Source organism: Enterococcus sp. LJL51 (genome assembly GCF_054871795.1).
Genome location: NZ_JBTXLW010000023.1, coordinates 1 through 49,092 on the forward strand (window position 1 = coordinate 1; position 49,092 = coordinate 49,092).

General features: G+C 40.0%; 38 protein-coding genes. 32 read left to right on the forward strand and 6 right to left on the reverse strand.

Annotation, left to right across the window (positions count from 1 at the left end):
- On the forward strand, positions 1 to 7,118 hold a 7,118-nt coding region (locus tag ACYSNQ_RS16235; RefSeq protein ID WP_426084635.1), incomplete at its 5' end, for an isopeptide-forming domain-containing fimbrial protein.
- Between the two features lie 71 nt (positions 7,119 to 7,189).
- Here ACYSNQ_RS16235 and ACYSNQ_RS16240 read toward each other — a convergent pair.
- The gene (locus ACYSNQ_RS16240; protein WP_426084636.1) at positions 7,190 to 7,771 is read right to left on the reverse strand and encodes a YdcF family protein; all 582 of its coding nucleotides are present in this window, start codon (positions 7,769 to 7,771) and stop codon (positions 7,190 to 7,192) included.
- Positions 7,772 to 8,181: 410 nt separating this feature from the next.
- Between ACYSNQ_RS16240 and ACYSNQ_RS16245 the strand changes: the two genes are divergently transcribed.
- From ACYSNQ_RS16245 to rpmG, 5 genes are all read left to right on the forward strand, one after another.
- Complete coding sequence (locus ACYSNQ_RS16245) at positions 8,182 to 9,678, forward strand: L,D-transpeptidase family protein (RefSeq protein WP_426084637.1); 1,497 nt, start codon at positions 8,182 to 8,184, stop codon at positions 9,676 to 9,678.
- A 262-nt stretch (positions 9,679 to 9,940) separates the two neighbouring features.
- Positions 9,941 to 10,120: a 2-hydroxymuconate tautomerase gene (locus tag ACYSNQ_RS16250; RefSeq protein ID WP_426084638.1), complete on the forward strand. Its 180-nt coding sequence runs from the start codon at positions 9,941 to 9,943 to the stop codon at positions 10,118 to 10,120.
- A 573-nt stretch (positions 10,121 to 10,693) separates the two neighbouring features.
- Entirely contained in the window at positions 10,694 to 12,631 is a 1,938-nt protein-coding gene (gene thrS / locus ACYSNQ_RS16255; protein WP_426084639.1) for a threonine--tRNA ligase, read from the forward strand.
- A gap of 407 nt (positions 12,632 to 13,038) precedes the next feature.
- Positions 13,039 to 15,177, forward strand: coding sequence for a peptidoglycan D,D-transpeptidase FtsI family protein (locus ACYSNQ_RS16260; RefSeq protein WP_426084640.1), 2,139 nt, complete (start codon positions 13,039 to 13,041; stop codon positions 15,175 to 15,177).
- Positions 15,178 to 15,304: 127 nt separating this feature from the next.
- Positions 15,305 to 15,454, forward strand: a complete 150-nt coding sequence (gene rpmG, locus ACYSNQ_RS16265; protein ID WP_426084641.1) for a 50S ribosomal protein L33 — start codon at positions 15,305 to 15,307, stop codon at positions 15,452 to 15,454.
- Between the two features lie 111 nt (positions 15,455 to 15,565).
- On the opposite strand, the gene ACYSNQ_RS16270 is transcribed toward rpmG, so the two are convergent.
- The 3 genes from ACYSNQ_RS16270 to ACYSNQ_RS16280 all read right to left on the reverse strand — a co-directional run bounded on the left by ACYSNQ_RS16270 (position 15,566) and on the right by ACYSNQ_RS16280 (position 19,004).
- Positions 15,566 to 16,204: a VanZ family protein gene (locus ACYSNQ_RS16270; protein ID WP_426084642.1), complete on the reverse strand. Its 639-nt coding sequence runs from the start codon at positions 16,202 to 16,204 to the stop codon at positions 15,566 to 15,568.
- 486 nt (positions 16,205 to 16,690) lie between these two features.
- Positions 16,691 to 18,166 (reverse strand): SdrD B-like domain-containing protein, encoded by a 1,476-nt coding sequence (locus ACYSNQ_RS16275; protein WP_426084643.1) that lies wholly within the window; start codon positions 18,164 to 18,166, stop codon positions 16,691 to 16,693.
- A 439-nt stretch (positions 18,167 to 18,605) separates the two neighbouring features.
- Positions 18,606 to 19,004, reverse strand: a complete 399-nt coding sequence (locus ACYSNQ_RS16280) for a VOC family protein (RefSeq protein ID WP_426084644.1) — start codon at positions 19,002 to 19,004, stop codon at positions 18,606 to 18,608.
- Positions 19,005 to 19,417: 413 nt separating this feature from the next.
- On the opposite strand from ACYSNQ_RS16280, the gene ACYSNQ_RS16285 reads away from it, so the two are divergent.
- From ACYSNQ_RS16285 to ACYSNQ_RS16335, 11 genes are all read left to right on the forward strand, one after another.
- Positions 19,418 to 21,097, forward strand: a complete 1,680-nt coding sequence (locus ACYSNQ_RS16285; protein ID WP_426084672.1) for a MutS-related protein — start codon at positions 19,418 to 19,420, stop codon at positions 21,095 to 21,097.
- A gap of 86 nt (positions 21,098 to 21,183) precedes the next feature.
- A complete protein-coding gene (locus ACYSNQ_RS16290) occupies positions 21,184 to 22,002 on the forward strand; it encodes a TraX family protein (protein ID WP_426084645.1) in 819 nt (272 codons plus the stop codon).
- Between the two features lie 273 nt (positions 22,003 to 22,275).
- Complete coding sequence (locus tag ACYSNQ_RS16295; RefSeq protein ID WP_426084646.1) at positions 22,276 to 23,034, forward strand: alpha/beta fold hydrolase; 759 nt, start codon at positions 22,276 to 22,278, stop codon at positions 23,032 to 23,034.
- A gap of 991 nt (positions 23,035 to 24,025) precedes the next feature.
- Entirely contained in the window at positions 24,026 to 25,354 is a 1,329-nt protein-coding gene (locus ACYSNQ_RS16300; RefSeq protein WP_426084647.1) for an FAD-dependent oxidoreductase, read from the forward strand.
- The gene (locus tag ACYSNQ_RS16305) at positions 25,344 to 26,831 is read left to right on the forward strand and encodes a helix-turn-helix domain-containing protein (RefSeq protein ID WP_426084648.1); all 1,488 of its coding nucleotides are present in this window, start codon (positions 25,344 to 25,346) and stop codon (positions 26,829 to 26,831) included. The genes ACYSNQ_RS16300 and ACYSNQ_RS16305 overlap by 11 nt, the downstream gene beginning before the upstream one ends.
- A 256-nt stretch (positions 26,832 to 27,087) precedes the next feature.
- The gene (glpK, locus tag ACYSNQ_RS16310) at positions 27,088 to 28,608 is read left to right on the forward strand and encodes a glycerol kinase GlpK (protein WP_426084649.1); all 1,521 of its coding nucleotides are present in this window, start codon (positions 27,088 to 27,090) and stop codon (positions 28,606 to 28,608) included.
- A gap of 6 nt (positions 28,609 to 28,614) precedes the next feature.
- Entirely contained in the window at positions 28,615 to 30,450 is a 1,836-nt protein-coding gene (gene glpO, locus ACYSNQ_RS16315) for a type 1 glycerol-3-phosphate oxidase (RefSeq protein ID WP_426084650.1), read from the forward strand.
- 2 nt (positions 30,451 to 30,452) lie between these two features.
- A complete protein-coding gene (locus tag ACYSNQ_RS16320; protein WP_426084651.1) occupies positions 30,453 to 31,169 on the forward strand; it encodes an MIP/aquaporin family protein in 717 nt (238 codons plus the stop codon).
- 577 nt (positions 31,170 to 31,746) lie between these two features.
- Complete coding sequence (locus tag ACYSNQ_RS16325; RefSeq protein WP_426084652.1) at positions 31,747 to 33,477, forward strand: Na/Pi cotransporter family protein; 1,731 nt, start codon at positions 31,747 to 31,749, stop codon at positions 33,475 to 33,477.
- A gap of 238 nt (positions 33,478 to 33,715) precedes the next feature.
- Positions 33,716 to 34,585, forward strand: coding sequence for an AraC family transcriptional regulator (locus ACYSNQ_RS16330; RefSeq protein WP_426084653.1), 870 nt, complete (start codon positions 33,716 to 33,718; stop codon positions 34,583 to 34,585).
- Between the two features lie 35 nt (positions 34,586 to 34,620).
- The gene (locus tag ACYSNQ_RS16335; protein ID WP_426084654.1) at positions 34,621 to 35,088 is read left to right on the forward strand and encodes a VOC family protein; all 468 of its coding nucleotides are present in this window, start codon (positions 34,621 to 34,623) and stop codon (positions 35,086 to 35,088) included.
- A 246-nt stretch (positions 35,089 to 35,334) separates the two neighbouring features.
- Here the strand turns inward: ACYSNQ_RS16335 and ACYSNQ_RS16340 are convergent, their stop codons facing one another.
- On the reverse strand, positions 35,335 to 36,192 hold the full coding sequence (locus tag ACYSNQ_RS16340) for a DUF4304 domain-containing protein (RefSeq protein ID WP_426084655.1): 858 nt from the start codon (positions 36,190 to 36,192) through the stop codon (positions 35,335 to 35,337).
- A 252-nt stretch (positions 36,193 to 36,444) separates the two neighbouring features.
- Here ACYSNQ_RS16340 and ACYSNQ_RS16345 point away from each other — a divergent pair, with 252 nt between their 5' ends.
- From ACYSNQ_RS16345 to ACYSNQ_RS16380, 8 genes are all read left to right on the forward strand, one after another.
- Positions 36,445 to 37,371 (forward strand): alpha/beta fold hydrolase, encoded by a 927-nt coding sequence (locus tag ACYSNQ_RS16345; RefSeq protein WP_426084656.1) that lies wholly within the window; start codon positions 36,445 to 36,447, stop codon positions 37,369 to 37,371.
- Between the two features lie 163 nt (positions 37,372 to 37,534).
- A complete protein-coding gene (locus tag ACYSNQ_RS16350; RefSeq protein WP_426084657.1) occupies positions 37,535 to 38,071 on the forward strand; it encodes a 5-formyltetrahydrofolate cyclo-ligase in 537 nt (178 codons plus the stop codon).
- Positions 38,072 to 38,081: 10 nt separating this feature from the next.
- Positions 38,082 to 38,780, forward strand: a complete 699-nt coding sequence (locus ACYSNQ_RS16355; RefSeq protein ID WP_426084658.1) for a rhomboid family intramembrane serine protease — start codon at positions 38,082 to 38,084, stop codon at positions 38,778 to 38,780.
- A 29-nt stretch (positions 38,781 to 38,809) separates the two neighbouring features.
- On the forward strand, positions 38,810 to 39,028 hold the full coding sequence (locus ACYSNQ_RS16360) for a YqgQ family protein (protein ID WP_426084659.1): 219 nt from the start codon (positions 38,810 to 38,812) through the stop codon (positions 39,026 to 39,028).
- Position 39,029: 1 nt separating this feature from the next.
- The gene (locus tag ACYSNQ_RS16365; RefSeq protein WP_426084660.1) at positions 39,030 to 39,998 is read left to right on the forward strand and encodes an ROK family glucokinase; all 969 of its coding nucleotides are present in this window, start codon (positions 39,030 to 39,032) and stop codon (positions 39,996 to 39,998) included.
- 14 nt (positions 39,999 to 40,012) lie between these two features.
- Positions 40,013 to 40,414 (forward strand): rhodanese-like domain-containing protein, encoded by a 402-nt coding sequence (locus ACYSNQ_RS16370; RefSeq protein ID WP_426084661.1) that lies wholly within the window; start codon positions 40,013 to 40,015, stop codon positions 40,412 to 40,414.
- A 527-nt stretch (positions 40,415 to 40,941) separates the two neighbouring features.
- Positions 40,942 to 41,292 (forward strand): DUF488 domain-containing protein, encoded by a 351-nt coding sequence (locus ACYSNQ_RS16375; protein ID WP_426084662.1) that lies wholly within the window; start codon positions 40,942 to 40,944, stop codon positions 41,290 to 41,292.
- A gap of 155 nt (positions 41,293 to 41,447) precedes the next feature.
- Positions 41,448 to 43,286, forward strand: a complete 1,839-nt coding sequence (locus ACYSNQ_RS16380; RefSeq protein WP_426084663.1) for an FAD/NAD(P)-binding protein — start codon at positions 41,448 to 41,450, stop codon at positions 43,284 to 43,286.
- Positions 43,287 to 43,486: 200 nt separating this feature from the next.
- Here ACYSNQ_RS16380 and ACYSNQ_RS16385 read toward each other — a convergent pair whose 3' ends face one another.
- Positions 43,487 to 43,654, reverse strand: coding sequence for a DUF3042 family protein (locus tag ACYSNQ_RS16385; RefSeq protein WP_426084664.1), 168 nt, complete (start codon positions 43,652 to 43,654; stop codon positions 43,487 to 43,489).
- A 283-nt stretch (positions 43,655 to 43,937) separates the two neighbouring features.
- Between ACYSNQ_RS16385 and ACYSNQ_RS16390 the strand changes: the two genes are divergently transcribed.
- From ACYSNQ_RS16390 to ACYSNQ_RS16420, 7 genes are all read left to right on the forward strand, one after another.
- Positions 43,938 to 45,182 (forward strand): hypothetical protein, encoded by a 1,245-nt coding sequence (locus ACYSNQ_RS16390; RefSeq protein ID WP_426084665.1) that lies wholly within the window; start codon positions 43,938 to 43,940, stop codon positions 45,180 to 45,182.
- 20 nt (positions 45,183 to 45,202) lie between these two features.
- A complete protein-coding gene (locus ACYSNQ_RS16395) occupies positions 45,203 to 46,294 on the forward strand; it encodes a YncE family protein (RefSeq protein ID WP_426084666.1) in 1,092 nt (363 codons plus the stop codon).
- A 62-nt stretch (positions 46,295 to 46,356) separates the two neighbouring features.
- Positions 46,357 to 46,629 carry a YiaA/YiaB family inner membrane protein gene (locus ACYSNQ_RS16400; RefSeq protein ID WP_426084667.1) on the forward strand — a complete coding sequence of 91 codons (273 nt, stop codon included), beginning with the start codon at positions 46,357 to 46,359 and terminating at the stop codon, positions 46,627 to 46,629.
- Between the two features lie 486 nt (positions 46,630 to 47,115).
- Entirely contained in the window at positions 47,116 to 47,562 is a 447-nt protein-coding gene (locus tag ACYSNQ_RS16405) for a hypothetical protein (RefSeq protein WP_426084668.1), read from the forward strand.
- A gap of 19 nt (positions 47,563 to 47,581) precedes the next feature.
- A complete protein-coding gene (locus ACYSNQ_RS16410; RefSeq protein ID WP_426084669.1) occupies positions 47,582 to 47,872 on the forward strand; it encodes a hypothetical protein in 291 nt (96 codons plus the stop codon).
- A 12-nt stretch (positions 47,873 to 47,884) separates the two neighbouring features.
- Positions 47,885 to 48,553 (forward strand): DUF5081 family protein, encoded by a 669-nt coding sequence (locus ACYSNQ_RS16415; RefSeq protein WP_426084670.1) that lies wholly within the window; start codon positions 47,885 to 47,887, stop codon positions 48,551 to 48,553.
- Entirely contained in the window at positions 48,547 to 48,966 is a 420-nt protein-coding gene (locus tag ACYSNQ_RS16420) for a hypothetical protein (protein WP_426084671.1), read from the forward strand. Before ACYSNQ_RS16415 ends, ACYSNQ_RS16420 begins: the two co-directional genes overlap by 7 nt.
- Positions 48,967 to 49,092: the final 126 nt, after the last annotated feature.

Genomic DNA, 49,092 nt, shown 5'->3' on the forward strand with positions numbered 1-49,092 from the left:
TTGCATCGGGAGAAATAACACCAGATCCACGAGAACCAAATCAGCCGATTGAAGAAACATCAAATGAAGTGGTTACGCATAAAGCACCAGCACCAACGATTGAAAAATCAGTGGTTAGTCCTGCCAGCGGTGAAGTGAGAAAAGGCGATAAGGTAACGTATCGCTTAGTAGTCACCAATGGTGACGCCAAAACAGGGACACTGACAGTTGGAACAGTAACGGATAGCTTACCATCAGGTCTTGTTCATGTGGCAAATACAACCACGATAGATGGCAAGGTAGTAGCAGAAAGCAGCTGGAATGGGGAAAATCTAACTGTGACTCTGCCAGATCCAATGCTAGGTGGTGCAACAGCGACGATAGAGTTCCAAGTAACAGTGGAAACAGATTTCATTGGTGTGATTCCAAATACAGCAGTCGTTGCCGGAAAAGACATCAACGGCAACGGAAATCCGACAACTGGAAAAGATTATACAGACAATGACACTGCCGATATTACAACGGTAAGAAAACCAGGAGCATTGTCACTGGAGAAATCCGTAGATGTAGGCAATCAGTCAGTGGTCGGTGTAGATGAAGTTATCGAATACACACTGATTGTGAAAAATACAGTAGCAGATCCATCCGAAGTGCGTGAAGTAACAATCACAGATGCAATCCCAGAGGGATTGATTTATCAACCAGGCAGCTTAGCTGTAGATGGTACAGCGTATCCGGACAGCCATATTCAAGGACAAAATTTGAGTATCAATGTTGGTACACTGCTGGAAAATGAAACGAAGACAATTACATTTAAGGTTAAGGTGACAGCAACAGCGAAAGGTGAAATTACCAATATAGCCGATGTAACTGGTAAGGTCACTTACCCAGATGGTACAGAAGGCGATAGTACCGATGATGATGAGGTGCTGAACTATAAGCAGCCGGAACCAAAAATTGAAAAAGACGTGTTAACAAAAGATGGCCAAGTTGCCGGAGCTACAGAACAGGTGACGAATGGCAACCGTTTCAAGTATCAACTAGTTATTACTAATGGCCAAGCTGATACAACAGGTAGCCTGTACAACGGAACAGTAACAGATAAACTGCCAGCTGGAATTAAATATGTACAAAATTCGACTGTTGTAGATGGGCTTCCTGTTTCAGATTCAGTAGCAGGATGGAGCGGGAATGAACTGACTTATGCTTTACCATCAGAATTCAAGGGTGGTGAAACGATTACGCTAGTCTTTGAAGTCGAAGTAGAGGCTAGTGCAGCGTTAGGGCTTATCCCGAATACAGCGAAGGTTTCAGGAGAAGATAAATCGGGGACACCTGATTATAAAGATGAAGACACAGTAGAGGTTGAAATCGTTCATGGGCCAGGTACACTAGCTGTTGAGAAAAAAGTACTGGATCAAGCAGGCTCCACAGATTTACATGATACGGTAATACAGGTAGGCGAAACGATTCGCTACTCGATTATTGTCAAGAATACAGAAACAGCACCTTCAGAAGTGAAGAATGTTGTTGTGACTGACCAATTACCGGAAGGACTCGATTTTGTTTCTGGTTCTGTAACAGTAGATGGACAGCTAGCTACAGGAAATGTAGATGGAACCAATAAATTAATTGTTAATACTGGAAAAACGCTTCAGGAAAACGAAAGTTTAACTGTTAGCTTCCTCGTAACAGTGACCGATGTATCCGCTGTTCGTAGTGTGAACAAAGGGATTGCATCGGGAGAAATAACACCAGATCCACGAGAACCAAATCAGCCGATTGAAGAAACATCAAATGAAGTGGTTACGCATAAAGCACCAGCACCAACGATTGAAAAATCAGTGGTTAGTCCTGCCAGCGGTGAAGTGAGAAAAGGCGATAAGGTAACGTATCGCTTAGTAGTCACCAATGGTGACGCCAAAACAGGGACACTGACAGTTGGAACAGTAACGGATAGCTTACCATCAGGTCTTGTTCATGTGGCAAATACAACCACGATAGATGGCAAGGTAGTAGCAGAAAGCAGCTGGAATGGGGAAAATCTAACTGTGACTCTGCCAGATCCAATGCTAGGTGGTGCAACAGCGACGATAGAGTTCCAAGTAACAGTGGAAACAGATTTCATTGGTGTGATTCCAAATACAGCAGTCGTTGCCGGAAAAGACATCAACGGCAACGGAAATCCGACAACTGGAAAAGATTATACAGACAATGACACTGCCGATATTACAACGGTAAGAAAACCAGGAGCATTGTCACTGGAGAAATCCGTAGATGTAGGCAATCAGTCAGTGGTCGGTGTAGATGAAGTTATCGAATACACACTGATTGTGAAAAATACAGTAGCAGATCCATCCGAAGTGCGTGAAGTAACAATCACAGATGCAATCCCAGAGGGATTGATTTATCAAGCAGGCAGCTTAGCTGTAGATGGTACAGCGTATCCGGACAGTCATATTCAAGGACAAAATTTGAGTATCAATGTTGGTACACTGTTGGAAAATGAAACGAAGACAATTACATTTAAGGTTAAGGTGACAGCAACAGCAAAAGGTGAAATTACCAATATCGCCGATGTAACTGGTAAGGTCACTTACCCAGATGGTACAGAAGGCGATAGTACCGATGATGATGAGGTGCTGAACTACCGAGCACCGAATCCGACAATTGAAAAAACAGTTGTTACGCCTGCAAATGGCATTGTTATGAATGGTGATGAAGTAACTTATCGTTTGGTTGTAACAAACGGTGATGCAAATACGGGTACGATGACAAACGGCGTAGTTACTGACAGTTTACCAGCAGGGTTAAAGCATGTTGCTAACACAACAACATTAAATGGAAGTCCTGTTGCTGAAAGCAGCTGGTCGGGTGAAGCATTAACTGCTGTTTTACCGACACCAATGGCTGGCGGAGCAACTGCAACCATTGAATTTAAAGTAAAAGTAGATACAACAACTATTGGAGTGATTCCAAACACAGCAGAGGTTTCTGGTCAGGATATGAACGGTCAGGGAAATTACACTGATGATGATACCGTTGACATTACTACAATGAAAAAACCAGGATCATTAGCTTTAACCAAAGCTGTCAGCAAGGGTACTGTAGATATTGATAATAAAGTAGTGGCCGTTGGCGATATTATTACGTATACAATTGTTGTAAAAAATATCGTAGCTGAGCCATCAGAAGTGAAGGCTATCACGGTTAAAGATGTGATTCCGTCAGGTTTAATTTATCAGGCAGGTACACTGAAGGTTGATGGTGTGTCTACACCGGATAGTTCAGTCACTGGACAAGATCTGAGTGTGGAAATTGGTTCTCTACAGGAAAACGAGACGCGTGAAATCACTTTTGATGTTCAAGTAACTGCTGATGCGAAGGGGTCTGTTGTCAATGTTGCCTCTGCAGTCGGAAAAGTGACAGACGTCAATGGAAATGAAACGCCATCCAATGAAGTGACAGATGATGTAGAAAACCATAAACAGCCGGAACCCAAGATTGAAAAAGATGTATTAACAAAGAATGGTCAAGTAGCTACAGCGACTGAACAGCTTGCGAAAGGAAATACTTTTACGTACCAGCTGGTTGTGACTAATGGAACGGCAAGTACAACAGGTACGTTATACAATGGAACAGTAACAGATAGCTTGCCAGCAGGTCTAAGCTATGTTCCGAATACAACAAAAGTTGATCAAGTGCCAGTTTCTGATGCAGCAGCGGTTTGGAACGGAAATAGCTTTACGTATACTTTACCGGCAGAATTCGCTGGTGGAGCTGCCAAAGTGATTACCTTTGAGGTAGAAGTATTGTATGCAGCTACTGTCAGTGAGCTAGGCATTATTAAGAACAATGCAGAGGTAACTGGTGAAGACCGTGATGGAACGACTGATTATACAGATACAGATGATGCCGATATAGATGTTGTTCGCGGGGCAGGTGCATTGAACATTCAGAAAGCTGTTTTGGATGAAGCAGGTGCAATTGATTTGAATGACAAGATTGTTCAGGTGGATGATGTTATTCGCTACACATTAGTTGTAACGAATACAGCGACAGAACCTTCTACAGTAAGCAATATTCTTGTTAAGGATACTATTCCAGCAGGACTGCTTTATCAAACAGGTTCTTTGGAAATCGATGGGCAGGCTGTTTTAAATCCAAACATTTCCGGACAAAATCTGGAAGTAGCCCTGAACAAAGAGTTAACAGAAGGGCAGAGTGCGACAATTAGTTTCTTGGTAAAAGTCACGAATGCCTCTGAAGTATCAAGTATTAATCAAGCAGTAGTAACGGGAGCAGTTACACCAGATCCAAGAGAACCAGTTGAAACCTTGCCGGAAAAACCATCAAACGAGGTGGTTGTTCACAGAGCACCAGAACCGATGATTGAGAAAACAATTGTTTCGCCGACAAATGGTACGACAATCAAAGGCGGGGAAGTAACCTACCGCTTAGTTGTAACAAATGGCGGCACAAACACTGGCGATTTGATTGATGGAGTGGTAACAGATGCTCTGCCTGTCGGATTAAGTCATGTGCCGAATACAACTATGGTAAATAACCAAGTAATCGCAGAAAGCAGCTGGACAGGTGAAACCTTGAGCGTGGCCTTGCCGACACCTATGAAGGGCGGTGCAGCTGTAACCATTGAATTTAAAGTTAGAGTTGAGACTGATACGCTGGGAGCTATTATCAACATAGCAGATGTATCTGGAGAAGATGCAGATGGTCAAACGTATACAGACGATGACTCAGCAGATATTACGACTGTTCGGACAGCGGGGGAACTTGCCCTAGAAAAAACAGTAAGTAAGAACGGTGCAAATATTGACAATAAAATAGTATCTGTAGGCGATATTATTACGTATACAGTTGTAGTTAAAAATACAATAACAGATCCATCCGAAGTCAGAGATGTCATTGTTAAGGATGACATTCCAGTAGGATTGATTTATCAAAAAGGCTCATTAAAAGTAGACAATCAGACGAGACCAGACAACCTGGTTAGTGGTCAGGTTTTAAAAGTTAATGTAGGAAACCTTTTGGAAAGTCAAACAAGTACAATTACTTTTGATGTTGAAGTGACAGCAGCTGCCAAGGGGGCTTTAGAGAATATTGCTACAGCCATAGGTAGTGTTGCTGACTTGGCGGGAAATTGGAATCCACTTGATGAAATCCAAGATGATGTGGTAAATCATAAAAAACCAGCTCCTACTATTGAGAAAACAGTCCTTGATACAGCTGGAAATAGCCGTGATGATCTTCCACAAGTAATTAATGGGGAAGAATTCGAGTATCAGTTGATTGTTCGAAATGGACTTGATGATGCAACGGGTTCTCTACACGCGGGGACAGTAACGGATACTTTGCCTACGGGATTAGAATACGTGCAAAAATCAACAAAAGTAGACGGAGTAAATGTGACTGACAGTAAAGCCGGCTGGTCTGGCAACACGTTGAATTATGCCCTTCCGGCAGAATTCAAAGGGGGAGAAACAATTACCATTACCTTTAAGGTACGAGTTATTTCTGATCAGTTAGGAACTATTCGTAATACCGCTAAGGTATCTGGAACTGACAGTGACGCTGTAACGACATATCAAGATTCAGATAATGCAGAGGTGGCAGTGATTCGCGGTCCGGGAGAACTGCAGATTACTAAAGAAGTTAAGTCAGCGGATAATACGCTGGATCTGCATACTCAGGTTGTTGCTGTTGGGACAGTAATTAAGTACAACCTAATTGTTGAAAATATTACCCAAGAGCTTTCTGAAGTGAAGAATGTAACAGTTACAGATGCAATCCCTGAAGGGTTGATATTTGTTCCGGGTACCTTAACAATTGATGGAAATCTTGCTTCAAACAGCAATATCTCTGGTCAACAGCTGACTTTGGATATTGGCACGCTGCAGGAAAACAGCAGTAAGATAATTAGCTTTGATGTAACAGTAACAGCAGCTTCTCAAGGAATTAGTACAAACATTGGGCATGTGGAAGGGAAGGTGCCATCGTATGGTGAGACAGAAACTTCTACGCCTAAGATTCCTTCAAATGAAGTGACTATCTATAAACCAGCAGATCCGCAGATTACCAAATCAGTTGTTGGAAATACTAAAGTTAAGCAGGGGAACGATGTAACGTATCGCCTGGTTGTAACTAACGGTGAGGCTGGTACTGGCAATGTATACAACGGAATTGTAATGGACACATTGATGGAGGGTCTGACTTATAAAGCCGGAACTACTAAGGTGAATGGAGAGCTAATCAGTGACGAGGTTTGGAGTAATAATGAACTAACTTATCCGTTACCATCGCCATTTGCCGGAGGTACAAAGCTGACGATTGAGTTTACTGTAACTGTAAACAAGGTAGGCGATATACCAAACCTTGCTTCTGTTTCTGGAAGTGATGTAAACGGTACGCAGCATACAGATGAAGATGATGTCGTAATCACTGCTGTAACCACACCTGATTTAAGTTTGGAAAAGAGTGTGAAGACAGCAAATGACACAGACTTTGGAAAAGAAGCAGATAAAACAATTGGCTTGAATGAAGAATTTGAGTACCGTCTAGTTGTGCGCAACAATACAATCCCAGGTGGAAAAGTCATCAATCCGCGAGTGGTGGATCAGCTGCCGGCAGGACTTGTCTATGTTAGTGGTTCAACAAAAGTAGATGGAAAAGAAGTTACTGATGAGCTTCACTGGTCTGATAATACCTTTACCTACAGCAGGGCAGAAATGTTAGCAGGTGAGGTTTGGGATATTCGCTTTAAAGTGAAGGCTACAGGTATACAGCATCAACAGCAAATTGTAAATATTGCCAATGTGACTGGTCAGGATGAACTGGGCAATCCTGTAGGAAGTCAAGATAGTGTGACTGTGACAGGAAAAGAAATCAATACACCAGTAATACCAAATCCAAATCCTAGTAACCCTGGCATCACGTTGCCTAATACAGGCAGTACAACTTTATTGCCAAGCACGAATACTACAGGAAGCGCAAGCCCTACCCGCAGACTTCCGAACACAGGAGAGCAGGAGACAACAGTTTCTATGCTGGGCTATCTACTTCTGGTAAGTGCAGTTGGGATGTATCTTCAAGGGAAGAATAAAAAAGCTGTGAAAAAATAATGGTAAAAAGAGCTGTAAGAAATGAACTCATTTCTTACAGCTCTTTGTTTATACTAATAAAGCACCTAACATTACCAATCAAAAATGACCGCATATCCCAAAGCAATAATTTCCCTTAAATACATATTGGGTGTAACTGAAGAATGTGAAACGGCAGGTAAACCGCTAATCTCTTTAATTCCTAATCGACGAGCCAACAGCTTTGAACGGTAGATATGAAAATCACTTGTAACAATAACTGTTTTTCCCAGCTCTCTTTTTTTCTGGGCGTTCACTATATTTTCTTTTGTTCGGGTAGAACTATCTTCTCTGATGAGTCGGTCAGCATCAATTCCTTTGTCAATCAAATAATCAGCCATAACATTTGCTTCAGAATCGGGTTCATCTGCTCCTTGTCCGCCACATACGATAATGATTGAGTTAGGATTTTTATTTATGAAAGGTAAAGCTGTGTCCAGACGCTCTGTCAGAACCGTACTGGGATAAGCGGTCTCTTTACTGGAGCCTCTGACCTGTGCGCCTAAAATCAGTATGGTGTCTGGCTGATTAGCCGGCTGTTCTTTTGTACCTTTTAAAATCATAAAAAATAGTGAACCAGTATATAAAATGCCAACAATGATCATAAATAACAAAAAGAACCTAATTTTTTTCATGTTATCTCCTTCTTTCTCCAATTTTTAGTTTAGAGTATTTTAGTTTAAAATAGTGGGATTTTTAAAGGGTTTAAGTAAATTTTTAACAATTTTAGAATCTCTTAGTTTTCAATATTAAAAAACAAGAAGATTGTGAAAAGGGTTAAGAAGATTCAAGCATATAAGTAGCAATTGTCTATAGATTCTTATATGCTTGAGTAACAGGTAGTTAAGAATTAAGCGATACGTGATAATAATTAATAATATTTTCCTAATAAATTAAAAAAATGCACAAAGAAATACTACGATAGTTCATCTATTTATGGTAGAATAGAAAAATGTGTAGGTCATAGGAAAATGAACGGATAAGTTTAAAATAGCTGATGTTTATGTTCTCTGTTATAGATAATTAAAAAAGGAAGATAGATAAAATGGATGAAAATAATTTAACTACTCGTTCTGCTAGGAATCAGCAGACTCAAACAAAAAATACTCAAAAACCGAAAGTTCCTAAAAGTGGAAAGCCTAAAAGAAAGTCAATAGCGGTACCTTTGATAGCTGCTATTACTGTTTTTACAGGTATTTTACTAGTTGGTTTTATCTTTTTTCAGTCGCATTTTTTACCTACGGCAAATGCAAACGGCGTAGATATTGGTTGGTTAAATGTTGAAGCTGCTCAAAAGAAACTAGAAGAGCTTAATGGTTCGGAAGAAATCACGATAGAATTGGCTGATGGACAAAAACATACCATCCAGCTTCCGGAAAAATACAGTGTCACAGAAGAATTTTTGAATAAAAATATTAGTAAACAAGCAATCAATCTTCCAGTGAATGACTCCTTTAAAAGTGAACTTAGCACAAAACTGGACGAGTTGACATTTGCAGAAGGAACACCAAGTCAGGATGCTCATATTCAACGTTTGGATACAGGCTTTCAAATTGTTCCAGAACAGTATGGTACAATCGTTGACAAAGAAGCTCTTAAAAATAAGATTCTTACAGATGTAGAAAAAAATTCTGGGAATTATAGTTATAGTGTAAAAGATTTTTATCAAAAACCAGCTGTGCTTCAGAGTAGTGAAGAGTTAAAAAATCAGTTGACTACGCTGTCACAAAAAGAAAATAAAAAAGTTACGCTGACTATTAATGATAAGTCACTGGAAATCCCTAAAGAAGCACAACAGGGATTTATCAATGATGAAGGGAATGTCGATCCAGCAGCAGTTGAAGCTTGGGTTACTGCGATTAGTCCGGAATACTCTTCCAGCTCATTGCCAATTACTTTTACAAATGTCCATGGAGAAACTAGACAGTTCAAAAATAATGGCAGTTATGGCTGGTCGATAAATATCGCTGAAACAGCTAACTTAATTGTTCAAGCGTTAGAAAGTGCTAATGCAGAAGAGGCAGTTGCTGCAGTTATTGATGGGGATGTGAACCAATCCACAGTGGTGAATAAAACCTATGTAGAGATTGATTTAAACAATCAAATGATGTACTTCTTTCAAGATGGTGTGAAAACAGTTGAAACATCTGTAATCACTGGACGTTATAATAAAGGAACGGCAACTGTGCCAGGATTCCATACTATTCTTTACAAAGATACAGATACAAATCTGGAAGGCTCAATGTTGGATGGTTCAGAATACAGTGTACCTGTTAATTACTGGATGCCGCTGTTGAGTTATGGCGGAGTAGTTACACAAATTGGTATTCATGATGCGGACTACAAGGCAGAATACTTTGGAAATAAGGAAGCTTACAAAACAAACTTTGGCAGCAACGGCTGTATCAATACTCCCGGAGAAGCAATGGCACAGATATTTGCGGCTTCTTATCCAGGAATGCCGGTTATCATTTACGGACACATATATGATGATGCACCTGGTGAGTTTGATAAGCCTGTGGATTACGGCACACCAGTATAGATAAAAGGATAATAGCTTAAAAGAACCTGAGTAGCGTGTTGTAGTGACCCTAAAAAGTTAGACCTGAAAATCTAACTTTTAGAGGTCGGTACAGAGGACTTGGGTTCTTTTTTTGATGACCTCATACTAAAAAGCTGTTCTCTCAACTAATCTGGAAATCCTGTTGCTACAGTAGTATCAAACTACAATACTAAAATTAAGTTTTAGAGTATAATATTTGAAATGAAAGAAATAGTTGAATAAATCTATGGGAGGAAATGATATGCCGTTTATCCACGTTGAATTAGTCGAAGGACGTAGTGAAGAGCAGCTGACCAATATGGTTAAGGAAATTACAGAAGTGGTTTCCAAAAATACTGGAGCACCAGAGCAGAATATTCATGTAATTGTGAATGAGATGAAGAAAGGGCGCTATGCACAAGGAGGAGCTTGGAAAAAGTAATACGCTGAAATCAATTGAATAGGACGAGCCAACAGGTTATTTTGCGGGAACCAATCATTTTTAATCATTGAAAAAGAAATTGCCAAAGTAAAGGCTTGCTTTTTACTTAGAGAAGTGATTAAATTAAAACATAATTGATTGAAGAAAAAGACAACTGAACTTGAGAACAGTCTTAACAGAGAGGAAAATCATGCTGAAATTTTTCCAGACTAGTGCAGGGGATGACCACTTTTGAAACCTTTGTTGAAACAAAGGCGGTTGAACCGTTAATACTTTTTGAGGAATAGAGCTTATTTGCTTTATTTAAAATTAGGTGGAACCACGAACTTTTCGTCCTAGTATCTGTTTGCAGATACTAGGATTTTTTGCTGTGAATCACTACGACTGGCAAAGCCAGAGTAGATGATGAACAGTACTTGGCGAGCGAAGAGCTCTTGAACTTGAAGTTCTAAAGCTAATTTAAACGGAGATTCAGTAATCTGAGTCCTCGTTTCATCTAATCAAAAAGTGAATAGAGATATCTTAAGTGAAACGATTCTTTTCAATCATGAATAGTTTAAGGAGGAAGAAAAAATGACAATTAAAATTACTTTTCCAGATGGAGCAGTTAAAGAGTTTGAGGCTGGCATTTCTACACTGGAAATCGCTAAAAGCATTAGTAATAGTTTAGGTAAAAAGGCTTTGGCAGGAAAGTTTAATGGGGAGCTTATCGACTTGGACCGGCCAATCGAAGAGGATGGAACGATTGAAATTGTTACGCCAGATCATGAAGATGCGCTAGGTATTCTGCGCCATTCAACTGCACATTTGATGGCGAATGCTTTACGCCGCCTGTTTCCTAATATCAAGTTTGGTGTTGGACCAGCGATTGATAGCGGTTTTTATTATGATACAGATAATGGTGAATCGCCGGTAACTGTAGAAGATTTGCCAGCGATTGAAGCTGAAATGATGAAGATTGTTAAGGAAAACAATCCAATCGTACGCAAGGTCGTAACGAAGGAAGAAGCCTTGTCATTGTTCGCTGATGATCCTTACAAGGTTGAACTGATTAGCGAACTGCCGGATGATGAAGTGATAACGGTCTATGATCAGGGAGATTTTGTTGATTTATGCCGAGGTGTACATGTTCCTTCAACTGGCAGAATACAAGTGTTCAAGCTGTTGTCAGTAGCAGGTGCTTACTGGCGTGGAAGCTCTGATAACCATATGATGCAGCGGATCTATGGAACAGCATTCTTTGATAAGAAAGACTTGAAAGAGTTTATTAAGCTGCGGGAAGAGGCGAAAGAAAGAGACCATCGTAAATTAGGAAAAGAATTAGATTTATTTATGATTTCTCAAGAGGTTGGTTCCGGCTTACCGTTTTGGCTGCCTAAAGGAGCAACTATCCGTCGCACAATTGAACGTTATATCACAGATAAAGAGATTAGTCTGGGGTATCAGCATGTGTACACACCAATTATGGCTGACGTGAATTTGTATAAGACATCTGGACACTGGGACCACTATCATGAAGATATGTTCCCGCCAATGGACATGGGAGACGGTGAAATGCTTGTATTACGCCCGATGAACTGTCCTCACCATATGATGGTTTATAAAAATGATATCCACAGCTATCGTGAACTGCCAATTCGGATTGCGGAGTTGGGTATGATGCACCGCTATGAAAAATCCGGCGCTTTATCAGGTCTACAGCGTGTGCGTGAAATGACTTTGAATGACGGACATACCTTTGTTCGTCCAGACCAAATTAAAGAAGAATTCAAGCGGACATTGGAGTTGATGGTAGCAGTATATGCAGATTTTAATATTACTGATTACCGGTTCCGTTTAAGCTATCGTGATCCTAATAATACAGATAAATATTTTGATGATGATGCAATGTGGGAAAAGGCTCAGACAATGCTGAAGGCGGCTATGGATGAAATGGAGCTTGACTACTTTGAAGCTGACGGCGAAGCAGCCTTTTATGGTCCAAAACTGGATGTACAGGTTAAAACAGCACTTGGAATGGAAGAAACATTATCAACAATCCAGCTTGATTTCTTACTGCCTGAGCGTTTTGATTTGACTTATGTAGGTGAAGATGGCGAAAATACGCATCGTCCGGTTGTTATCCATCGGGGAATTGTTTCAACAATGGAGCGTTTTGTTGCTTATCTGACAGAGGTTTATAAAGGTGCCTTTCCAACTTGGCTGGCGCCAATCCAAGCAACGATTATTCCGGTTTCTGTTGATGCTCACTCAGACTATGCTTATGAAATTAAGGAACGGCTTCAAGCAGAAGGGTTGAGAGTAGAAGTGGATGACCGTAATGAGAAAATGGGATACAAAATCCGCGCTTCTCAAACACAAAAAGTTCCTTACCAGGTCGTTGTTGGCGATAAGGAGGTTGCTGAGGTAACAGTCAACATCCGCCGATACGGCAGCAAGGAAACAGCTATCGAAGATTTAAATATTTTTGTTGAAAGCATGGCAGCAGAAGTTAAAAACTTTAGCCGTTAGTGCTGAAGCTCTCTATTTAGCTACTACAACTAACTAAATAAAAAATCAAGACAAAGGTATTTAACTCTGAGAAATAAAAAGGAGTGAGATACTTTTGTCTTGTCGTTTATTTGAATTAAAAAACAAAACTAGATGAATAGTTGTTTCTATCTCATCTTGGTATAACTAAGATGAGGAAAATCTCGAAAAATGTAGGAGATGCAATCCGTTTTGCCTAAAAGGTCTAAAAATGTCCTGAGTAATGCTGATTGATACAGAGCAATAGACTATTCCTAAATTTCTGGATAAAAAATGTTTTAAGAAAAATAAATAATTTATTTAAGCTTGCTGATTTGACTATGATTTTCTCTAATTTTTCGTTAGAATAGAAGGCAGGACTTTTCTACTTGAAAGGATAACGATAAAAAATGAATTTTTTAGATAAATGGAAAAAGACACAGGAAGAACCTAGTACATATAAGGCCAGAAAATCTCATATCCCTTTTCGCTTAAACCTATTATTTTTTGTAATCTTCGGTTTATTTGTTTCTTTAATTGTACGGCTGGCTTATCTGCAAATTGCAGAAGGAACCAGTTTTTCAGAGAGAATTGCTCAGAGCTCTGATTTAGTTGTTCAAAGCGGTGCGCCCAGAGGAGAAATCTATGATGCTTCAGGAGCGGTTCTGGTCAGCAATAAATCTAATTTGGCAATTACCTATACTCGAGGGAAGAATGTTCAATCAGCGGATCTTCTAGAGATTGCGAATCGTGTGAACAGTTTAGTAGATGTTCCTGCTGATGAATTAACCGAACGTGATAAAAAAGATTTCTGGTTAGCGGATAAAGAGCATCTAAAAGCGGCACAGGAGCGCCTGACTGATGAAGATAAGAAAGACGAAAAAGGAAATGTGATTACTGATCAGGGAACGCTATACGCCTTAACTGTAGAAAAAGTGACGCCTGAAGAAATTAATTTCGACGAAAAAACTCTTAAAGCTGCGACTATCTTTAAACGGATGAGCGCTGTTTCAGAGCTGAATACAACCTTTATCAAGAGTGAAGGAGTAACAGATGAAGAAGTAGCGGTTATTGGTGAAAATATAGCGGATATTCCCGGGGTTTCTACGGGGACAGACTGGACGAGAGAATATCCTCAGGGAGAAGAGCTTAGAAGTATTCTTGGAACGATTTCAACAGAAAAAGCTGGTTTGCCGGCTGAAGAAGCGGATGAATATCTCGCTAAAGGTTATGCTAGAAATGATCGGGTGGGAACCAGCTACCTAGAAAAACAATATGAGTCTGTTTTACAAGGAATCAAATCAAAATCTGAGATTGTTCTTGGCAGTGATGGAAAAGTAGCCAGCCAGACGTTGGTATCTGAAGGTGAAAAAGGACAAAATATTAAACTGACAATAGATTTGGAGTTTCAAAAGAAGGCAGAAGAAGTTGTTAAGTCCCATTATGAACAGCTGGTAGCCAGCGGCAATGCACCTTATTCCGGCGGAGTATATGTAGCAATAACCAACCCTAAAACCGGAGCAATTCGCGCATTAGTTGGATTTAACCGCGATGTTGAAACAGGAGAGCTGACAGCTAATCCGTTAGGTGCGGTCAGTGATGCATTTGTACCTGGATCGGTCGTTAAGGGAGCAACACTTACTGCCGGCTATCAATCGGGTGTGATTCAAGGAAATGAAGTACTTATTGATGAGCCCATTCAAATTGGCGGGAGCGGCTTAAAATCTTCGAACTTCAACCAGTTACTGAATAATAAGATACCAATTTCTGCTGAACAAGCACTGGAATACTCTTCGAATGCGTATATGATGCAGCTGGTGTTCAAAATGCTGGGTACTGAATACAGTTATGGGATGAGTGTTCCTTACAATACTGGTGATTCAAGAGTGTTTGATATTTTGAGAAAAGCCTATGGCGAGTATGGCATGGGAGTCTCCACCGGGATTGACCTTCCGGGAGAATCAACTGGTATTGTCAATACGGATTTCAAAGGGGAGTATCAGGATCCGCCAAGTGCGGGTAGCCTGCTTGATTTGTCCTTTGGTCAGTATGATACTTATACAGCCTTGCAACTGGCACAATATGTAGGAACTGTAGCAAACGACGGCAAACGGATGGCTGCTTATCTGGTTCAGGGGATTTATGGTAATAATCCAGACGGTACATTAGGTGAACTGGTAAAAGAAACACAGCCAAAGCTTTTAAACGAAGTGGATATCAGTGCGGACCAAATGAAGCTGATTCAACAAGGATTTCATGATGTAGTCTATGGGAATCATAATTTTACAACTGGTAAATATATGAGTGATACGAACATGCCGATTGCTGCTAAAACAGGTACGGCTGAAACGTTCTACAAGGATGAAAAAACGGGCGAGCTGCATGAAACGATTAACAGTAATGTCATTGCTTATGGACCGTATGAGGATCCTGAGCTTGCGGTAAGTGTGATTTTGCCTAATATAAGCAATACAGCTGAAAACTATAAAATGAATCAGTACCTTGCTAAGGATATCATCAATGCTTATGTCGAAATGTATAAGCAATAATTTTGTAAAGTAGTTCTCCTTTACAAATTTGATAAAAGGACTGGAAATTAAGAATAAATCATGGTATGATATCTAAGGCTAAGAAACATCTTAGGATCAAATGAATACAGTATAGGAGGGAATAGAAATGCGCGTAAACATCACTTTAGAATGCACTTCTTGTAAAGAACGCAACTACCTTACAAGCAAAAATAAACGTAACCATCCAGATCGTTTGGAAAAGAATAAATATTGTCCACGTGAAAGAAAAGTTACTTTACACCGTGAAACTAAATAAGAATTTAGTAGAAAACAGGCAGCCTTTGCAGAAGGCTGCCTGTTTTTTTATGGGATAAGTATTTTTCAGCTAAAAATTGCTGTAAGGACATCATTTAGGGTGAAAAAAACTTTAAAAAAGTAAGAATATGGTTAGAAAACCAATCAGTAAAACAACTGGCGGTAAAAGCTGCAGGCGCTTATTTGTTGAGCTAAGGTCTTTTTTATTTTTTAGAAATAGCTTTGCAATCAAAAGATAACAGCAATAACCTAGTAAGACGCCTAAGGTATTGGTCAGTAAATCATTAATATCTGTTGCGCGATACAAGGTAAACAGCTGGCTAATTTCGATTGTGAGAGAAAGTAGTAGGCCTGATAAGATAACTTTTTTTATATTCTTAAAAGCGGGGCTAATAAACGGCAATAAAAAGCCAATCGGCATAAAAGCAACAATATTTAGAAGAAAGCTAAGACTAAAACCATCTGTAAAAGGGATTAGTTCAATGTTAGGATTAAAAACAGATTCACCTAAATCTCCAAGTCTTGAAAAATCCCTAAGCGTTGCGATACCAAAAACATTGACTAAGGAAATGAATAAATAATACAACAATAATAAAGAAGCTAAAGAAACGCTTATTTTGGTTGAAACTTGCTCCCCTTTTAAGCTCCAAATTAGTAATCCTGCTAGAATAATGACTCCGATAAGACATATGGGGTTCACGATAAATAAGTCCATTAATGCATCAAAAAATGTAAGCTGTTGTGCTTCCATAAGTATCCTCCTTTCTATTTACATATATAAGGATAACAAAATTTTTCTCGTTAAAAATCCGCCTCTAGTAGGAGTTCTCCTATAATGAATAACAACAGGTACGCTGAAAAAGTAAGTAAAGCTAGAGGAAGACAAAAAAAGATCTGAGACATATCATTGTCTCAGATCCCAAAAATCAAATAAACAGTGTGTTAAATGCCGCCATTCTTTGAGGATTGAAGCGAAGTGAGAACTGTAAGCAAGCTTGTAAGAACTTAACCCTTTTCTCGGGAATCGTTAGACTCGTAGAGAAAAAGCTCTCTGTGCTCTGATTCCCCCGCAGTGTCGCTTGAAAATTTTCGGATGATTCGGCTTATTACTGAAAAACACAGCGAAGTACGAGCTAGTGGTGAACAATACCTACTGGTCTCTCAGAGCTGGACACTCTGCCACAATCTCTTGAAACTAGCAAAATCATTTCGTGTGTCACTATCTTTTGAAGCGTATTTAGTTTGGTCTTAAAGCAATATTCTGAGAAATTGTTGATTCTGCTTCAAGAGAAGACAAGTGATAAACAGCGATAATCTGTTTACCGGACAAAGCAGCTGGAATATTTGTTTGAATAGTAGTTGTTGGAATATCTGTTTCAGCTACCAGATAAATATCCTGATCGTAAGGCAATTCTTTCAGTGTATATGTTCCTAAACGTTCAGGAGATATAACAGTAGAAAGCTTTCTACCATTTTTGTCATAAGCTGTTACAGGAATCGCATGTAAGGGTTCGGTCAATCCATTCCGAACACCATCTCCGTTCAAATCGTCAAAGACGGTTCCTTTAATGGTCACGTATGGACGAATACCGTAGAAGAAATCAGCCGTTTTTTGAACTTGGAAATTCGTTAAATCGTAAGAATTTCCCCAGACATCTACTGAGATAAAGCGCATTGCTGGAAAATTTCTAATAAGTTTGCTAATATTTTGACCTTTAGCAATCAAAGTAGAAATATCTGAACCAAGATATTGATCAAGATTTAACTGATCGACTTCATGTAATGCTGTTGAGAAGAAATCAGATAAATCTTTTAAATAATCATAATCAGGCGTTGTTGTAATATCTCCAGTTGAGATTAAGTCAGGATTATCGATTAGCTGAGCAAAATCATTGGACGAAAGAATGATATCCAATAATGCGTTAATCTTAGGAAGGTTAACAATGAGCTCGCTTAGCTTCAGGTTGAAAGGAGAACGGAAGGCGACATAGATACCGCTTTCTGAATCAGGAAGCTGAATAGGCTGGTTATTTTTGGTTGTCAGCAATTGAATCGCGCCGTCGCCAATAGTAATGGAGCCTTTCATCGCTTGGCCGATCAACTCTGCTTGATTGATATCGCCAAGTCCGCCATTATTAAGAGCTTCACTGGTTTTGGTAAGATTCACGATAACCATTGTTTTATTATTTTCCCTTTTTTCTGTTGAATCCATCATGCCGTTGCTGTTCAAATCGCTAAAAACATGAAAATTCAAATTAGCGGATTTTGTCACTGCTAGGTTGGCACTTACTAATAATGAATTAACCTTTATTTCCAGAATACCAGAAAAAGGTTTGCCGAGCGCATCATAGTAAGTCTGTGATTGAATTAGCGGAGCATAACCGTTATTTTCGTCATAACGGATATAGTAGGTTCCTTTCTGCAAGCCGCTGAAGCTATACGTTCCTACCGCACTTGTTGTTGCAGCTTTGAATAAGTTAGTCTGATTTTGAGCATCCAAAGCAGTTTTATAAAGTTCAATCCGCTGATTTTTAACAGGTAAATCTCCCTCTGAAAGAGTGAAAATACCATCTCTTTTGACATCAATAAACTTATTTCCAGTAATTGTATAAATCGAAGGACTCCAAGCAGCTTTAGCAGGTGCAGGTTGCCCAGCCAAGAAAGAAAATAGTGTTGCTGAAAGAAAAAGCAGTAAATAAACATATTTTTTCACATTAACTCCCCCTAAATAATGATTTATGAAAAAGAGTGACACTTTCAATCATAGCAAGGTTCGTAAACGAATACAATAACAATTGTTATTGTACAATTATTATTTTCTTAATATGAAAAACAAAAGTCTTGAAAAGTTATTTTTACTTTTCAAGACTTTTGCTACATTTAAGGACTTATAAATTTTCTGTGTAAAATCAGTAATGGTGACGAAAAACGAGGGGAGCATTTGGAAAATATCTAGGCTCGTGAATAAGATATCTTTGACAATATACAGAAGCCGGTCTCATACTGAAGAAAAACGCATCTGAAAGTTTCAGGGCGGATTTTTTAATGATTAAGAAAAGAGCACCGCTTATGCGGCGTATCAGCGAGTGTTTCTGCCGATGTTTCCTAACACGTTTCAAATATTCGTCGCTAGCGTTTTAGACACGCTTTATTTAAATCGCCATCCAATTAGGTTCAAGGGTGTTTCCATCAGGATCGAGAACTTCCAGACCATACATCTGACTTTCAGGAATACCCATGTCTACATGGAAGAAATCCCCGCCGTTCTTTTTGGCAGTTTCACCAAATTTTTTCACTGCTTCAGCGCTTTCCATGCTAAAAGCAATTAGAGCACCGCTTGTGGTGCGGGTATCCGCTATTGTTTTATCCTTAATAAATTTTTGATAGAAGTCATGAGTGAGCAGCATAATCCAGAAATTGTCATCCCATACCATGGAACTTGTTTCCTCAGTTGAGAATTCTTTGTTTTGAGTAAAGCCCAGCTGTTGATAAAATTCTACAGAACGAGATAAATCAGACACAGGGAAGTTCACAAAAACCATTGTTGACATAAAAATCCTCCTCTTTTCTTTCTTTAATTACATGCAGAGAATCTCATGCAGCGGACTATTTGTCAAAGGTCATGCTCAGTAAGGTGATAGTCATCTTGATGTTTATTTATCCGCCAGAGGCATTTACTTTGATTTTGGTAGTGGTACACTTATAGATAACTCTTATTTAATAAGTATTGTGTCAGTTCTACTTGATGCTGTATGTATAGTTCTGTGAATCTTGGCTGCTGATTTTAAAGCTGTAATAAATAATTGTGGTGCTGAAGGATTGCGCTGCTTCGTTTAGTAAAGTCAGAGCGGATACGCTATATTTTTAAGTGGGCTGAGGGGAAGGCTATATTAGCTTTCGTGGTAAAAATAGCCGGCTGCTTACACAGCATCAGTGATAAGATTAATAATAAAAAATGAAAAGGATGAAAAATGTGGATCAACGGGTATGGTATGTTATAGGTTTGAGCGTTGCAGTAGTAATAATCATCTTGTTTCTTGAATGGCGTACAAATTATAAGCTTCGTGAAAAGATTAAACAGCAATGGGGAAAAGCACCTGTATGGAGTAGATTCGATCACGAAGACAGCTTAAAGGATGCATGGAAAATTGCGCAGACCTATCAGAAATTTGAAAGTGAAATAGATGATATCACTTGGTATGATTTGGATATGACAGAGGTGTTTGAGGCTGTGAATGGAACCTATTCCAGCATTGGATCTGAGGCCTTATATCAGCGGTTGAGAAATTTCGATTTTAATGATCAGTCTGTTGAAAAGCTGGAGGAGTTAATTGCATTTTATGAGGAACAACCGGAAAAAAGAGCGGCTATTCAGTTTCGATTTGGCCAGTTGGGTAAAAAGGATAAAAACTTTGTAAAGCACTATTTATCTGAAGCCGCTGGAAAAGAGCTGCCGCATTTTTATCTTTATGTGTTTTTCGGCATCCTCCCTCTAATTGGAGCAGGAATTTTGGCTTTTGGTCAGGTATTTGGTTTGTACCTATTAGTAGGCAGCATTTGTTTAAATACCTTTTACTATTTGAGTAAGAAGGAACGACTAGAGACAGAGCTGAACAGCATGCGTTATTTTGTTCAAGGACTTGGAACGGCTAAGGCTATCAGTAAAATAGAAACTCCTGTACAGCAGCAGCTAAAAAGCAATCTGACGCCTTTAAAAAGTATTCTGACTTTTGCAGTCTCTTTTCGAGTAAAATCAAACTCAGAAGCTGAAATGCTTTTTGATTATATAAATATTATGTTTATGCTGCCTTTTATTTCGTATCATTTTGCGTTAAGACGTTTGGCAAAGCATAATAAAGAAGCAATTATTCTGTGGGATTTATTGGGAGAGCTGGAAGCAGCCTACGCTGTATTAAATTTCCGCTTGTATATGCCGAAAACAGCGGTACCAAAGTTCCAGACTGGAGGAGTTTCTGCAGAAAACAGCTATCATCCGCTTTTGTCTGCTTCTGCGGTAGTTAATCCAGTGGCATGGGAAAACAACACATTGGTAACTGGATCAAACGCTTCCGGCAAGTCAACCTATGTCAAGAGTGTTGCAATCAACTGCATTTTGGCACAAACAATTCATACAGCTGCTGCAGACCACTTTTTAATGCAGCGGGGGCACGTGCTGACATCGATGGCAGTAGAGGATGATTTATTTGAAGGAGACAGTTATTTTGTTGCTGAAATCAAATCAATTAAACGGGTTCTGGATCAGGTTGCTACAGGTGAACATTGTTATTGCTTTATTGACGAAATCCTTAAAGGAACCAACACAATTGAACGAATTGCGGCATCAGCCAGTATTATTGACTGGTTAAAGGACTACCCATCTATTGCTTTTGTTGCGACTCATGATATTGAGCTGACGGAAATTCTGAAGTATAGTTGTACAAACCTGCATTTTGAAGAGCAGATAGAAGCTGATGGCATTAGCTTTGATTATCAAGTAAGGTCGGGCGCAGCAAAAACAAGAAATGCTTTGGAATTATTACAAGTAATGTCCTATCCCAAAGTTATTGTAGACTCTGCGAAGGAAGAAGCAGCTTTCTTCGATAAGCACAGACTATGGAATATTTTGAATACCCCGACAGTCTAAGCTATCATTTTTGTCACATCATCTAATAATGTTGTTCCTGTTTATTTCGCTGCCTCTGGGCTATAATCCAAGCGAGGAGGTCAACAATGGACAGACAATTAGAGAAACAAAATAGAGGTTTTACGATTTTTGATTTAAAGATTTTGGGTATTATCTTGATGTTTATCGACCATATTCATGAAATGTTTGCGTTGATGGGAGCGCCAGACTGGATTGATTGGTTTGGACGTCCCGTTGCGACACTGTTCTTTTTTGTTAGTGCGGAAGGGTTTAGTCATACCCGTAACAAACAAAAATATTTACAGCGTCTATTGATTGGTTTTTGGGTCATGGGTGCAGGGAATTTTGTGATACAGCGGTTATTTCCTTTAGGGGATATGGGATTGGTCAACAATATTTTTGCGGATTTATTTGTCGCTGTACTTGCTATGTACGGAACAGATTTAATTAAGGAAGGCTACTTTAAAAAGAACATTCACAAATTCGCTTTGGGGTTATTATGTATGCTGCTGCCGATTCTTTTATCTGGAATAGCACTGCTGTTAATGAGTAATCCAGCGACCATTGTTCCTGGAGTCAGCATAGGTCTCGTTTTTCCAACTCTGATTTTTACTGAGAATTTCATCATGGTTTATCTAGCTACTTTGCTGTATTTGTTAAGAAATAAACGGGTGCTGCAGTGTGTGGCAATCGCTGCTGTTAGTCTGCTGTTCGCTGCATCAAATCTTCAGGAGCTTTTTACGGCGAATACTCAGTGGATGATGATTTTTTCAATCATTCCGATAGCGCTGTACAATGGAGAGAGGGGCAAAGGGATGAAGCAGTTTTTCTATGTTTTCTATCCAGCTCATATCTGGCTGCTGTATCTTTTTGCTGTTTTTATTTTCAATCATTTCTATTCATAAATCTGAGGAACGAGACTAGAGCTGAGTGGATAGTTATTGAGGAATAAGCAAGACTTTTTCACATTATGAAGTAGAGATTCCCCATTCTGGATGTTAAGTAATTTTGTTTAGTATTTTTATAAAGCTTAAAGAATATTCAGCAATTCTTTTCCAGCTGGCTGTTTGTTCATGGTTAATTTTAGAGGAGTACGTGGAGGAATAATAGCCCGTACTCGTCTTTTTTTGTCTTCTGATGTTAAAATAGAAGGAATAAAAGAAACTGAGGTAAAAATCATGAAAATAAGTGTACGTCATCGTTATGTGGAGAAAATTCCTGTATTGGAGGTCGTCTCCGAGTCGGCAAAGACACAACCGCTGCCGTTAATTGTCTATTATCATGGCTGGCAGTCGGCAAAGGAGCTGTCGCTGACACAGGCTCGTAAACTGGCGGCGAAAGGCTTTCGAGTCGTTCTTCCAGATGCGATGAATCATGGCGAGCGGAAAACAGGGGCGGTATCGATGATTCCGTCCATTACTTTTTGGTCAAGCATTCAATATAATGTCATTGAATTCTCCGTTATTCTTCGTTTCTTTCAGCGTTTAGGGCTAGTTGAAGGAAATAAGGTGGGGGTAGGTGGTGTTTCAATGGGAGGAATTACTACTTGTGCTTTACTTACACAGCATCCTGAAATTCAAGCCGCTGTTTGCCTGATGGGAACCCCTTATCCGGGAAGATATATTCAGAGAGTGATGAGAAAGGCCAAGGAAATGGATGTGTACGTACCGGAGGATCTCCCGTTGCTATTGAGCTGGGTTGGAAATTATGATTTATCTAGAATGCCTGAAAAGCTGCAAAGCAGACCAATTCTATTCTGGCATGGCACAGAAGATGTAAAAATTCCGTATGAAGATATGACTGATTTTCAGGCATTGGTCAAGACACAGCCTTTCGCAGCTGGCAGCCGCTTTTTAACGGGAACAGGTGAAGGGCATCTGGTTCAGGGAAGTCTGATGGATACGGTTGCTGAATTTTTGGCTGAAAGTCTGAAATAGCGAGTTATTAGCTTTGCTATAAGAAATAATCTGATTCGATTGTATATGGGCGTGATAAGAAAGGCTTTTTCATAAAAATAGGCAGCAGTTATTGATACCGTCTGCCAATTCTTAATAGTTAGGAAAAATAAAACAATTAAAATAGGATTGAAGGAGGTTAAACAGCAGATAGAATAAAAACTTAGGAGTACACACATGCAATTTGCTTTTTCAAAGTAACAAGTAAGATTTATTGCCTATTTTCTTAGAAATAGTCTACGATAACTAGATATTTTTTAAGAAATTAGGTACAATAAAGACCGTTGGTACTCTGGTACTGGCAAAGGGCAACTCGGCTGGAGAGTGGCAGCTTTCCAGTCGATACTCCATTATTTGGTTGGCGCCGAATGATGGAGTGCTTTTTTATTTTGTTGGAAAACAAGGGACCTGTGAACAGATTTTGGGATAAAAACATCGAGCTTATGAATCTGTAAAGGGAAAATCGTGTTCAAAGGAAAGCTATTCTTCCTTCTGCTGTAATAAAGCTCCTTCAATACTGCTAACAGGATAGAAAAAAAGACAGTACCATAAGCTATATGCTCTGATACTGTCAATAGTTGAACAACAAATAATCTGGTTCTGAATCAATCTGAAAACAGGGGAAAGGCAAAAAACTCAGCCTTCCAAAGGAGTTTCAGGCATGAAAAAGAAAGAATAATTAACGAACTATTGGCTTTTGCATCACAGTGGCAGCTGTTGTACAAATCTTCGACTATCTGATTGGCGTCAGATAGAGAAGAGCCTTTTTTATTTATATTAAGTGAAATATTTCTATCCTGCACGTATAGTATACCTAAAGAGAGCTGTTACTGCAATAAGAAATATTACTTTAGGTAAAGAAGTCTATTGGGAGAGTGCAGCAGCTTAACTGTTAAAGCGTCTTTTTTTGGGGCATTTCAGGAAGATATGATATTCTAAAAGAAAGCGGTTAATTGGGAAAAGAGGAGTCCAGATGAACGTAGTAATCATTGGTGCATCCTTTGCAGGTATAGCAGCTGCAATAGGAATTAGACAAAAGTACAAAGAAGCTTCTGTTCAGCTTTTGGATAAGCAGGCAGATATCGGCTTTTTACCTGGAGGCTTGAATCTTTGGGCTGACGGACAAGTAGAGCAGCTGCAGGAGGCTCGTTATATCACTCCTGGACAGCTGAGGCAGCAGGGCATCGATTTATGTTTAGCCGCCGAAGTGACGGCTGTTGATACAGTACTTCATTATCTAAAATATGAAAAAGAGGGAACGGAATTTCAGATTGCCTTTGATAAACTAGTTCTAGCGACTGGCTCTAGTCAATGGTCCCGTCAAATTCCGGGAAGCAACTCGTCAAAAGTACTGAAATACAAGTTTTTAGAGGGAAGTAGTCATTCACTGGATGTTTTAGCTGATAGTCAGTCTGTAGCTGTTATTGGCGGCGGACAAATAGGTGGTGAGGCAATAGACAGCTTATTAAAGCTGAAAAAGGACATCCATTTGTTTGAAAGCATGGATTATTTGCTGTTTAAATATTTTGATCAAGAGATGATTTTGCCTGTACAGGAAGACATGAAGCAAGCAGGAGTTCAGTTCCACTTCAACGAAACCGTGGAAGAAATCGTGGAGCAGGAGCAACTATCTATTAAAACTAGAAAAGGAAACTATCAATGTGACGGTGCAGTTTTTGCAATGAATGTTCGTCCTGACTTAGCTTATCTTGATAAGCGGGTGGAGCGTCATATGGATGGGACTATTTTGGTGGATAATTACTTGCAGACTTCTCAAAAAGATGTCTTTGCAGTAGGGGATTGTATTCAGATTCGACATTCTCTTGATACAGAGTCAGTGTACATTCCTTTAGTGAATAATGCTGTACGGACCGGACTGACGGTCGCTGAAAATCTTATTGATCCTGCGGTCGAATTTACGGGTTCTTTACGGACAATAGGGACTAAGCTGGGAGAGTATTACATTGGAAGTACAGGGCTGACCGAAGCAGAGAGTTTATTTTATCCGGAGGAGGTCGCAGCTGTACACCTCACTCAGAAAGCGGCATTGTTTTCAGAAGAAATGATTTCGGGAAAATTGATTTTTGAAAAAAGCACCAAAAAATTATTAGGTGCACAGCTTGTTTCTAAAGTGGATATTTTAGAGAAAATTAATACATTGGCGTTGAGTATTCAAGTGGGACAAACATTAGTGGAGCTGTATCAAAAGGATTATCTGTTTCACCCCTTCTTCACCAATATATTAGATATTACGAATCATTTGGGGGTAGCTGGGCTATGGAGTGAACAACATGAAGATTGAGGAGCTGCTGGATAAAAAAGAAGCCCGGGAAGTTCAACTATTGAAAAAGGCGATTTTGTCAGGGGGAACCGTTTCGGAAGAGATTTTAATCAGCTATTTAGGCATTTCCAAAGCCTCTCTAGAAAGTGACATCAGCGAACTGGGATACTATTTGAAGCCTTATGAAAAAGACTGCAGGTTATTTTATGATGGCCGTCAGGTAAAGGTAGACTTTACCGATCACTTCAGTATCAGTACAGTTATCGGAGATTATCTTCAAAGCTCGTTAAAATTCCAGCTGATTAATTATTTATTTCAATATCGGGAGTTTACGATTGTTCAGCTGACGACTAAATTTATGATTAGCGAGTCATCGCTTTTTAGAAAAATTAAAGAACTGAACCAACTGTTGAAGGAATTTGATATTCAAATTCGAAATGGCCGTCTAAAAGGTGAGGAGCTGCAGATTCGCTATTTTTATTTTCAGATTTACTGGTTTTTAACACCTTATGAGCAGCATCAAAAACTGACATTGACTGCCCAGAATTTTCGGATTATTGAGGCTCTTGAAAAAGCTTTGGCGATGAATTTTACTGAAAATAGCAAACTGAAAATCAGTTTGTGGCTGACAATCAGCAAAAAAAGAATTCCAGTGAATGATAAAAAGCACGAACTTTTAAGAAGGAAAATGCTGGAGTATGAGCAGGATCCGTTGTATCAAAGTCTGCGTTCCTTTGTTATCCGTTTTTTCAGCCGTTATCCAATTGATATTGATGAGAACGAAAGTCAGCTTCATTTTGTTTTTCTAACAAGCATGTTCGTTTTATCAGAAGAGGATTTTGCTGATTATGGAATGATGAGGGGGCGAAGAAGCCCTACTTCGCTGGCAGATACCTTTTTACTGGAGCGGGTGATTTTGTATTATCGTCCGCAGAAATTTATTCCAGCGTTAGAGAAGAAAATATTCTATTATTTTTCTCAAATCCACAACCGGCTATACTTTTTTACAGGAGAATTGGAGCTTTTTGAGCAAGATAATATTTGGGAAAAGGAAGAGAAGCTGTCGGGGCATCACTTGCTTGAATTTTCCCATGAGCTGCTGAAGCAAAGCCTGTCCTTTTTTGGGGAAGCGTACCAGCAGGGAAACAGTCTTCATGAATGGTCGCTGATTAAGTATCTGAGTGTATTGGCTGTCATTGATTTTGAAATGATGGTAGAGCTGCAGATAGGGATTGACTTAAAAATGGATCCTCTGTATAGAGACGTGATGACTCAGGTATTAATGCTCAGTTTGAAAAATATTAACGGGGTAACCGTGGAAGGGTATAAAGAAAATAAGCGCTATGATTTGGTCATTACCAACTCTTTTGGGGAAAATAGTCATCTAGCAGAGCATTCCGTTTATGTTTTGTCTGAGCTGGGGTCAGCCTATGATATTTCCCAGATTAAAAAGAAAATCAGAAGCTTATATGAAAAGCAGAACAAGTCCGGGACATAAGTCAATTTCCGGACTTTCCTTCTTTTTAGTAGAACGACACAGTCGACAGAAGCTCCTTTAACACATAGAGAAGTACAGGAGTAGAAGCAGCACTTTAGGAAACAAGAGTCCAACAGAGGCTCATTTTTTATATTAGCAGAAAGCAAAAACAGTCACTTATTTTAAAATTTAAAAAAAATATGACATTTTTAGAACCGCAAATTCTTTTATTATATAGGCAAGAAAACGGTTTCTAAAAAAACAGGAGGAAGTAAACATGACAGAGAAAAAGTACATCATGGCAATCGATCAAGGAACCACAAGTTCACGGGCAATTATTTTTGATAAGGCAGGCAATAAAGTAGGAAGCTCTCAAAAAGAATTTACACAGCACTTTCCTAAAGCCGGCTGGGTAGAGCATAATGCTAATGAAATTTGGAATTCCGTTCAGTCTGTTATTGCAGGAGCATTAATTGAATCTGGTGTAAGACCGACAGACATTGTGGGAATTGGTATTACAAATCAGCGGGAAACAACCGTAGTCTGGGATAAAGAAACGGGGCTGCCCATCTACAATGCGATTGTTTGGCAATCACGCCAATCTTCGCCAATTGCCAATCAGCTGAAGGAAGACGGACACGGAGAGATGATTCATGAAAAAACCGGACTGATTATTGATGCATACTTTTCTGCAACAAAGGTCCGCTGGATATTAGATCATGTTGACGGGGCACAGGAGCGTGCGGAAAAAGGCGAGCTGTTGTTTGGAACGATTGATACTTGGCTGGTTTGGAAGCTAACCGGCGGGGAAACCCATGTGACTGACTATTCCAATGCCAGTCGGACCATGCTTTTCAATATTCATGAGCTAGACTGGGATCAGGACATATTAGACCTGCTGAATATTCCTAAAGCAATGCTGCCGAAAGCAACTTCAAATTCTGAAATTTATGGGCTGACAAAAACCTATCATTTTTATGGAAGTGAAATTCCAATTGCCGGCATGGCAGGCGATCAGCAAGCCGCTTTGTTTGGACAAATGGCTTTTGAAGCTGGAATGGTAAAAAATACCTACGGTACAGGATCCTTTATTGTGATGAATACAGGAGAGAAGCCGCAGCTGTCAGATAACAATCTTCTGACTACGATTGGCTACGGCATTAACGGCAAAGTGTACTATGCGTTAGAGGGCAGCATCTTTGTTGCTGGTTCAGCGGTACAGTGGCTAAGAGACGGATTGAAAATGATTCAGACAGCTGCTGAGTCAGAGGCAGTAGCCAATGCTTCTGTGAGCAATAATGAAGTGTATGTGGTTCCGGCATTTACTGGACTGGGTGCACCGTATTGGGATTCTGATGCAAGAGGTGCAGTGTTTGGCTTAACCAGAGGAACAACGAGAGAAGACTTTGTCAAAGCGACGTTGCAGGCAGTTGCTTATCAAGTTAGAGATATTATTGACACGATGAAAAATGATACGGGTATCGATATCCCAGTATTAAAAGTAGACGGCGGCGCAGCAAATAATGATTTACTGATGCAGTTTCAGGCTGATATTTTAAATACCTCTGTTCAAAGAGCACAAAATTTAGAAACGACAGCATTAGGCGCAGCTTTCTTAGCCGGATTAGCGGTGGGCTTCTGGAAGGATTTAGAAGAACTGAAAGCCTTTCATGAAGAAGGAGAGGTATTCGAAGTTAAAATGTCAGAGGATGAACGGGAAGACTTATATGAAGGCTGGCAGCAAGCCGTTGCAGCAACCAAAATGTTCAAGCATAAACCAAAATATGGAAAAGAGTGATGAGAGATGGCATTTTCGGCAGCTTCACGAGATGAATACATTAAAAAAATGAAAACTGAAACACTTGATTTACTGATTATTGGCGGAGGCATCACTGGAGCAGGAGTAGCGCTTCAAGCCAGCGGAGCAGGTTTGAAGACCGGACTTATTGAAATGCAGGATTTTGCAGAAGGAACTTCCTCCAGATCGACTAAGCTGGTTCATGGCGGTATTCGTTATTTAAAGAATTTTGATGTGGAGGTAGTAGCAGATACAGTTCAGGAGCGTGCAGTTGTTCAGCATATTGCTCCTCATATTCCAAAGCCGGATCCCATGCTGCTGCCAGTATATGATGAGCCGAGTGCGACCTTCACCATGTTTTCTGTAAAGGTTGCGATGGATTTATACGACCGTTTGGCTAATGTTACTGGAACCAAATTTGAAAACTATACTTTGACAAAAGAAGAGGTTTTAGAGCGTGAACCTCAGCTGAAGAAAGAAGGGTTGTTGGGGGGCGGTGTATATCTGGATTTCAGAAACAACGATGCACGTCTTGTGATTGAGAATATCAAACGGGCGGCAGCTGATGGCGGATATATGGTAAGCCGAGTTAAAGCAACAGGATTTTTATTGGATGATTCCGGCAAGATTATCGGCGTAGCGGCTAAAGATTTATTGACGGAGGATATTTTTGAAATCAAAGCTAAAGTAGTGATTAATACTACTGGACCCTGGTCAGATAAGGTTCGAGGCCTAGACAGCGACGCAAATATTACACCTCAGATGCGTCCGACAAAAGGTGTTCATCTGGTCGTAGACAGCAGTCGGTTACAGGTACCGCAGCCAACCTATTTTGATACAGGAAAGCATGACGGACGGATGGTTTTTGTTGTGCCAAGAGAAAAGAAAACATATTTTGGTACAACGGATACAGATTATACAGGAGATTATAAACATCCAGTTGTTACGCAGGAGGATGTCGAATATCTGTTAGAGGTTGTCAATAATCGCTACCCCGAAGCTGCTTTAACAGTTAACGATATAGAGTCAAGCTGGGCAGGGATTCGTCCATTGATTTCGACAAACGGCGGTTCCGATTATAATGGTGGTAAAAACGGCAAAATTACCGACGCTAGTTTTAATCAGGTTGTCGATGTTGTGTCAAGCTATCAGAAAAAACAGGCTAGTCGTTTTGATGTTGAAAAAGTATTAAATCACTTGGAGGATTCTCTCTCTGAAAGCGAAAGTAATCCGTCAGCGGTTTCAAGAGGAAGTCTATTAGAGCGGTCAGAAGATGGTCTGCTGACATTGTCCGGCGGCAAAATTACTGATTATCGTAAAATGGCAGAGGGCGCAATGAAAGAAATTCAGCGAATACTCAAAGAGGAGTTTAATCAGGTAGTCACATTGATTGATTCTAAAAACTACCCTGTATCGGGAGGGAATATTAACCCTGAACAGGTAGACGAGGAATTAGAACTTCTTGCAGAGCAGGGACGGAAAAAAGGACTGAGCAACAATGAAGCAAATTATCTGGTTCATTTATACGGATCTAATGCTGACTGGCTGTTCGCCAAAATTGATGAAATAAAACCAGCTAAAGGCTTAAGCTTAGCTGAAACGTTAGGGCTTCATTATGCAATGGAGGAAGAGATGAGTCTGACACCAGAAGATTATCTGGTACGTAGAACGAATCATTTGTTATTTATGAGAGATACTCTTGATGAAGTGAAGCAAGGAGTCATCGAAGCGATGGCAAGCTATTATGACTGGACTTCTGAGGTCAAACAGGCTTACGTAGAAAGTCTGGAGCAGGTTATCAAGGAATCTGATTTGGTTGAACTGAAAGAGAGGATGAACTGACCATGGATACATCTACAGCGCAGCTTTTCAGCGAGTTTTTAGGCACACTGATTTTGATTCTTTTAGGCGATGGTGTTTGTGCCGCAGTTAACCTAAAGAAAAGTAAAGCGGAGGCATCCGGCTGGATTGTTATTGCAATGGGCTGGGGAGCTGCAGTTACAATGGGTGCTTATATTGCCGGCTTTATGGGACCAGCTCATTTAAATCCAGCTGTAACGATTGCTATGGCGATGACTGGCAGCTTTGAGTGGGGCATGGTGATTCCGTTTATTCTAGCTCAGCTAACTGGAGCGTTTACTGGAGCTGTTCTTGTTTGGCTGGCGTATCTGCCCCACTGGAAAGAAACCGAAGATCAGGGCGCAGTTCTGGGTACATTCGCAACTGGTCCGGCAATCCGAAACTATCCAGCAAACATGATTACTGAAATCATCGGCACATTTGTTCTTGTCCTTGGTTTACTGGCATTTTCACAAAATGATTTTGCTGCAGGAGTTAATCCAATGGTTGTGGGGATTCTAATCCTGTCTATCGGCTTATCTCTTGGCGGGCCAACAGGCTATGCAATCAATCCAGCACGGGATTTTGGTCCACGGCTGGCGCATCAGCTCTTGCCAATCTCAACAAAAGGAAGCTCAGACTGGAGTTATTCTTGGGTACCGATTATTGGACCTGTTATTGGCGCAGTAATCGCCGGAGGAATTTGGCTGATGATCGTTTAACAAAATAAAGAGTGTCTCCTATAGGAGGTTGTGACAAAAGTGTTTAGCTCCGAGAACCAAGATTGTCAAGAAACACTACGAGGGAACCAAGTAGCTGTTGATTGATACCTACCTGGAGCTTTTCACATTTTTGAGATAGTTCGTCTTATTTCTCGAATTTCGACTTTTTGAAGTGTCCGCTAAAGTTAATTTTCTCCTAACTTTAGCGGGGACTTTATTTTTGCTTCCTACTTGCTTTGAGAAATAGTGTACAGCTGCTTGAGGATTAGTGCAAAACTGTGAGTTGAAGGGAATAAGCAGCTCCGCTGTATCTCCCCTTGACCAAAGAAGAATACCAGTCAAGATACTAAGTATGGAAAAAGGTTTAAGGAAATAATTGTTAGTAAATATTGTAGCTCATCTGTATTTTCAGCCGTTAAAAATAGTGCAACGCTCTTTAAGCTGTTTTTAAGGGATAAAAATGATTATTATGGTTCTATATTTCTTTTGGATGAAAAGTAAATATTGTGTTTACATCGGGCATTTTTTTTTGTACTCTTAACTTGAGTTTATTTTTTTGTTGAAGGGGGAACAATGGGTGTCCTATCAAGAGATGGCATTTCTTTTTCTCGGAGGGTTAGGAATTTTTCTATTCGGGATGAAGTATATGGGAGATGGTCTGCAGAAAACTGCTGGAGATTCTCTAAGAGATATTTTAAATACATTTACCTCAACACCTTTAAGAGCTGTTCTGGCAGGAATAGTTGTGACGGGAATTATTCAGTCTAGTTCCGGTACAACAGTTTTAACAGTTGGACTGGTGAGTGTGGGTTTTATGTCGCTGCGTCAGGCAATCGGAGTAATTATGGGAGCGAATGTGGGAACAACTGTAACCGCATTTATTATTGGCTTTAATTTAAGTGCCTACTCGCTGCCGATTATGGGTATAGGTTCGATTATGCTTTTCTTTTTCAAACGGGAGAAAATCAACAATATCGGTCAGATTCTGTTTGGCTTCGGCTGTTTGTTTTATGGATTAAAGCTAATGGGCAGCGGTATGGCGCCTTTACAGGAGCTGCCGCAGTTTTCAAAGCTGATGGTCGAGGTTTCTGACTATCCGATTTTAGGTGTAGGGATTGGTACCTTGCTGACGATGGTTCTGCAGAGTTCCAGTGCTACAATCGGTATTTTGCAACAATTGTATACACAAGGAAGTTTAGAAATTGGTGCGGCTCTGCCAATCTTATTTGGGGATAATATCGGCACAACAATAACAGCTGTTATTGCTGCGTTAGGAGCAAGCGTGGCGGCTAAGCGTACAGCTGCCTCTCACGTTGTCTTTAATCTTGTGGGAGCAATCATATTTACTATCTTACTTTCACCATTTACAGCGGTCGTTGTCAGCATATCAAGCATGTTTGGATTGAATCCGGCAATGCAGATTGCCGTAGCACATGGGATATTTAATGTCTCTAATCTGCTGATTCAATTCTGGTTTATCAGTAAAATTGAACTGCTGGTACGCAAGATTATTCCAGGAAGTGATAAAGAAGGAATTGACTTCAAGCCTTCTAATCTAAACGAAACGATTATTCAAAGCTCGCCTACCCTTGCCTTGAATCAAGCAAAAATTGAACTGCTCCAGATGGGTGAATACGTTGTGGGAGCATTTGAAGCAACGAAGGCTTTTTATGAAAAACAGGATAATGTGGACCGCGAAAATGCCAATCAATATGAAACGGCTATTAATGATATGGACAATCGTTTGACGGAATATTTGGTGCAGCTTTCTTCTGCAGAGCTGACTATCGCTGAGAGTCATGAGCAGACAATGATGCTGGAGTTAACTAAGGATTTGGAGCGGATAGGGGATCATTGCCGCAATATTACTCAGAATATCGATGAAGCGATTAAGCTGGAAAAGAAACAGAAGGCAAAAGACAAAAAAGCCGGCAAGCTTTCCAGTCGGGATACATTGATTCTTTATGATGAAGACTTAATTGATTTGTTCAATAAAGTATTGAAAAACATCAAAGACTCATTAACGGCGTTTGAAAATGACGATAAAACAATGGCTGAGCACATGATTGAACGAGAAGAGCAGATTGACGAGATGGTTAAACTCCTGCGGAAAAAATATATTTCAATCATGAACAGCGGAAAAGGCCGGGCGGCAGACGGCATTCTGTTTATCGACTCAGCTTCAAATCTGGAACGAATGAGCGACCGTACGATTCACATGGCTAAGTATGTACTGGGCGAGCGCTATGGGACAGAAACAATCTCTGTAGAGCAATCCATCAATCCAGTTATCAAGCTGGTTGATTAGTGTTGTATTGTGAATAATAAGAAGCAGTTGAGAGAGCTGTTTTAGTAACGGGACTATTCGGCTTTAGTACAAATAACTATACTAAGACTTGTAGAGAAGGTAATTCGATAGAATATCTTACTACTCGTCTTAGTATTTTTTTATTAGATGTGGGTTGAAAGAAGTGCTTTTTCGGGCAGGCAAAGTGAGGTAAAGTGAAAGAGGATAACCTAAACTTAAATAAATGGAGTTGAACGTAATGGAATGGATGGAACGATTAGAAAGCTCGCTGGTTTATATAGAAAAAAATCTGACTGGCATTATCGACTATAAAGAGCTGGCAGCAATTGCCTGCTGCTCGGAATATCATTATCAGCGAATTTTTTCCTACATGGTAGGTGTACCATTGACGGAGTATATCCGCAGACGGCGGCTGTCTCTTGCGGGTGTGGATCTGCAAGAAGGGGCAAAGGTGATTGACGCGGCAGTCAAGTATGGTTATGAATCATCAAACTCTTTTGCCAGAGCTTTTAAGAAGCTTCACGGGTTGACACCTTCACAGGCGCAAAAAGAGGGCGTACCATTAAAATCCTATCCGCGGATTAAATTCCAGATTTCAATTAAAGGAGCTGTGGAGATGGAATACCGGATTGAAAAAAAAGAGGCCTTTCGTATTGTGGGAGCAAGGCGGACTCTGTCAAAAGAAATCGAAGAAAATTTTAACGAAGTCCCTGAATTTTGGACAAAAGTAACAACAGACGGCACCTTACAGAAGCTATTTCCGTTAATGGATAGTAATCCTCAAGGCGTACAGGGCATCATGGGGATAAGTACAGGCTTTGGGGATGAAACAGCTGTTTCCGAATATTACATTGGAGTAGCCAGTGATCAAACAGTCCCGGAAGGTTTAAGCAGTTATACAGTTGAGGGATTTACATGGGCTATTTTCTCTGGTCGGGGACCAATGCCTCAAGCGATACAAGAGTTGGAAAAAAGAATTGTGACCGACTGGCTGCCTAGTTCAGGATATGAATATGCTGATGGTCCGGATATTGAATTGTATATAGAGCCGAATCCGGAAGAAGCCGCCTTTGAAGTTTGGATTCCAGTAGTGAGAGGAAACGAATGACTTAAGAGAACAATAATTGAAGGAAGGGAAGCAAAATGAAGTTTAAAGGACCGATGCTAGTAGTTAAGGATATAGAACGCACGAAGAAATTTTATACAGAGCTTCTTGGTTTGCGGGTTATTTCTGATTTAGGTGAGAATGCAACATTTACAGGCGGGTTATCCGTTCAGACGGAAAATTCATGGATGATGTTTACGAAATGTTCGCAGGATTTTTTCCGTTATCAGGGAAACGATGTGGAAATGTATTTTGAGGAAGAAGATTTCGATGGATTTATTACTAAAATAAAAAAAGCGGACATTCCGACAATAGAAGAAGCGCTGGTTATGCCTTGGGGGCAGAGAGTTGTGCGCCTATATGATCCGGATAAACACATTATTGAGGTTGGCGAAGAACTAAAGCTGATGATGAAAAGACTGCATAAAGAAGGGTATTCTGTAGAGGACTTGGTTGAAAAGACCTTTATGAAAAAAGGCATAATTGAACGGATGCTGAAAAGCTAAATGCAAAAGCGATGTTGTCATCTTTTTTGCTGATAATCACAGCAGATAAAAAAGAACGAAATGGTGGGTCTTCACTTATGATTTAGGAAACTAACGCATAGGGATGATTGACAAATTTCGTTCTTTTTTTTATCAGTTTGCGCTAATCTTGCCTAGATTCTTATTCGTCAACGCGTGTTTATCTTTAAAATCACCGATTATTGACTGTTGATAAAATGAATGAAAATCAAATAATACGGCAGCATTTTAGTCTAGTGAAGTACGTAGTGCCCATTCTTTGGCATCAACCTTTGTAAAGCTTGAATTTTCCCTACATATATCAAGCCAATCAATATGAGCTCTGATAGCCTCTTCACTTAGCCCGAGTTCTTTTTTCATAGCTACGAGTATTTTGTAAGAGGCTTCGTTTGGATTTGCAGCAGTGCTTTGTGCTGCGTAATAGTAGCGCAATAATTTTACTTCCTTACTCTCGTGCTGCTTCAACTTTTGAGAGCGCAGCTCCGAAAAATTCTCATAAGATTTTATCCTGCATAGCTCTGGCAAAATCCAGGTTTCAAAATCGGCTCCTATCTGTCTACAAATCTGCTCGATTGGTCTATTGGATGGAAGAAAGTTTTTATACCCGTCAATTTTATACATACCACCAGAATAATAGGGAGAAAGCATACCGCAATAAGGTAAAAAATCAAATTGGTTTAATTCGCATGCTTGATTGTAAATCCATTGTTTTGAAAGCTGTTCTTTTATTTCGTCTTTTTTTGAAGCGCTTATATGAAAGCGAAAACTTGCCCCAGTGCTGTTACTGTTAAACTGAGAGTTCATCATGTGAATAATTAAATACGAGTCTCCAATTTCCCGATACCATGTTAATCCGGTTGTGGAAAACCCATTTTTTTTAAGTAAAGGCTTTATTACTTGTTTTACAATAATATTGCGTTTTTCGACAGGAGTTAAACTTATTTCCCGCGCTTTTTGGTGCTGGTACGCTGCAACATCATCATCTGAGATAGCCAATTCGTTCATAATACCACTCGTATCGTAAGGCAGGTATTCAGGCATTGATATGAGTTCCAAATAATAGTTTACTTTTTCTTCTTTCATCATTTTATACCCTTTCTTCAACCACATAAAACCAAAGAGAATATAACAGTAGTATAGCATATATGTTTCAAGCAAATCGTAGGCTGGAGAAAACAAGAGTATATTCAACTGATTTGTCATTATGTGGAAGCTCAATACAACTTTCACGGTTAAAAGCCTTCTTAAAGAAAACTTATGAAAGAAGAGAACAGTTATACTATTTCATTAGGGGATAATTCGATATAATGGACTATATTGATAGAACAGGAGATAACTATGGAAGCTATTTTTTATTTATCCTCAGATAAAGAAACAGAGCTGCATCTTGTGTGCTGGAAGCCTAAGCAGCAGCCGATAGGTATTGTTCAGCTAATTCACGGAATGGCTGAGTATATTGAGCGGTATACTGAATTTGCAGAGTATCTGACTCGTTTAGGTTATCTAGTTGTGGGGCATGACCATTTAGGGCATGGAAAATCGGTAGATAGTAAAGAGCCTCAGCACGGCTATTTCGGCAAAGGTCGAACAGAACAGATTCTAATTGAAGATATTGATCAAGTAAGGCAATGGACACTGGGCAGATACCCAGAGCTTCCATATTTTATGCTGGGACACAGCATGGGGTCGTTTGCCTTGCGGAACTATCTGCAAAGTCATCATGAATCAGTTTCAGGCGTTGTCTTAATGGGAACCGGAACCGGCTCTGCTGCAATTCCGGCAGCCTTATCCATTACAACAGGCTTAAACAAGCTGCAGCCCAAAAAAGTAAATCAATGGCTAGATGAGTTAGCATTTGGCTCCTTTAGCAAACACTTTCCGGAAGAGAGCCGCTTTAACTGGCTGAGTAAAAATCAGTTAAATGTGCAGCAATATGAAGAAGATGCTTTGACTGGCTTTACATTTACCAATAATGGATTTCATACATTGTTCCAGCTAATTCATAAGGCGAATCGTTCCGGCTGGGCAGAACGTCTACCTAAGAATTTGTCAGTTCTGGTCATCAGCGGTGAAGAGGATCCAGTCGGCGGGTATGGAAAAGGTGTGAGAAAGGTAGCTAAAACACTGAGTTCGTCCGGTATAAAGGATGTTTCTTTGGCCTTATTTACTGAGCTGCGCCACGAGATTCTTTTTGAGGACGAGAAAGAGCAGGTTTATGGGGCCATCAGCAGCTGGCTGGCTCGGCAGTTAAAGAAAAACGGGTAGTAAGTATGCGGATTTAGAAATGAACTCAATTGCTATTTCCGCCATTTTTTAATACACTGGATGAATCAGCTGAAAACTGGGATTTCAGAGCAGGGATGACACTGAAGTGATGAATTGTATCAGCAATATTCGGGAGTAATAATTATCGGGAGAATAGGAAAAAATGAAAAAGAAAGCAATTAGGGAAATTGGCGCCGCGAATTTGAATTGGCTGTTCCGACATGAAGAAATCAAGAAAAATAAAGAAGCTGAACTATATCAAGAATTATTTTACGATATAGTTTGGAAACAGGCTGCTGTTGTAGGAGTTGTTAAGTCGCTGCCGTTTGAACTGGACACCGCACCTGTAATGACGCAGGGCTGGGCTGAAGGTAAGCAGATAGTTGTACCAAAAACAACTAAAAACGGCTTGGTTTTTCATCAAATTACTGCTGAATCAGTTTTTGTTGAATCAGCTTTTGGTGTAGAAGAGCCGGCGATAGAAAAAGAAATTAAGCTGTCAGAGATTGACTTGCTGATTGTTCCAGGCTTAATTTTTAAAATTAACGGGTATCGGGTAGGCTTTGGGGGAGGTTATTACGACCGTGTGTTAAAGGATTTTCAAGGGAAAAGCTGTAGTTTGGTATTTAGCGAACAAATTCAGGAAAGCTGGCAGATTGAAGAATTTGACCAGAGAGTAGACAAACTGTTTATTCGATAAGGAGGATTTGATGGATTATCAAACAAAGATAAAAAGAAAGCGAATATTTAACCAGCCATTTATCACATATGGATTATTAGTAGTTACAACTGTGTTCTTTTTGGGGATGGAGCTCACAGGCGGATCAGAAGTGAATGAAGTACTGCTGCGCTGGGGAGCGATGCAGAAGCAATCGGTTGTCCAGAATCATGAATTCTGGCGTTTTTTCACTCCGATGTTTTTACATATAGGCTGGATGCATTTTGCTATAAACATGGTTACACTTTATTATGTAGGACGGCAGGTCGAAAATATTTACGGACATTGGCGTTATCTGGCAATTTACCTTTTAAGCGGGATAGCCGGTAATTTACTGAGTTTTGCTTTTAGTCAAGGTGCGGTTTCAGCTGGTGCCAGCACTTCGTTGTTTGGCTTGTTTGGCGCCTTTCTGATTTTAGGCAGACATTTCAGGAATGATCCTGCGATTACTTTTATGTCGAGGCAATATGGTATTTTTATTGCCATCAACTTATTTTTTAACCTGTTCAGCCCGTCTGTAGACATCGCTGGACATATTGGCGGTTTACTTGGCGGACTTTTAACAGCGACATTTTTAGCAGTACCTAAGCGCTCGGAGTCCTTCAATATTCATGAGCGTATTATCAGTGGAATGATTTTTGTTTTTATTCTAGTAATTTGCTTTTTCTTAGGTTTTAAAAATGCTTATTAAACTGTATAATGATAAGGAAGTGCTTTGACTTGGAAACGCTATATGATGTTCAGCAGCTGTTCAAAAGATTTGGGATATACATCTATGTAGGCGCCAGAATCTATGATATTGAGTTGATGATGATTGAGCTGAAGAATCTTTATGATAGTCAGTTGGTTGATAAAGAGACCTACCTTCATGCCCGGCGAATTCTGAACCGTGAGCACAGAATTGAAGAAAATAGAACACAAGGGAAAGGGATCGAATGAAATGGATAAGAAGATTATAGGAATTGACTTAGGCGGTACCACAATCAAGTTCGCGATTTTAACGCTGGATGGAGAAATTCAGCAAAAATGGAGCATTGAAACAAACATTCTAGATGACGGAACTCATATCGTACCTGATATCATTGCGTCGATCAACCATCGTATTTCTCTTTATGGAATGGACAAATCTGATTTTGTCGGCATCGGTATGGGAACTCCAGGCAGCGTAGACATCGAAGCTGGTACCGTAGTCGGCGCCTACAATCTAAACTGGATAACAGTTCAGCCAGTGAAAGAGCTGATTGAAGCCGGCACAGGAATTCCTTATACTGTAGATAATGATGCAAATGTGGCTGCGCTGGGGGAACGCTGGAAAGGCGCTGGTGAAAATGATGCAAATGTGGCTTTCATTACTTTGGGTACAGGTGTCGGCGGCGGTATTATTGCAGAAGGTCAGCTGCTGCACGGAACAGCTGGCTGTGCAGGAGAAATCGGGCATGCAACTGTTGATCCTGAAGGTTTTCAATGTACCTGCGGTAAGCGGGGCTGTCTGGAAACGGTAGCCAGTGCGACAGGTGTTGTTAGATTGGCAAGAAAACTATCAGAAGAATATGCTGGAGATTCTGAACTGAAACAGATGATTGATGATGGTCAGGCTGTTAGCAGTAAAGATGTGTTTGAATACGCTGAAAAGGGCGATGCATTTGCTTTGATGGTTGTTGATAAGGTATGCTTCTATCTTGGATTGGCTTTAGGGAACATTGGAAATATTCTGAATCCTTCGTCAATCGTCATCGGTGGCGGCGTTTCAGCAGCAGGCGAATTTTTAAGAAGCCGTGTTGAGAACTATTTCAATGAATTTACCTTCCCGCAGGTTCGGGAAAGTACAAAAATAAAATTAGCTATATTAGGAAATGAAGCCGGTGTAGTAGGTGCTGCTTCTCTGGCATTAAAATTTAACGAAGAGTAAGAGAGGGTTTTTAGATGTCTGTGTTAATGGTTTTGAATATTATTTTAGGTGCAATTCTTTTGATGATGGTTGGAAATGTGCTGTACACATTTATTTTAGGAAAGACAACAGCTAAACTGCTGACAGATGATGAATTTAAAGAAGGAATGAGAAAAGCACAGGTAATCGATGTGAGAGAAAAAGATTCCTTTGATGCTGGGCATATTTTAGGTGCCCGCAATGTACCGTCTTCTCAATTAAAAACCGGTATGCAGTCGATTCGTAAAGATCAGCCAGTCTATCTTTATGACCAGCGGCGTTCAACTAGCCTGCGTGTTGCACGCAAGCTAAAGAAAGCCGGTTATCAAGAATTGTATGTGCTAAAAGAAGGGTACGACAATTGGACAGGTAAAATTAAAAAGAAAAATACTATATAAAAGGCTCTATATCAAATCTTGTTGATAGAACAAAAAACTGAAATAATTGTAAAACTTGGAACAAAAAGCAGGAAACTTCTGGTTTTGTTTCAGGTTTTTTATTTGAAAGGAAACTCTGTCAATTAGCTGAGCTGCTAAGCTTTGCTTTATCTGGAGTAATCGCAGAGTTAGGTCTAGTCACCTGATAGCCTGTCTATAGGTGGAAAGTCTCTATTCAATGATTCAAATAAATGGCTCTATTTCCATGTGATCCCTGCTTGTGCATCATTTGATTAGAACGGAGCGAGCTAATTTTTTCAAGGACTACTTATCGAAGCTACGCCCACTATTTTACTAGCAGTTTTTAGACAAAGAGAAATTGTCAGTTAGCTATAGAACCTAAAAAAGCAAGGAAGGCTGCTTTCTCTGTTTTTTACTAAAGGGGTTGCAGACTTCTTTTACCTGCAGCGATACTCGAAAGAAAAATTTCCAAATAGAAATAGTTTTCTTTTTATTATTTTAAGATACAATGGAAGAGGGGGATCGTTATGATTTATCTGAAAAGAGCGTATGAAAAACCGGAAGCAGAAGATGGCTGTCGTGTTTTAGTTGACCGTCTGTGGCCCAGAGGGGTGTCCAAAGAAAAGGCGCAGATTGACTATTGGCTGAAAGCAGCAGCTCCCAGTAAGGAATTAAGGCAATGGTTTAATCACGATCCTGAGAAATTTAGCGAATTTAAAGAGAAATACAAAGTAGAACTTAAAGAAAACCCGGTAGTAGTTGAACAGCTGTTGGAGCTGACAAAAAAAGAAAAGGTTACTCTTATTTATGGAGCGAAAAATAAAAAAATGAATAATGCTGTGGTTTTAAAAGAAGTTATCGAAAACCTAGTGAGTTAATTTTCCAGAAAGATTCGGGAGCAACTCCTATATTTCGCGCCTAGGCTATGTGGAAGCAGGCTGCTAATTGTAAGAAATTTATCCGATTTTTGTTTAGCATTAATGAAAAGTTTATCCTATTTATATAAGCGTAATGAGAAGAAAGGAGGAATGAGATGAAGCTTGTGATAGTCGGCGGCGGTCCTAGAGGCTTGTCTGCTTTGGAACGAATTGTTGAGCGTTCGAGAGATGTCAAAAACTTAAAAATCACGATGTTTGATCCTTATGGACCCGGAGGGAAAATCTGGCGGCAGGATCAGCCGCTGTCTCTAAAAATGAATACAGTGGCTTGTCAGGTCACTTTATTTACAGATGAAACCCTTGGTACAGATGGACCAGTAGCGAAAGGTCCTAATCTTTATGAGTGGGCGCGGGATTACGCCGAAGAATTTATTCAGGAGGAGCTTAGCGGTGCGTTAGCCTTTATCAATGAAGCTCGAAATCTAGGGCCGAATGATCATTGCTCCAGAGCTTTTTATGGCGTGTATCAGCGTTGGTTCTACAAATATATTCGAACGAGAATGACGGAGCAAACCTCTGTCACCTTCTTTAATGATACCGTTCGTGCAGTTCGAAAAGCGGAAGAAGGATTTCTTGTATACACACAATCAGTAGAGATTACAGCAGATAAAGTGGTCTTGGCTCTTGGTCATCAAGAGGTTGAAGGGACAGCCGCTGAGAAGGAGCTAGCTGCCTATGCAGCAGAACATCGTCTATTTTATTCACAACCGAAGAATGCTGCAGATAACTTCTTTGATGCTGTTAAACCCAGACAGACAGTGCTGTTAAAAGGTTTAGGTCTATCCTTTTTTGATTATATGACCATGCTGACTGTCAATCGCGGTGGTACTTTCCGGCGGAAAAATGGCCAGCTGGATTACCTGCCCTCCGGGAATGAGCCCCTGATTGTGGCTGGTTCCGGCAGAGGCTTTCCTTATCATGCCCGTGGTGTCAATCAAAAATCCTATGGGGAACAGTATCAGCCACGCTTTCTCAAACAGAAGAATTTGAATAAATGGAAACGAAAAGGCAGCTTTCCAGCGGAAGAATTTTTTTATTTGTTAAAAAAAGAAGTAGAATTTGTTTACTATTCAGCCTTAATCAAGGAGAAGTATCCTGAAATCAATCAAAAGCGGTTTGCAGAGGAGTACATCCGAAAAAAAGGAGACAGCACAGTCATCAGTAAATATGCAATTTCAGAAGAGGATTATTGGGACTGGTCTAAAATTGAGCACCCAGATCAGGGCTTGTCTTCTTACAAGAATTTTTCAGAAGCCGTTTTAAACTACGTTCTTCATGATGCCGGAGAGGCCCGAAAAGGGAATATCGATGGTCCTCTAAGCAGTGCGTTCGACAGTTTGAAGGATATGCGGGATCAGGTCCGTTTTATGCTGGATCATCAGCTGTTCACAGAAAAAGAGTACAAAGAGCAGTTTTTGGAAAAATTCATTTCCTTAGATTCCTTTTTGTCTATTGGTCCTCCTTTAGAACGAATGGAGGAGCTTTCGGCTTTGTTGAAGGCTGGTGTAGTAACAATTCTGGCGCCGGAAATGAAGATAGACATGAAGGACGGACGATTTATTGGTTATTCAGCAAATGATCCTGAAAAAAAATACGATGCATTCTTTTTGATGGAAGCGAGAATTCCTTCTATTGATGTGAAAAGAAGTGTTAGTCCGCTGATGCAGCAGCTGCTTAAAGAAAAGGTTGGCAGACGTCATCGATTAACCATCGATGGAGAAGCTCACTATACAGGAGCAATTGATGTAGAAGCGGTTTCTAATCAGCTGATTGATGGAGAAGGAAAGGTTGTTCCAGGTTTATTCTGTTATGGAATTCCTACAGAAGGGATTCATTGGCTAACAGCCGCTACCTCCAGACCGGGAACGGACCCATGGAATCTGCGAGAAGCAGATTGTATTGCCGCACGCATCTTGAAAGAATATTTAGCATGAGGAATTAGAAATTAGAACAGCTGAACAGCGCAGATTGTTTGAGCGCTTGCTCGTGAGGCTGGGTATCAGCCAGAGGTCTTCCTCACAACCGCTTGGTATTCCTTTATTTACGACTGGAAAAGTTTATAATCCCTTTAATAAAAAAAGCCAAAGATTTCTCTAGATGAAAGAGAAGTCTTCGGCTTTTTTTATGTATTTCTTTAGCGGGAAACGCGTTTACGCATAGCTTTCTTGCGGTTTTCTTCAATCATGTTTTCTTTTTCTTCGATTGGATCAATCACTGTTTTTTTAACTGTTAGAGCAAGACCAGCAACTGCTGCACAAGTAACTGCAGTTCCAACTAATAGACCAGAAACAAATTTTTTCATAAATTCCATCTCCTCGTTATAAATGATTCTTCTCTTACTATTATGAAGCAAAAGATCAAAAAAGCCAACTGTTATGTAAAGTAGCGGAATATATATTTCTCCATCAATTGATTAAAAATACAACAGCACAATGACGGTGGCAGCTGGTTCTTCTTTGATATGGTTATTCCATTAGTGCAGGCAGCTCCTATTTCTTTAGTGAATATGTGCTTGAGGAATGAAATTAATCAGGAAAAATGAGATAATTCCTTATGAATGATGGAATGGGAAGGGAAAGAAAATAATGAAGCTAGAACAAGCAATCAAACAATTCAATGATTCAGCAATTCAGCTGGGCGGATGGATGGAGCTGGACCGTTTATACTTAACAAATCGAATCCTTGAATGGGTCGGTGGATATTCAGACGAAAAAACAGTTTTTTCTGAGGCGGCTGAAACACCTATTCAGTTATTCCTTTTGATTGCAGTAAAAAATAAAAAAATAGCGGATACAGACTGGGAAAAAAATCAGCTGCAGAAAAAATTTCAAGAGCTGCTGACACCGCCTCCCTCTGTTGTTAATGCACTTTTCGCTCAATATTATGCGAAAAAGCCAGCTGATGCAACAGAATATTTTTATAACCTGTGTTGTCAAACGGGCTATGTCGCTCCACTAGAACGGTCAGCAGCTCCTCAGAATTTTTTAGGAGCAGAATGCAGTGAATTAACCGAAACAGCAGAGGAGCGAATGAGCGGATTTTTCAGTCTGTTTCATAAAAAACAGCCGAATCCCAGCTGTTATCACTGCTTTGAAAACGAAGGATTCAATGGAGAAAGCTCAGTAGAAACAGCAGCCAGCCGTTTGATTCGGATGAACCTTCAAGGAGAAAGCTGGGGCTTCCATTATAGTCCTGCTGCACAATTTCCAGAACAGTTTTATATCTCCTCAGAGGAGCATAAACCTTTGGTTTGGGGGACAGCAGCAGTTCAGCGTATGCTAGACATCTTAGACATATTTCCTCATTACTTTATTTCATTTGACGGGGAAACTAGGGAATCCCATGGCTATTATCAGGGCGGAGCTGCTTCTTTGCCTAGTCTGGCTGTCGAGGCAGAAGCGTTTATTGAACGAAAGGAGTACCCATTGCTTAATATAGGTGTAGTTCCGGGGCTTTTTCCTGCTGTTCAGCTGCAGGGGCCTGATAAGAATGAACTAATTGAGAGTATCTTGTTTCTAACTTCTCAATGGAAAAATTTCAAAAAAGGAGCAGGAAGTAAGCCTGTGATAGTTGGTCGAAAGAGAGAAAACAGCTACACCTTCAATTTGTTCTTTATTAATCGGACCCAGGTGCCCGTTATCGATGACTATTTAGCCGTTGGTGAAAATCTTGTTCCGCTATTGTCGGGAAAGGTTGTTTTTCGCTCAGGTAAGATGAAATCTGGAGAAATAGCAGAACAGCTGCAACAGGCGGTGGACTGTCTGTCGCCATTTGAAAAGAATCATGAAGTTGCTTCACTCATTCAATTTTTGCATACGCTGGAAGATTAAAGACAGAAAGCAGGTAAAAAATGAAGATTGGAAAATCATATGGCTACCCGATTCTGCTTGCGGGATTGGCCTATGTTAGTTGTCTATGGGGATACTTGCTTTTTCAGCCGCTTATTCGGGAATCAAATGGAACAGAAACCAACACGTCCGCTGCTCTTTATTCAACAGAGGAGCAGTTAGCCATCCTGCAGAACTTCCCGAAGCTTTACCAAGCGTTAGAAGAACCGAAGGCACAACAGCTATTCATTATTCCGGGTTTATTAACTACAAAGACCCTAAGCAGTAATCAAAATCAGACTGCTTCTGTTTGTAATGAGATGGATCAGCAAGGTGTTGCGGTTACGGAAAATTATCTAATTGTTAGTGCGTATTGTCATGATAAAAAGCATAATTCTGTATTGTATGTATTAGATAAATCCAGTGGAAGCTACCTTAAAACGATTGTGCTTCAGGGCAAGCCTCATGTGGGTGGAATATCCTATGACTCGGAGTTTCAAAATCTCTGGATTTGCGCTCGAAAAGATAATCAGGCACAATTAGCGGCTGTTCAGTTAAGAAATCTGGAAGCATATGACTTTTCCAAAAGCAGCCAGCCAATAGCCTATGATCAGTCTGTTCTTTTACCGGAAATCAAGCGGGCCTCTTTTGTGACCTGGCATCAGCAGCACCTGTATGTTGGCTATTTTGATGAGAATAGAGATGGGGTTATTGAGAAGTACGCACTGGATAATCGAGGTGCCTTTAAAACAGGCAGTCAAGGACAGATTCATGTGAAGCATAAAACTAAGATTTCTCCTATTCAATCAGCCCTGATTGATCAGCGAATCCAAGGAGCTGCTTTCTACAAGGATTATTTGCTATTGTCTCAATCTAATGGCGGCAGAAACCCGTCAAAGCTGATTATTTTAGAGGATTATGTTGAAGGAGAGGTATTTATTGATCAAGAAACAGCACCGAGTATTGATATGCCGGAGCGGATGGAGCAGATTGCCAGCGATGGAAAATATCTTTATACGGTTTACGAATCTTCAAGCAGTTTTTTTAGGAAATTTACAAGAAATAAAGTCGATCGTGTACTGAAGCTCGAATTGTCCGAACTAATAAAAAAATAACTGTTCTTCTTTTGTTAGCAATGTTATACTAATTTGGTAACATTATTTAAAAGGAGAGAACAATGAAAAAGAAAGCGTATCGAAACACACCAGCCTTTTCATTTATGAGCTGGGGGTCATTTGCCTTTTTTGTGGCATTAATGTTGATTGGATTATACACATTGAAAGAGCCTTTGATGGTAAAAGGCTACTACTTGATGGGATCAGTGGGATTGATTTCTTCTTCCTTTACTCTGGCTAAGGTCATCAGAGATAATCAGGAAGATGAGGAGCGGTACAAGCAAATGTTCCGTGCAATGGATGATTCTATCAAAAATGAAGATGGTTCTATCTAAATCACAGATAATCTGAGAGACGGGGAAAGAAGCATCACATCTTTAACAAAACAAATAGGAATACTTTTAGTGTAACAAGGCTATAAGGGATGATTCTGATTTGTTTTGGTCTGCGGCGTTTGCTGCAGCTTGGATGTGGCGGCTGCTTCTACCCGTCTTTTTTGTTTTGTATAAATTTAAAATTCTGAAATGCCAGTCAGATGGGTGTTTCAGAATTTTTTTCAAAAAATCTCATTTTTTGTTTTTTTTACAAGGGATAAAAAATAAAGTCTCATTTTCTTTGATAATAATTTAAAATATTGATACATTGTTTGATATTTTATTTGTTATAATTATATATCTAAATGCATTGAAGCAAGTCAAAGAGTAAGATTCCGCTCTGTGTTCTAATAAAAGATAGTAGTGTTGGTACTTTATTGAAAGGTTAATGACTACTATTGTAAGCATTTAGACAGACAAAGGAGAAAAATAAAAAGGAGTGATTCAATGTTTCTCACCGCAGAGTATAAAAAGAAGAGAGACGACTATCAGCTGCTGAAAACTGAGCTGGACTTGTTCCAACAGCAGCATACAGAGAAGCAAACACAGATAAATGATTGTTTAAATCAGGCAAAAAACAGTCTTTCTGGTGTTTCAGAAGGCAGCGGGACACCGAATGAAGCGACAATTAACAAGGCAGAAGAATTATTTTCAGAGCTGCAAATCTTGCTGAATGCATTGAGTAGAAGAAACAGCAGTATTAAGAACGGCACGACCGTTGCTCAACAAAAATATGAGCACTATAACACCTTGTATCAAGCAGAAAAAGCGAGAGAACATGCGCATTTTGAAGCGGAACGGCAAAGGCTGCTGAATCCAACACCCTCTGACCGTAAAGCTGATACACAGGATTTCTTTAATAGAAATAATCAGATTATAAATCCAAAATGGTAAATAGTAGAGGAGGAAAGCAATGGAAAAATTAATCATTAAAGAAGGTGAATTAGTACAGGCAACGGCGCTGGCGGAGTCGGCAAAGGCTGATATTAAGCATGCGTTGAGCGCAGCTAAATCACTGGCAGGCAGCACAACAAGCTGGCAGGGAGAAGCGAAAAATACGTATGCCATGTATTTGGATATTTTGTCTCAGAATCATGAAGAAGTAGCTGAGATGATTCAGGATTTTCACAGTGCCTTAAAAAAGCTGGATGAAGATTGTAAGGTTTTTGACAGCGGCGATATGGCAGAAATCAGAGGAATATGAGGAGGGAAAAGAATGCTGTTGACGAAAGAAGCGTTGCTCATACTGACAGATACGGTGGGTCATGATGAGCTGTTTGGCTTTCCTGACCTGACTTTTTACCGAATGAATCAAAAACAATTCCATCAGCAGGGGTTAAAGGAGTTAAGGAGGCATCAGCTGCTGGATGAAGAAGAACAGTTAACGGACGAAGGTTTCTTTCTCGCATTGTTAGTGGAAAAATATGGTGATGCTGAACAATATATTTCTATCGGAAATCGTTATTTTATCGCACTACTGGAAGAGTGCATTCTACTGGAAAAAACAGAGACAGGCTATCTGTTCCAGCTGTTCAGACCAGAGGAGCTGTTGAGCTACCTGTATGTTCATTTTACAATTTTTGCTCGGGAGCCCTTAGAAGAAGAAGCAGGCTTCCGCAGCAGAAGGGCCCGCATTGATTTGACTGAGCTGGAGCAGGAAGATATTTCTCATCTTCTGCCGATTGGTTCTATTGAACGGACGGAAACAGAAATAAAGAAGGTAGAGTTTGTCCTGTTCATTTCTGACGGATTGCTTTATCGCTTACAGGAGGGCAAATTAAAACGAATAAGTCAGTACTGGTTGACTAAATGGCTGGTTGACCGCTTAGGGATTACCTACGAACTGGAAGATGAGACAAGAAAAAGGGGGTTGTCTAATTGGTAAGTGCATCCGTATCCGTTAATCCGGAGGAGCTTTCCGGACTTGTAACACAGCTGCAGCAAATTACGCAGCAATTGAATGAGGCAGCGGGAAAGCTGTCTTCTTTGAATAATAGCGCTTATTATGAAGGCGGTGACGGTCAGATGATGGTTGAGCTGTTTCAAGCCTATTCTTCGGTTCGTGTAGAAGAGCTAGCAACGCATTACCAGCGTTTAGCGGAGTATGTCACCTTCGTTTCTGAGACTTCAGTAGCTGCAGACCAGCTGCTGAAGAAGAAAAGTCAGGAAGCAATGGCAGGCTTTGAACGTGAAAGAAATGAACGCTTACATCCAAATTTTAATCAGAAAAAATCAGCACCGGAAGGTTTGGCAGGAATTCAAAAGCAGCAGAATGATATCCTGCGCCCTTTTGGCTAAAAAAGGAGGAAAAGGTTGGATATAAAGTATAATGCAGCAGATTGGCAGGCGTTGAGCGAGGGTGTGGGCTTTATCGAAAGCATGGATCTCTTTTCTATGCTGAAGGAAGCCGACCGTCTCAGTGAA

Coding starts and splice junctions, on each gene's coding strand:
- ACYSNQ_RS16280 (WP_426084644.1), bottom strand. CDS start 19,004: ATGTCAACAATGGTTTTTGTGAACTTCCCTGTGTCTGATTTATCTCGT.
- ACYSNQ_RS16240 (WP_426084636.1), bottom strand. CDS start 7,771: ATGAAAAAAATTAGGTTCTTTTTGTTATTTATGATCATTGTTGGCATT.
- ACYSNQ_RS16400 (WP_426084667.1), top strand. CDS start 46,357: ATGAAAAAGAAAGCGTATCGAAACACACCAGCCTTTTCATTTATGAGC.
- ACYSNQ_RS16380 (WP_426084663.1), top strand. CDS start 41,448: ATGAAGCTTGTGATAGTCGGCGGCGGTCCTAGAGGCTTGTCTGCTTTG.
- ACYSNQ_RS16320 (WP_426084651.1), top strand. CDS start 30,453: ATGGATACATCTACAGCGCAGCTTTTCAGCGAGTTTTTAGGCACACTG.
- ACYSNQ_RS16390 (WP_426084665.1), top strand. CDS start 43,938: ATGAAGCTAGAACAAGCAATCAAACAATTCAATGATTCAGCAATTCAG.
- thrS (WP_426084639.1), top strand. CDS start 10,694: ATGACAATTAAAATTACTTTTCCAGATGGAGCAGTTAAAGAGTTTGAG.
- ACYSNQ_RS16260 (WP_426084640.1), top strand. CDS start 13,039: ATGAATTTTTTAGATAAATGGAAAAAGACACAGGAAGAACCTAGTACA.
- ACYSNQ_RS16350 (WP_426084657.1), top strand. CDS start 37,535: ATGAAAAAGAAAGCAATTAGGGAAATTGGCGCCGCGAATTTGAATTGG.
- ACYSNQ_RS16290 (WP_426084645.1), top strand. CDS start 21,184: ATGGACAGACAATTAGAGAAACAAAATAGAGGTTTTACGATTTTTGAT.
- ACYSNQ_RS16270 (WP_426084642.1), bottom strand. CDS start 16,204: ATGGAAGCACAACAGCTTACATTTTTTGATGCATTAATGGACTTATTT.
- ACYSNQ_RS16405 (WP_426084668.1), top strand. CDS start 47,116: ATGTTTCTCACCGCAGAGTATAAAAAGAAGAGAGACGACTATCAGCTG.
- ACYSNQ_RS16385 (WP_426084664.1), bottom strand. CDS start 43,654: ATGAAAAAATTTGTTTCTGGTCTATTAGTTGGAACTGCAGTTACTTGT.
- ACYSNQ_RS16300 (WP_426084647.1), top strand. CDS start 24,026: ATGAACGTAGTAATCATTGGTGCATCCTTTGCAGGTATAGCAGCTGCA.
- glpO (WP_426084650.1), top strand. CDS start 28,615: ATGGCATTTTCGGCAGCTTCACGAGATGAATACATTAAAAAAATGAAA.
- ACYSNQ_RS16395 (WP_426084666.1), top strand. CDS start 45,203: ATGAAGATTGGAAAATCATATGGCTACCCGATTCTGCTTGCGGGATTG.
- ACYSNQ_RS16245 (WP_426084637.1), top strand. CDS start 8,182: ATGGATGAAAATAATTTAACTACTCGTTCTGCTAGGAATCAGCAGACT.
- ACYSNQ_RS16340 (WP_426084655.1), bottom strand. CDS start 36,192: ATGATGAAAGAAGAAAAAGTAAACTATTATTTGGAACTCATATCAATG.
- glpK (WP_426084649.1), top strand. CDS start 27,088: ATGACAGAGAAAAAGTACATCATGGCAATCGATCAAGGAACCACAAGT.
- ACYSNQ_RS16375 (WP_426084662.1), top strand. CDS start 40,942: ATGATTTATCTGAAAAGAGCGTATGAAAAACCGGAAGCAGAAGATGGC.
- ACYSNQ_RS16415 (WP_426084670.1), top strand. CDS start 47,885: ATGCTGTTGACGAAAGAAGCGTTGCTCATACTGACAGATACGGTGGGT.
- ACYSNQ_RS16410 (WP_426084669.1), top strand. CDS start 47,582: ATGGAAAAATTAATCATTAAAGAAGGTGAATTAGTACAGGCAACGGCG.
- ACYSNQ_RS16365 (WP_426084660.1), top strand. CDS start 39,030: ATGGATAAGAAGATTATAGGAATTGACTTAGGCGGTACCACAATCAAG.
- ACYSNQ_RS16295 (WP_426084646.1), top strand. CDS start 22,276: ATGAAAATAAGTGTACGTCATCGTTATGTGGAGAAAATTCCTGTATTG.
- rpmG (WP_426084641.1), top strand. CDS start 15,305: ATGCGCGTAAACATCACTTTAGAATGCACTTCTTGTAAAGAACGCAAC.
- ACYSNQ_RS16355 (WP_426084658.1), top strand. CDS start 38,082: ATGGATTATCAAACAAAGATAAAAAGAAAGCGAATATTTAACCAGCCA.
- ACYSNQ_RS16345 (WP_426084656.1), top strand. CDS start 36,445: ATGGAAGCTATTTTTTATTTATCCTCAGATAAAGAAACAGAGCTGCAT.
- ACYSNQ_RS16335 (WP_426084654.1), top strand. CDS start 34,621: ATGAAGTTTAAAGGACCGATGCTAGTAGTTAAGGATATAGAACGCACG.
- ACYSNQ_RS16250 (WP_426084638.1), top strand. CDS start 9,941: ATGCCGTTTATCCACGTTGAATTAGTCGAAGGACGTAGTGAAGAGCAG.
- ACYSNQ_RS16370 (WP_426084661.1), top strand. CDS start 40,013: ATGTCTGTGTTAATGGTTTTGAATATTATTTTAGGTGCAATTCTTTTG.
- ACYSNQ_RS16285 (WP_426084672.1), top strand. CDS start 19,418: ATGAAAAATGTGGATCAACGGGTATGGTATGTTATAGGTTTGAGCGTT.
- ACYSNQ_RS16330 (WP_426084653.1), top strand. CDS start 33,716: ATGGAATGGATGGAACGATTAGAAAGCTCGCTGGTTTATATAGAAAAA.
- ACYSNQ_RS16305 (WP_426084648.1), top strand. CDS start 25,344: ATGAAGATTGAGGAGCTGCTGGATAAAAAAGAAGCCCGGGAAGTTCAA.